Annotated in this window: 56 protein-coding genes and 1 other RNA gene (2 of these 57 only partly in view); 31 read left to right on the forward strand and 26 right to left on the reverse strand. The window is 64.7% G+C overall.

Translation table 11 applies throughout. The features are described 5' to 3' along the window. From LB518_RS19655 to LB518_RS19675, 5 genes are all read right to left on the reverse strand, one after another. Positions 1-709, reverse strand: partial view of an ABC transporter permease gene (locus LB518_RS19655; RefSeq protein WP_224579512.1) — the 5' portion only. It extends 431 nt beyond the left edge of the window; only the first 709 of its 1140 coding nucleotides appear in the window; it begins with the start codon at positions 707-709; the stop codon falls past the left edge of the window. A 3-nt stretch (positions 710-712) separates the two neighbouring features. Continuing rightward, the gene (locus LB518_RS19660) at positions 713-1843 is read right to left on the reverse strand and encodes a microcin C ABC transporter permease YejB (protein WP_224579513.1); all 1131 of its coding nucleotides are present in this window, start codon (positions 1841-1843) and stop codon (positions 713-715) included. A 22-nt stretch (positions 1844-1865) separates the two neighbouring features. Next, a complete protein-coding gene (locus LB518_RS19665) occupies positions 1866-3755 on the reverse strand; it encodes an extracellular solute-binding protein (RefSeq protein WP_224579514.1) in 1890 nt (629 codons plus the stop codon). After that, positions 3752-5620 (reverse strand): extracellular solute-binding protein, encoded by a 1869-nt coding sequence (locus tag LB518_RS19670; protein WP_502845856.1) that lies wholly within the window; start codon positions 5618-5620, stop codon positions 3752-3754. The genes LB518_RS19665 and LB518_RS19670 overlap by 4 nt, the downstream gene beginning before the upstream one ends. A gap of 194 nt (positions 5621-5814) precedes the next feature. Then, a complete protein-coding gene (locus LB518_RS19675; protein WP_224579515.1) occupies positions 5815-6492 on the reverse strand; it encodes a c-type cytochrome in 678 nt (225 codons plus the stop codon). A gap of 175 nt (positions 6493-6667) precedes the next feature. Here LB518_RS19675 and LB518_RS19680 point away from each other — a divergent pair, with 175 nt between their 5' ends. Beyond that, positions 6668-7432, forward strand: a complete 765-nt coding sequence (locus tag LB518_RS19680) for a 3-deoxy-manno-octulosonate cytidylyltransferase (RefSeq protein WP_224579516.1) — start codon at positions 6668-6670, stop codon at positions 7430-7432. Positions 7433-7483: 51 nt separating this feature from the next. Next, positions 7484-8326, forward strand: coding sequence for a prephenate dehydratase (locus LB518_RS19685; RefSeq protein WP_224579517.1), 843 nt, complete (start codon positions 7484-7486; stop codon positions 8324-8326). 40 nt (positions 8327-8366) lie between these two features. Here LB518_RS19685 and LB518_RS19690 read toward each other — a convergent pair whose 3' ends face one another. Together LB518_RS19690 and nudC are read right to left on the reverse strand one after the other, a co-directional pair. Next, positions 8367-9134, reverse strand: coding sequence for a glycosyltransferase family 25 protein (locus LB518_RS19690; RefSeq protein ID WP_224579518.1), 768 nt, complete (start codon positions 9132-9134; stop codon positions 8367-8369). Between the two features lie 168 nt (positions 9135-9302). Further along, a complete protein-coding gene (gene nudC, locus LB518_RS19695; protein WP_224579519.1) occupies positions 9303-10268 on the reverse strand; it encodes an NAD(+) diphosphatase in 966 nt (321 codons plus the stop codon). A 188-nt stretch (positions 10269-10456) separates the two neighbouring features. Here nudC and ffs point away from each other — a divergent pair. The 5 genes from ffs (at position 10457) to LB518_RS19720 (ending at position 14107) form a co-directional block, all read left to right on the forward strand. Beyond that, positions 10457-10552: signal recognition particle sRNA small type (ffs, locus tag LB518_RS19700), an RNA gene on the forward strand. A 122-nt stretch (positions 10553-10674) separates the two neighbouring features. Next, on the forward strand, positions 10675-12507 hold the full coding sequence (locus LB518_RS19705) for a DNA polymerase III subunit gamma/tau (protein WP_224579520.1): 1833 nt from the start codon (positions 10675-10677) through the stop codon (positions 12505-12507). A 34-nt stretch (positions 12508-12541) separates the two neighbouring features. Further along, positions 12542-12865, forward strand: a complete 324-nt coding sequence (locus tag LB518_RS19710) for a YbaB/EbfC family nucleoid-associated protein (protein WP_224579521.1) — start codon at positions 12542-12544, stop codon at positions 12863-12865. 22 nt (positions 12866-12887) lie between these two features. Then, entirely contained in the window at positions 12888-13493 is a 606-nt protein-coding gene (gene recR, locus LB518_RS19715) for a recombination mediator RecR (RefSeq protein ID WP_224579522.1), read from the forward strand. 8 nt (positions 13494-13501) lie between these two features. Continuing rightward, on the forward strand, positions 13502-14107 hold the full coding sequence (locus LB518_RS19720) for a DUF924 family protein (protein ID WP_224579523.1): 606 nt from the start codon (positions 13502-13504) through the stop codon (positions 14105-14107). A gap of 4 nt (positions 14108-14111) precedes the next feature. Here LB518_RS19720 and LB518_RS19725 read toward each other — a convergent pair whose 3' ends face one another. Beyond that, positions 14112-15287, reverse strand: coding sequence for a DNA recombination protein RmuC (locus tag LB518_RS19725; protein WP_224579524.1), 1176 nt, complete (start codon positions 15285-15287; stop codon positions 14112-14114). 144 nt (positions 15288-15431) lie between these two features. Between LB518_RS19725 and def the strand changes: the two genes are divergently transcribed. From def to truA, 3 genes are read left to right on the forward strand one after another with little or no spacing between them, the layout of a single operon-like run. Further along, positions 15432-15986, forward strand: a complete 555-nt coding sequence (gene def / locus LB518_RS19730) for a peptide deformylase (protein ID WP_224579525.1) — start codon at positions 15432-15434, stop codon at positions 15984-15986. 4 nt (positions 15987-15990) lie between these two features. Continuing rightward, positions 15991-16923: a methionyl-tRNA formyltransferase gene (gene fmt, locus LB518_RS19735; protein WP_224579526.1), complete on the forward strand. Its 933-nt coding sequence runs from the start codon at positions 15991-15993 to the stop codon at positions 16921-16923. Beyond that, positions 16923-17720 carry a tRNA pseudouridine(38-40) synthase TruA gene (gene truA, locus LB518_RS19740; RefSeq protein WP_224579527.1) on the forward strand — a complete coding sequence of 266 codons (798 nt, stop codon included), beginning with the start codon at positions 16923-16925 and terminating at the stop codon, positions 17718-17720. Before fmt ends, truA begins: the two co-directional genes overlap by 1 nt. Here the strand turns inward: truA and LB518_RS19745 are convergent. The 8 genes from LB518_RS19745 to msrA form a co-directional block, all read right to left on the reverse strand. Further along, positions 17673-18257 carry a hypothetical protein gene (locus tag LB518_RS19745; protein ID WP_224579528.1) on the reverse strand — a complete coding sequence of 195 codons (585 nt, stop codon included), beginning with the start codon at positions 18255-18257 and terminating at the stop codon, positions 17673-17675. The two genes, truA and LB518_RS19745, sit on opposite strands and share 48 nt — an antisense overlap. Positions 18258-18270: 13 nt before the next feature. Beyond that, positions 18271-19449 carry a succinyl-diaminopimelate desuccinylase gene (gene dapE, locus LB518_RS19750; protein WP_224579529.1) on the reverse strand — a complete coding sequence of 393 codons (1179 nt, stop codon included), beginning with the start codon at positions 19447-19449 and terminating at the stop codon, positions 18271-18273. Positions 19450-19558: 109 nt separating this feature from the next. Next, positions 19559-20938, reverse strand: coding sequence for an oxygen-independent coproporphyrinogen III oxidase (gene hemN, locus LB518_RS19755; protein ID WP_224579530.1), 1380 nt, complete (start codon positions 20936-20938; stop codon positions 19559-19561). A gap of 188 nt (positions 20939-21126) precedes the next feature. Continuing rightward, entirely contained in the window at positions 21127-21255 is a 129-nt protein-coding gene (locus LB518_RS24715; RefSeq protein WP_286198776.1) for a hypothetical protein, read from the reverse strand. Then, positions 21252-21599 (reverse strand): SRPBCC domain-containing protein, encoded by a 348-nt coding sequence (locus tag LB518_RS19760; protein ID WP_224579531.1) that lies wholly within the window; start codon positions 21597-21599, stop codon positions 21252-21254. Before LB518_RS19760 ends, LB518_RS24715 begins: the two co-directional genes overlap by 4 nt. After that, the gene (locus LB518_RS19765) at positions 21599-21934 is read right to left on the reverse strand and encodes an ArsR/SmtB family transcription factor (protein ID WP_224579532.1); all 336 of its coding nucleotides are present in this window, start codon (positions 21932-21934) and stop codon (positions 21599-21601) included. The genes LB518_RS19760 and LB518_RS19765 overlap by 1 nt, the downstream gene beginning before the upstream one ends. Before the next feature lie 5 nt (positions 21935-21939). Continuing rightward, complete coding sequence (locus tag LB518_RS19770) at positions 21940-22626, reverse strand: glutathione S-transferase family protein (RefSeq protein WP_224579533.1); 687 nt, start codon at positions 22624-22626, stop codon at positions 21940-21942. 133 nt (positions 22627-22759) lie between these two features. Further along, positions 22760-23278, reverse strand: coding sequence for a peptide-methionine (S)-S-oxide reductase MsrA (msrA, locus tag LB518_RS19775; protein ID WP_224579534.1), 519 nt, complete (start codon positions 23276-23278; stop codon positions 22760-22762). A 75-nt stretch (positions 23279-23353) separates the two neighbouring features. On the opposite strand from msrA, the gene LB518_RS19780 reads away from it, so the two are divergent. Next, complete coding sequence (locus LB518_RS19780) at positions 23354-23998, forward strand: alpha/beta hydrolase family protein (RefSeq protein WP_224579535.1); 645 nt, start codon at positions 23354-23356, stop codon at positions 23996-23998. A gap of 193 nt (positions 23999-24191) precedes the next feature. Here the strand turns inward: LB518_RS19780 and LB518_RS19785 are convergent, their stop codons facing one another. Next, on the reverse strand, positions 24192-25175 hold the full coding sequence (locus LB518_RS19785; RefSeq protein ID WP_224579536.1) for an NAD-dependent epimerase/dehydratase family protein: 984 nt from the start codon (positions 25173-25175) through the stop codon (positions 24192-24194). Positions 25176-25395: 220 nt separating this feature from the next. On the opposite strand from LB518_RS19785, the gene LB518_RS19790 reads away from it, so the two are divergent. Next, the gene (locus LB518_RS19790; protein ID WP_224579537.1) at positions 25396-26280 is read left to right on the forward strand and encodes an NAD-dependent epimerase/dehydratase family protein; all 885 of its coding nucleotides are present in this window, start codon (positions 25396-25398) and stop codon (positions 26278-26280) included. Between the two features lie 27 nt (positions 26281-26307). Here the strand turns inward: LB518_RS19790 and LB518_RS19795 are convergent, their stop codons facing one another. Continuing rightward, a complete protein-coding gene (locus LB518_RS19795; protein WP_224579538.1) occupies positions 26308-27024 on the reverse strand; it encodes a GntR family transcriptional regulator in 717 nt (238 codons plus the stop codon). A 145-nt stretch (positions 27025-27169) separates the two neighbouring features. Between LB518_RS19795 and LB518_RS19800 the strand changes: the two genes are divergently transcribed. The 11 genes from LB518_RS19800 (at position 27170) to LB518_RS19850 (ending at position 39410) form a co-directional block, all read left to right on the forward strand. Beyond that, positions 27170-28354 carry a mandelate racemase/muconate lactonizing enzyme family protein gene (locus LB518_RS19800; protein ID WP_224579539.1) on the forward strand — a complete coding sequence of 395 codons (1185 nt, stop codon included), beginning with the start codon at positions 27170-27172 and terminating at the stop codon, positions 28352-28354. Between the two features lie 173 nt (positions 28355-28527). After that, positions 28528-29766, forward strand: coding sequence for an ABC transporter substrate-binding protein (locus LB518_RS19805; RefSeq protein WP_224579540.1), 1239 nt, complete (start codon positions 28528-28530; stop codon positions 29764-29766). Positions 29767-29862: 96 nt separating this feature from the next. After that, positions 29863-30777 (forward strand): carbohydrate ABC transporter permease, encoded by a 915-nt coding sequence (locus LB518_RS19810; RefSeq protein WP_224579541.1) that lies wholly within the window; start codon positions 29863-29865, stop codon positions 30775-30777. 12 nt (positions 30778-30789) lie between these two features. Then, positions 30790-31671, forward strand: a complete 882-nt coding sequence (locus LB518_RS19815) for a carbohydrate ABC transporter permease (RefSeq protein ID WP_224579542.1) — start codon at positions 30790-30792, stop codon at positions 31669-31671. A gap of 48 nt (positions 31672-31719) precedes the next feature. Continuing rightward, the gene (locus LB518_RS19820; RefSeq protein ID WP_224579543.1) at positions 31720-32874 is read left to right on the forward strand and encodes a Gfo/Idh/MocA family protein; all 1155 of its coding nucleotides are present in this window, start codon (positions 31720-31722) and stop codon (positions 32872-32874) included. Then, positions 32865-33233 carry a tautomerase family protein gene (locus LB518_RS19825; RefSeq protein ID WP_224579544.1) on the forward strand — a complete coding sequence of 123 codons (369 nt, stop codon included), beginning with the start codon at positions 32865-32867 and terminating at the stop codon, positions 33231-33233. The genes LB518_RS19820 and LB518_RS19825 overlap by 10 nt, the downstream gene beginning before the upstream one ends. Positions 33234-33448: 215 nt before the next feature. Further along, positions 33449-34321, forward strand: coding sequence for a carbohydrate ABC transporter permease (locus LB518_RS19830; protein WP_224579545.1), 873 nt, complete (start codon positions 33449-33451; stop codon positions 34319-34321). Beyond that, complete coding sequence (locus LB518_RS19835) at positions 34318-35175, forward strand: carbohydrate ABC transporter permease (RefSeq protein WP_224579546.1); 858 nt, start codon at positions 34318-34320, stop codon at positions 35173-35175. Before LB518_RS19830 ends, LB518_RS19835 begins: the two co-directional genes overlap by 4 nt. A 2-nt stretch (positions 35176-35177) precedes the next feature. Continuing rightward, the gene (locus tag LB518_RS19840; RefSeq protein WP_224579547.1) at positions 35178-37319 is read left to right on the forward strand and encodes an ADP-ribosylglycohydrolase family protein; all 2142 of its coding nucleotides are present in this window, start codon (positions 35178-35180) and stop codon (positions 37317-37319) included. 13 nt (positions 37320-37332) lie between these two features. After that, on the forward strand, positions 37333-38373 hold the full coding sequence (locus LB518_RS19845) for an ABC transporter ATP-binding protein (RefSeq protein ID WP_224579548.1): 1041 nt from the start codon (positions 37333-37335) through the stop codon (positions 38371-38373). A gap of 65 nt (positions 38374-38438) precedes the next feature. Next, positions 38439-39410, forward strand: a complete 972-nt coding sequence (locus tag LB518_RS19850; RefSeq protein WP_224579611.1) for a LacI family DNA-binding transcriptional regulator — start codon at positions 38439-38441, stop codon at positions 39408-39410. 31 nt (positions 39411-39441) lie between these two features. Here LB518_RS19850 and LB518_RS19855 read toward each other — a convergent pair whose 3' ends face one another. From LB518_RS19855 to LB518_RS19890, 8 genes are all read right to left on the reverse strand, one after another. Further along, positions 39442-40359 (reverse strand): nucleoside phosphorylase, encoded by a 918-nt coding sequence (locus LB518_RS19855; protein ID WP_224579549.1) that lies wholly within the window; start codon positions 40357-40359, stop codon positions 39442-39444. After that, entirely contained in the window at positions 40356-42449 is a 2094-nt protein-coding gene (locus LB518_RS19860; RefSeq protein WP_224579550.1) for an ADP-ribosylglycohydrolase family protein, read from the reverse strand. The genes LB518_RS19855 and LB518_RS19860 overlap by 4 nt, the downstream gene beginning before the upstream one ends. A gap of 2 nt (positions 42450-42451) precedes the next feature. Beyond that, positions 42452-43399, reverse strand: coding sequence for a nucleoside hydrolase (locus LB518_RS19865; RefSeq protein WP_224579551.1), 948 nt, complete (start codon positions 43397-43399; stop codon positions 42452-42454). Then, entirely contained in the window at positions 43396-44325 is a 930-nt protein-coding gene (locus tag LB518_RS19870) for a carbohydrate kinase family protein (RefSeq protein ID WP_224579552.1), read from the reverse strand. The genes LB518_RS19865 and LB518_RS19870 overlap by 4 nt, the downstream gene beginning before the upstream one ends. Positions 44326-44335: 10 nt before the next feature. Continuing rightward, positions 44336-44743: a secondary thiamine-phosphate synthase enzyme YjbQ gene (locus tag LB518_RS19875; RefSeq protein WP_224579553.1), complete on the reverse strand. Its 408-nt coding sequence runs from the start codon at positions 44741-44743 to the stop codon at positions 44336-44338. Continuing rightward, on the reverse strand, positions 44740-45879 hold the full coding sequence (locus LB518_RS19880) for an SIS domain-containing protein (RefSeq protein ID WP_224579554.1): 1140 nt from the start codon (positions 45877-45879) through the stop codon (positions 44740-44742). Before LB518_RS19880 ends, LB518_RS19875 begins: the two co-directional genes overlap by 4 nt. Before the next feature lie 119 nt (positions 45880-45998). Then, the gene (locus LB518_RS19885; protein ID WP_224579555.1) at positions 45999-47315 is read right to left on the reverse strand and encodes an ABC transporter substrate-binding protein; all 1317 of its coding nucleotides are present in this window, start codon (positions 47313-47315) and stop codon (positions 45999-46001) included. A 446-nt stretch (positions 47316-47761) separates the two neighbouring features. Further along, positions 47762-48448: a GntR family transcriptional regulator gene (locus LB518_RS19890; protein ID WP_224579556.1), complete on the reverse strand. Its 687-nt coding sequence runs from the start codon at positions 48446-48448 to the stop codon at positions 47762-47764. 332 nt (positions 48449-48780) lie between these two features. On the opposite strand from LB518_RS19890, the gene LB518_RS19895 reads away from it, so the two are divergent. The 8 genes from LB518_RS19895 to LB518_RS19930 all read left to right on the forward strand — a co-directional run. Then, positions 48781-49974 carry a pyridoxal-phosphate-dependent aminotransferase family protein gene (locus LB518_RS19895; RefSeq protein ID WP_224579557.1) on the forward strand — a complete coding sequence of 398 codons (1194 nt, stop codon included), beginning with the start codon at positions 48781-48783 and terminating at the stop codon, positions 49972-49974. Positions 49975-50241: 267 nt separating this feature from the next. Continuing rightward, positions 50242-50934 carry an ECF transporter S component gene (locus tag LB518_RS19900; RefSeq protein ID WP_224579558.1) on the forward strand — a complete coding sequence of 231 codons (693 nt, stop codon included), beginning with the start codon at positions 50242-50244 and terminating at the stop codon, positions 50932-50934. A 28-nt stretch (positions 50935-50962) separates the two neighbouring features. Next, complete coding sequence (locus tag LB518_RS19905) at positions 50963-52840, forward strand: ABC transporter ATP-binding protein (protein WP_224579559.1); 1878 nt, start codon at positions 50963-50965, stop codon at positions 52838-52840. After that, positions 52837-53649, forward strand: a complete 813-nt coding sequence (locus LB518_RS19910) for an energy-coupling factor transporter transmembrane component T family protein (RefSeq protein WP_224579560.1) — start codon at positions 52837-52839, stop codon at positions 53647-53649. The genes LB518_RS19905 and LB518_RS19910 overlap by 4 nt, the downstream gene beginning before the upstream one ends. Before the next feature lie 186 nt (positions 53650-53835). Then, on the forward strand, positions 53836-54930 hold the full coding sequence (gene atzD, locus LB518_RS19915) for a cyanuric acid amidohydrolase (protein ID WP_224579561.1): 1095 nt from the start codon (positions 53836-53838) through the stop codon (positions 54928-54930). Position 54931: 1 nt separating this feature from the next. Continuing rightward, complete coding sequence (locus LB518_RS19920; RefSeq protein ID WP_224579562.1) at positions 54932-56146, forward strand: FAD-dependent oxidoreductase; 1215 nt, start codon at positions 54932-54934, stop codon at positions 56144-56146. Next, positions 56143-57552 (forward strand): amidase, encoded by a 1410-nt coding sequence (locus LB518_RS19925; protein ID WP_224579563.1) that lies wholly within the window; start codon positions 56143-56145, stop codon positions 57550-57552. The genes LB518_RS19920 and LB518_RS19925 overlap by 4 nt, the downstream gene beginning before the upstream one ends. 5 nt (positions 57553-57557) lie before the next feature. Then, on the forward strand, positions 57558-57671 hold the 5' portion of the coding sequence (locus LB518_RS19930) for an SDR family NAD(P)-dependent oxidoreductase (protein ID WP_224579564.1). 642 nt of this gene lie beyond the right edge of the window; only the first 114 of its 756 coding nucleotides appear in the window; it begins with the start codon at positions 57558-57560; its stop codon lies off the right edge, out of view.

The raw sequence follows: 57671 nt of genomic DNA on the forward strand, positions 1-57671 counted from the left end.
CCAGGATCGAAGCGATGATCAGAAGGATGTAGAGCTCGGGCAGCGAGGTCCAGATTTCGATGAAGCGCTGGAAGAAGAGATCAATCCAGCCACCGAAATAGCCCTGAATGGCGCCCGCGGCGATGCCGACCGCCGAGGACACGATGGTCAGGATAAAGCCGAACAGGATCGAGATCCTGAGGCCATACATCACGCGCGCGAGGACGTCGCGGCCCTGGTCGTCAGTGCCGAGCCAGTTGAAATTGCCGAGCGTGCAGTTGGGATCTTCAGCACCGAGCGGATAGGCGCGACAGCGTTCGTCGGCTGGAATTAGCCACCACGGCGCCGCAGGAGCGGGGGTGGCGATCTCGTTGTTGACCGTGTCATAGGAATAGCGCACCGGCGGCCAGACCATCCATCCATGCGCGTTGATCTCCTCCTGGATGAAGGGATCGCGGAAATTCGTCGTTGCGAGGAAGCCGCCGAATTTTTCCTCCGGGTAATCGGCGAGGACCGGAAACAGGATCTCGCCCTTGTAGGAGGCGATCAGAGGACTGTCGTTGGCGATGAAGTTGGAGCACATCGTCACGGCAAACAGGGCAAGGAACAGCCAGAGCGACCAGGCGCCGCGCTTGTTGCGCAGGAAATTCTGCCAGCGGCGCCGGTTCAGCGGGGATAGCGTGAAACGGCGCGGCTCGGCCTCGGCGGCGTCAAATGCGATGTCGACCAAGGCTCAGACCTCCCGCTTCTCGAAATCGATGCGTGGATCGACCCAGGTGTAGGTCAGGTCCGAGATCAGGCCGATGACGAGGCCGAGCAGCGAGAAGATGTAGAGCGTGGCGAACACGACCGGATAATCGCGGTTGATGACGGATTCGAAGCCGAGCAGGCCAAGGCCGTCGAGCGAGAAGATGGTCTCGATCAGCAGCGAGCCACCAAAGAACGCGCCGATGAACGCGCCCGGAAAGCCGGCGATGACGATCAGCATCGCGTTGCGGAAAACGTGATGATAGAGCACGCGGTTTTCGGTGAGGCCCTTGGCGCGCGCCGTCACGACATATTGCTTGCGGATCTCGTCGAGGAACGAATTCTTGGTCAGCAGCGTCGTCGTCGCAAACGCCGACAGGGCCATCGCAATCACTGGCAAGGTGATGTGCCAGGCATAATCGGCGAGCGCAGCCGGGCTGGTGACCCACTGCCAGAACGGCATCGATGCATATTGATCGGACCAGAGCCCGCGAAGCGGAAACCAGTCGAGGAAGCTGCCGCCGGCAAAGAGAACGATCAGCATCACCGCGAACAGGAAGCCCGGAATGGCATAGCCGACAATGACGACGGCCGAGGTCCAGACGTCGAAGCGCGAGCCGTCGCGCACGGCCTTGGCGATGCCGAGCGGGATCGAGATGCCATAGGAGATCAGCGTCATCCAGAGGCCGAGCGAAATCGAGACGGGCAGCTTTTCCTTGATCAGGTCGATGACGCTGATATCGCGGAAATAGCTCTGGCCGAAATCGAAGCGGGCATAGTTCCACAGCATCAGGCCGAAACGCTCGAGCGGCGGCTTGTCGAAGCCGAACTGCCTTTCGAGCTTGGCGATGAATTCGGGATCGAGGCCCTGCGCGCCGCGATATTTCGAATTGAGGGGTCCGCCGCCGCGCCCGGTCTGATCCTGCGCACCCATGCCGGCATCGCCGCCGCCGCCAGAAATGCGCGCCGTCGCCGAGACGTCGTTGCCCTGGAGCTGAGCGATGACGCGCTCCACGGGGCCGCCCGGTGCGAATTGCACCACGATGAACGAAAGCGTCATGATGCCGAGAATGGTCGGGATCATCAGCAGCAGGCGTCGGATGATATAGGCGGCCATGAGCGCGTCGAAATCCTTCCCGTCAGCCCTGCTTGCCGATGGCGGCAGCGCGCTCGCGGTCGTACCACCACGTGGTCTCCGGAGAGAAGCCATAAGCAGGCTTCGCCTCCGGCCAGGCGAAGATATCCCAGCATGCGACGCGATGCGCCCCAGGCAGCCATGCCGGAATCCAGATTTCGCGCGCCCGGAGCACGCGGTCGAGCGCGCGCATCGACGTGATCAGCGCGTCGCGGCTCTCCGAACGGCCGGCGGTCGCGATGAGGCTGTCGACGATCGGATCCTTCAGTCCGGCGAGGTTCGAGCCGCTGCTGACATCGGCAGCCGCGGATCCGAAGATCTGCTCTATCCCGTCGATCGGCGTCGCGTCGAACATGGTCCGGCTGGCGATGATGTCGAACTGGAAGTCGCCCCTCCGACGCTGATACTGCGCCGCATCGACCAGCCGCATCGACGCATCGACGCCGATGGCCTTAAGATTGGCAAGATAAGGCGTCAGCACGCGCTCGAAGGCGGGCGACTGGATCAGGAATTCGATCGCCAGTGGCTCACCTGCGGCGTTGACGAGCCGGTTGCCTTTGGGTTGCCAGCCAGCGTCGCGAAGGAGGCCCACCGCGACCTGCATGAGCTTGCGATCGCGGCCACTGCCATCGGCAAGCGGCGGCATCACCGGCGGCCCGTCCAGAAAGCCGGGCGGCAATGTCTCGGCGAAAGGCTGCAGCAAGGCGACTTCGGCCGGGCTTGGCAGCCCGGTTGCCGCAAAATCGGAGCCTTCGAAGAACGATGTGCTGCGCTGGTAGAGGCCGTAAAAGAGGTTCTTGTTGGTCCAGGTGAAATCGAACACCATGCCGATGGCCCGCCGGGTGCGTGGATCGGCAAATTTCGCGCGGCGCAGATTGAAGAACCAGCCATACATGTCGGCGCGGCGCTCCGAGGGGAAATCCGGTTTCTTGACCTTGCCTTCGCGCACGGCTGGGAACGTATAGCGCGTCGCCCAGTTCTTCGAGGCCTGCTCCTCACGCCAGGTCACCGCGCCCTTGGCAAAGGCCTCGAACTCGACATCGGGGTCCTGATAGAACTCGACGCGGATGTGGTCGAAATTGTAGCGCCCGCGCGTGACCGGGAGATCCTTCGCCCAATAATCGGCGACGCGCTCAAAGGCGATGGACCGGCCGGGACTGACCGCGCCGATACGGTAGGGGCCGGAGCCAAGTGGCGGCGTCATGGTCGCCGCTTCGAAATTGCGGCCGGCATAGAAGGCCGTTGAGAAGATCGGCAGCGTTCCGGCGACGATCAGCGGCTCCTTGACCGATTGCTCGCCCGTGAATGTGACGATGACACGGTGATCGCCATCGGCGGTCACGGATGACATCTGCCGGATCGACTGAGAAATGTCGGGATGACCATGCTGCTTCAGCGTTTCGAATGAAAAGACCACGTCGGCTGATGTCAGCGGCGTGCCATCATTGAAGCGGGCTTCCTCGCGCAGGTCGAAGGTGAAGCGGTTGCCATCCTCCGAAACCGAAACGCTCTTCGCAACAAGGCCGTAGAGCGAATCAGGCTCGTCGAGCGCCGGCACCATCAGCGTGTCGAACACGAGCTCGATGCGCGGCGGCCCGTCGCCCCGGAAGGTGTAGCCGTTCAGCGTATTGAACGTGTTTGGGCTCTGATTGTAGTACCAGTTCGGCGCCGCGAAAACGAAGCTGCCGCCCTTCGGCGCGTCCGAGTTTACATAGTCAAAATGGCTGAAATCAGGCGGATATTTCAGTTCTCCGAACACGGAGAGCCCGTGCAGGCCGCTTTTGCCCGCAACGCCTGCGAGCGAGGTTGCGAGCGCCTGCGATGCCGGCCCGAGGAATGCGCTGGCAATGCCGCTGAGAAGAACGGAGCGTCGCGAGGGCCGCCAGACAGTCAAGGCGCGGCTCCCGGCGTCACGCTTGCGGCAGGCTTGGCCGCATCGATCCACCAGGAGTTGGTGTCGATACCGCTGTAGTCGGGCTGCTTCGGAGGGATGCCAAACTTGTTCCAGTAGGCCACGTTGATCGTGTCGTTGTACCAGTTCGGCACGACGTAATAATTCCAGAGCAGCACGCGATCGAGCGCATGGGTTGCTGCGACGAGGTCGTCACGATTGGTCGCAAACACGACGCGATCGACAAGCTTGTCGACGGCCGGGTTCTTGATGCCGATGACATTGCGGCTGCCGGGAAGATCGGCCGACGACGACGTCCACATCTCGCGCTGCTCGTTGCCGGGCGACTGCGACTGCGGGATCACCGACGAGATCATGTCGAAGTCGAAACTGTTGACGCGGTTCTGATACTGCGCCGGGTCGACCGTGCGGATCGTCATGGTGACGCCGATGCGTCTCAGGTTCTGCAGATAGGGGGTCACCACGCGTTCGAAGGTCGGATCATTCAGCAGGAACTCGATCGTGAAGGGCTCGCCCTTCGCGTTGACGAGGCGATTGCCCTTCAGCGTCCAGCCGGCCTGCTGCATCAGCTCGACTGCCTTGCGGAGATTATCGCGCAGCGCCTGCGGTGTATCGTTGACCGGCAGATGGAAGGGCTGTGTGAACAGTTCCGGCGGAACCTCGTCCTTCACGCTCTGCAGGATCTCGAGTTCCTTGCCTTCGGGCAGTCCGCTCGATGCGAGGTCGATGCCCGCGAAATAGCTTTCGATGCGCTTGTATTTGTCGAAGAACAGCGTGCGGTTCATCGTCTCGAAATCGAAGGCGTAATTGAGCGCCTGCCGGACGCGGATGTCCTGGAACTTCTCGCGGCGCTGGTTGAGCACGAAGCCCTGCATGCGGCCGGCGGCGTGATAGGGGAAGGAGCGCTTGATCACATCGCCGCGCGTGACGGCAGGGAACGTGTATTCGGTCTGCCAACGCGCGATGCGGTTTTCCAGGCGGATATCGTCGAGACCGCCTTTCTTGAACGCTTCCCAACTCGCCGATGGATCGCGGAAATAGGTGTAGACTTGGCTGTCGAAATTGTTGCGCCCAACCATCGTCGGCAGATCCTTGGCCCAATAGTCTGCGACCCGCTTCCAGACGATGCGGTTGCCGGGCGAGAAGCTCTCGATCTCGTAGGGCCCTGAACCGAGCGGCGGTTCCAGCGTCGAGCGTGTGACATCGCGCTTCTTGCCCGAGGGGTCGGTTCCTTCCCACCAGTGCTTCGGCAGCACGACGAGATCGCCGAGGATGTTGGGCAGTTCGCGATTGCCAGGCTTGTCGAAGGTGAAGGTCACCTCGCGTTCGCCGGTCTTCTCGGCCTTCACGACATTGGCGTAATATTTGTTGTAGAGCGGGCTTTGCGCCTTCAGCGTGTTGAACGACCAGATGACGTCATCGACCGTGATCGGCTGTCCGTCATGCCAGCGCGCCGCCGGATTGATACGGAACCTGGCCCAGGCGAAATCGGCCGGGTAGCTGATCGCTTCCGCGATCAGGCCGTAATTCGTGCCGGCCTGGTCGGTTGCCTGATCCATGAGTGTGTCATAGAGCAGCCCACCGCCAAACGCCGCGAAGCCAGCGGCCGGATTGCCCTGGATGACGTAGGGATTGAAGCTGTCAAAGGTGCCATCGGCTGCCGAATTCAGCGTGCCGCCCTTGGGGGCTTCCGGGTTGACGTAGTCGTAGTGCTTGAAGCCGTCTGGATAGTTCGGCTCGCCGATCAGCGAGGTCGCATGGCGCCAGGGTGCGTCCGATTTCGGCGCGTCGGCTGTCGTCGCGGTTGCGGTCGCATCTTCGGCGAAGCTCGGCGCCAGGGGCGGCAGCAGGGCTAGACCGGCGAGGAGGGCTGCGAAGGCGGCTCTGAGCAAGGACGATTCTCCGAAAGGCTGGCAGCATTCTCAGCGTTGAATGCCGCGAGGGCAACCATGCTGCGAAGAAGCTTGGGCAATTCGGGCATGAAAAAGGCCGGAGCGTTGGCTCCGGCCCAAGCTTTCCAAGATTTAATGAAGCGCCGCGTCTACTGAGCCGCGGGAGCCGGGGCTGCGGGCGCTGCCGGGGCGGCAGGCGTGGGAGACGCCGGAGCCGTCGGGGCTGAATTCGGGGCAGCCGGGGCCGCGTCAGGAGCCGCGGGCGCAGGAGCAGCTTCCGGCGCCGGCAGCGGCTCGGGCGTCGCGGCCAGGGTGCGCAGATAGGCAATGACGTTGGCGCGATCTTCAGGCTTCGCCAATCCGGCAAAGCCCATCGCGGTGCCCGGCATGTCGGCGCTCGGCTTCTTCAGGAAGTGGTAGAGGTGCTCATAGGTCCACTTGTCGCCGGCCTCATGGGCCTTGGCGAAGGCGGCCGAATATTTGAAGCCCTGCATATCGCCGATCGGCCTGCCGATGACCCCGTAAAGATCGGGACCCACCTTAGTGCCGGCGCCTTCGACGAAATTGTGGCAGGCGGCGCACTTCTTGGCGACGGCCTCGCCGGCGGAAGCGCTGGCGGTCTGGAGCAGCGTCGCGATCGGCGGATCAGCGGCAACGGGGGCCGCGGCGGCGCCGGCAGCCGGTTCTTCCGCGACCGCGATCTCGAAGCCCGGCTTCTCCGCCTCGGCTGGCGAATAGATCGCCTCGGAGACAATGCTGAGCGACATCACCATCAAAAGGGTGAACAGGACCGCGCCCAGTATCTTGTTGACCTCGAAGGAATCCATCGGTCCCGGCCCCAGTCGCAATAAAAATAAGGACTTGGCGCGCCCGCCGGATGACGGGGGCCAAAGCATGTGGCGCGGAAACTACAAGCTTTCGCACAAGCCGCGCAATACGTATGAAGGTCGCGCCGTTGAGACTTTTTGACACCCGCGGCGTGAACGGGGCGGAGCCAAGCGAATGAGCGTGACAAGAGAGGCGCTGGTTATGGTGCCGGCCCGCATGGCTTCGACGCGGCTGCCGGGCAAGCCGCTGGCCGATATTCACGGCGAACCGATGATTGTGCATGTCTGGCGCCGCGCTGCTGAGGCGGGAATCGGGCCGGTTTTCGTCGCGACCGACGATGCCGACATCGCGGACGCAGTGCGACGGGCCGGCGGCGAGGCGGTGATGACGCGCGCCGACCATGAGAACGGTTCTTCCCGCATTCATGAGGCCATCGGCCTCATCGATCCCGCTGGTCACTACGATCTCGTCGTCAATGTCCAGGGTGACCTGCCCACCGTCGAGCCGTCTTCGGTCGCAGCCGCCTTCGCGCCACTCGCCGATCCGGAAGTCGACATCGGCACCATCGCCGCGGTCATCACCGACGAGGCCGACAAGGTCAATGACAGCGTCGTCAAGATCGTCGCCTCGCCCAAGACGATCGGGGGCGTGCTGTCCGAGCGGCAGCTGCGGGCGCTCTATTTCACGCGTGCCACCGCGCCGTGGGGCGCCGGGCCGCTCTATCATCACATCGGGCTCTACGCCTATCGCCGCGCGGCGCTCGAACGCTATGTCGCGCTGCCGCCGTCCCCCCTCGAAAGGCGCGAGCGGCTGGAACAGCTGAGGGCGCTCGAGGCCGGCATGCGCATCGATGTCGAGGTCGTTGACGCTGTGCCGCTCGGTGTCGATACTCCGGCCGATCTTGAAAGGGCGCGCCTTCTGCTCGCTCGCAAAACCTAGCCTGACCAAAGGCTTCGTCGCGCTGGCGACGTTCGGAAGTGACCCTATCCCATGAAGAAGATCGTGTATCAGGGTGAGCCTGGCGCCAATTCCCACATCGCCTCGCATGCCGTCTATCCCGACTATGAGGCTGTGCCGGCGCCGACCTTCGAGGATTGCTTCCAGGCGATGTCGCGCGGCGATGTCGATCTCGCGATGATCCCGATCGAGAATTCGCTCGCCGGCCGTGTGGCGGACATCCACCATCTCCTTCCCGATTCCGGCCTGCACATCATCGGCGAATTTTTCCTGCCGATCCGCTTCCAGTTGATGGCGCCGCATGGCGCGACCCTCGAAACGATCAAGACGGTGGAGAGCCATGTGCACGGCCTCGGCCAGTGCCGGCGCATTCTGCGCGAGCACGGCTATCGCGCCGTCGTCGCCGGCGATACGGCGGGTGCCGCGCGCATCATTGCCGAATCGGGCGACATTACCCGCGCCGCGCTCGCGCCGCGCTTTGCGGCCGAACTTTACGGCCTCGACATCCTGGCCGAGAATGTCGAGGACGCCGAGCACAACACGACGCGCTTCGTCATTCTGTCGCGCGAGGCGGTGACGGCGCCGGCCGATAATGGCCCCGTGCTCACCACCTTCGTCTTCCGGGTGCGCAACATTCCCGCGGCGCTCTACAAGGCGCTGGGCGGGTTTGCGACCAATGGCATCAACATGACGAAGCTCGAGAGCTACCAGCTCGGCGGCCGCTTCACGGCCACGCAGTTCTATGCCGATGTCGAGGGACATCCCGACCATGCGAACCTGACGCTGGCTCTGCAGGAACTGGCCTTCTTCTCGGAGGAATTGCGTATCCTCGGGGTCTATCCGGCGGCCTCGTTCCGCGCGCACGGACACACCTGAGACAAGGGTACGCCTGAGACAAGGGACGCGCCTGAGAGACTCAGCAGGCGAGTTGCGCGTCGACCGTCGTCTGGATGTCCGAGGTGAGTTGACTGTTGGGACCGAGCGCCAGCGACGGATAGCATGCCGCCGCCCGGATCGTGCCCTTTTGCAGCGCGAGATTGACCATGCTGTCCATGCCGTAGGGCCGAATGACGCGATCCTCGCCGATCAGCGTCACCCTTTCTCGCGAAGAGAGCGGCAGGCAGGCCGAGAGCAGCGCCTTCGCGCCCTCTGGCGTGATCGCATAAGCGAGCAGACCCCAGAACTGCACGCAGCGGAACAGATTGGGCCGGACATCGTGCAGACGGGAATAGGTCTCGAAATAGCCTGGGCGCTTCTTGACCGTTTCGTCGAAACGCATCGCCGAGACGACGCCATCCGATCCGCGCAAGGCGACGACCGAATCCGTGTTGTAGCCGAGTGCGAGTAGATCGCAGGCGGCCAGGTTGCGCTCCAGGATCGGTTTGGCGTGCTTCCAGAAGTCGCCACGCAGGCAGGCATCGTCTTCCAGGACGATGTAAGGCTCGGTGCCATCGGCGCAGTTGCGCCAGATCGCCGCGTGGGACAGCGCGTTGCCGAGAGCGCCGGGGCCGAAATTGTGCTCGTCCTCGACGAGAAGACCGCTTTCGATCAGCCGGTGCCGGGAGATATGCTCGCCCTCAGCGGCGGGTAGAAACGAAAAGCAGAGTGGCTGCGCCCGGTTCCATGCCTCGAAGGTCTCGCGCCTGTCGATGCGGCGTGGGAGGCTGATAACGATCGTCTTCACGCTTGGCCATCTCCCCCGAGACGTCGCCCTCATCGGAGCGATCAGGTTCGCCAACGCACGGTCCGGATGCGCCGAAACACATTATCGAACCCGAAAAAAGCGTCACGGAGAGATTTGTATTGGTATCAGTCCCTTTGTTTCGAACTGTTTCTGCATTGGGGCGCGGCCTTAGTCGCCTTCCGCCCAGGCCCTGATCAGGGTGTGGGCGATTGCCATCCGGGGTGGTGTCGAGAGGCCGTCGGGGTGGCGGCCTTCCAGCATGGCGAGTGTTTCATCGCGCGAGAACCAGCGGCAATCCTCGAGTTCGTCGGTATCGGGCACGATCTCGCTTGAGAGCGCCTCGGCGATGCAGCCGATCATCAGGGACATCGGGAACGGCCAAGGCTGGCTGGCGTGATAGGCGACGCGGCCGATGCGGACGCCCGCTTCTTCCTGGATTTCGCGGCGGACAGCGTCCTCGATCGTCTCGCCCGGCTCGACAAAGCCGGCGAGACAGGAATAGGTCCCGGCGGCAAAGCGTGCCTGGCGGCCCATCAGGCAGCGGTCGTCGCGAATCGCCAGCATGATCGCGACCGGATCGGTGCGCGGGAAGAACTGCGCGTCGCAATTCGGGCAGTCCCGCCGATAACCGCCTTGGCTCATCATCGTCTTCGTGCCGCAGCGCCCGCAGAAGCGGCTGGAGCGGTGCCAGTGCAGCAGGGCGCGCGCCTGTGCTAGGGCGCCGAGTGTCTCAGGATCCGCCGTATCGGCGAGCAGCCCGCCGGCGGCGCCGTTGATCGCGAGCGTCCGCATCGAAACGGCGTGGAACGAATCGGCGTCGAAGGTGGTCTCGCTGGTAATCGTCGCGGCAAGGCGCGGTGCGCTGTCCGCCCAGCCGAGCAGGATGACCTCGTCGAGATCCGCGCCGATGGCCTCGGCCTCGCGCAGCGTGAACAGCGCGTTGGCCGCTTCGCCGCTCCTCAGCATCGCCTCGTCGCCGCGCAGCAGCATGACGCGCGCGGAAGGATCGGCGAGCGCTGCCGAAAGGCTCGCTTCGTTGCGCTGCTCGCTGCGCCGGTCGAGCCGGTTGCCGGAAAATCCGGTGAGCGTGCTCGGCTCGGGTGAGGGGAGCGTGTCGAAGAGCGATCGGGTCATGGTGGAGGACTTCGGCGAGTGTGGTGGCGGCCGTGGCGCGGCGCGCGCGGAGGCCGGCATTACGCCACAGAAGTCGCAAGGGCGATAGACATCAGACGGACCCTCGTTGGCCATCGTTCGGCGGAAGTGGCGATCGCGTTGTGCGGGGGACTTGCCAAGCGGCGCCGAAACGACGATATGTCCCAGCGGGAGGTTGGTGGTGGACGTACCACTCGCCAATCGGGTCAGGTCCGGAAGGAAGCAGCCCCAACGAGCCAGGCACGGGTCGCGTGCCAGCCTCCTACTTTACCCCCTTCTTTCTTGATCCGCCGCTGAGCCTGGGCCATAGCCTGTGCTAGGGTCAGGCTCTCCATTTGAGTTCGGACCGCAAGGTCCGCTCGGCCGGATCGAGGCGACAGGACGAGGCATGGACGGCGGCGAATTCTCGGGCGGAACTAGGGACACGGCATCGGGCGCCTATCGCGTGCTTGCGCGGAAGTACCGCCCGACGAGCTTTGACGACCTCGTCGGCCAGGAGCCGATGGTCCGCACGCTGCGCAACGCCTTCGAGACCGGCCGCATCGCCCAAGCCTATATGCTGACCGGGGTGCGCGGCGTCGGCAAGACCACGACGGCCCGCATCCTGGCGCGTGGTCTCAACTATCTCGTGCCCGGCAAGGTCGACAAGCCAACCATCGACATGCCCGAGCTCGGCGTCCACTGCGCCGAGATCATGGAGGGCCGCCATGTCGACGTGATCGAGATGGACGCCGCCTCCAATAACGGCATCGACCATATCCGCGAGATCATCGAGGCGGTTCGCTACAAGCCCGTTTCAGCGAGATACAAGGTCTACATCCTCGACGAAGTGCACATGCTTTCGGGGGCCGCGTTCAACGGCCTCTTGAAGACACTCGAGGAGCCGCCGGAGCATGTGAAGTTCATCTTCGCCACCACCGAGATCCGCAAGGTGCCGGTGACGGTGCTCTCGCGCTGCCAGCGCTTTGATCTCCGCCGTATCGAACAGGACCGGCTCATCGGGCTGCTCGGATCGATCACCGCCCGCGAAGGCGTGGAGATCGACGCGGAGGCCCTCGCGATGATCGCGCGGGCTGCCGAGGGCTCGGCGCGCGATTCGCTGTCGCTGCTCGACCAGGCGATTGCCCATGGCGCCGGCACGATCGTCGCCGAAGACGTGCGTGGCATGCTCGGCCTTGCGGATCGCAGCCGCGTGGTCGATCTGTTCGAGGCGTTGATGGGCGGACGCGTGCCCGAGGCTCTGGCGCTCTTGAAGACGCAGTATGACATCGGCGCCGAACCGGGCGTGGTGCTGCAGGACCTTGCCGCCTTCACGCATCAGGTGACCCGGATGAAGGTCGTGCCGGGCGCCGGCGACGATGCCGCGATGGCGGAGAACGAGCGCCGCCGTGCCAGCGAATTTGCCGCCAGCCTGCCGCTGCGCGTGCTGTCGCGGACCTGGCAGATGCTTTTGAAGGGCATCGAGGAAGTGCAGGGCTCGAGCCGGCCACTGGCCGCAGCCGACATGGTGCTGATTCGCATCGCCCATGTGAGCGATCTGCCGACGCCCGACGAAGCGCTGCGCCTCCTGAAGAGTGGCGCGTTGCCGGCGCCTTCGCCTTCCGTGGCCTCGCCGTCTTCTTCTCCCGAGCCGGGCCCGCGCGCCATCGCGCCATCATCTGGCGGTTTCGGACATAGCGGACCGGGCCTCAGCCTGGCCGAACCCGCTTCGCGGCCCGCCGCGGCGCCGCCCGCGCCGATGCCTGTCACCGCCAAGGCCGCTCCGGCCATCCGCTTTCAACGGTTCGAGGATCTTGTTGCCTATGTTGGGCTGAAGCGCGACCTGCCGCTCAAGCTGGCGTTGGAGCGCGAGGTTCGGGTCATCCGTTTCGAGCCGGGGCTGCTGGAATTCGAGCCGACGGAAGATGCGCCGCGCACGCTTGCCGCCGACATTGCCCGCAAGCTGACCGACTGGACCGGCGAACGGTTCATGGTCTCGCTCGGCCGCGGCGCGAGCAGCCAGACGCTCGCCGAGCGGCAGGAAGCGGAGCAGCTGAAGCAGAAGAGCGATGCGCGCTCCGATCCGCTCGTCGCCGCCGTACTCGCGCGCTTTCCCGGCGCCGAGATCGTAGACGTGCAGATCCGCGGCGACGACAGCGCCGATGCGGCCTTGCCCGTCCCCGCCGCTGCAGAGCTTGCGGGCGATCTCACCGACGATCCGTCGGAACAGGCCGAAGACTGATTCATTTCAAGCTGACGAAGAGGAGCGAAATCCGATGCGCGACATCATGGGCATGATGAGCAAGGCCAAGGAACTGCAGTCGAAGATGCAGGAGATGCAGGAAGAGGTCGCCGTGCTCGAGGTCGAGGGCAATGCCGGCGCCGGCCTGGTCAAGGTGACCATGACGGCCAAGGGGGACCTCAGGAAGATCGCCATCGACCCGTCACTGCTGAAGGCAGACGAAGGCGAAATCCTCGAGGATCTCGTCATCGCAGCCCATGCCGACGCGCGCGGCAAGGCCGAGAAGCTGCTGGCCGAGAAGATGCAGTCGCTGACCGGCGGGCTCGGCTTGCCGCCCGGCCTCAAGCTGCCGTTCTGATCGCGGCCAATCGGAGACCGTCATGCCGCGCGCCGTCGCCGGACCTGAGATCGAGAGGCTGATCCAGCTTCTGGCGCGGCTGCCTGGCCTTGGGCCGCGCTCGGCGCGCCGTGCCGCGCTGGCGCTGGTCAAGAAAAAGGACCTGCTGCTCGTTCCGCTCGCGAACGCCATGAGCGTCGCCGCCGATCGGATCGTCACGTGCTCGGTCTGCGGCAATGTCGATACCTCCGACCCGTGCATCATCTGCACCGATCCGACCCGCGACGGCCGCACGATCGTCGTGGTCGAGGACGTCTCCGACCTCTGGGCGCTCGAGCGCGCAGCGGCAATCAACGCCCGCTATCACGTGCTCGGCGGGACGCTGTCGCCCCTCGATGGCGTCGGCCCCGAGGATCTCACGATCGATCAGCTTGTCGGCCGCTGCAGCGGCGGAGACGTGTCCGAGGTGATCATCGCGGTCAATGCCACGGTGGACGGGCAGGCAACGGCGCATGTCATCACGGATCGCCTGGCCGGACTGCCGGTGAAGGTTTCGCGCCTTGCCCATGGCGTGCCCGTTGGCGGCGAACTCGACTATCTCGATGAAGGCACGCTCTCCGCTGCCATCCGCGCGCGCACACCGTTCTGAGGACCGCCATGATTCCCGACGATATCCTCGCCGAAGCGCATCACTTCTGGTGCGGCCATCTGCCGTCCAAGGACTATTTCCCGGCGGAGAAGGCGGCCATCTGGTTCGAGCAAAGCGACGCGACCGACGCGCAGATCTTCTCGATCTTCGGTCCCTTTCTCGATGCCGTCGCGGCGCAGGACTGGCCGGTCGATCAGCTCGACCGCGACGAGGCGATCGGGCTCGTCATCATGCTCGACCAGTTTCCCCGCAACATCTTCCGCAAGGACGGCCGGGCCTTCGCTTATGACGCCACGGCCCGGCGCCACGCACGCGTTCTCGTCGAAAGCGGGGTGGAGCGTTTCGCGCTGATCGAGCGCTGCTTTCTCTATCTGCCGTTCGAGCACAGCGAGGAAATGGCCGACCAGGAGTTCTCGGTCGCGCTCTATGAGGTCCTCCTGGCGGATGCGCCGCAAGCGCAGGCGGACACCTATCGCAACTATCTCGACTTCGCGATCAAGCATCGCGATCTCATCCGCCGCTTCGACCGCTTTCCGCACAGGAATGCCGTCCTCGGCCGCGAAAACACGCCGGAGGAGGCGGCATTCCTCGCGGAGCACGGGCGCGGCTACTGATCGCTCATTCTCCGGCCAGCAGGTCGCGCTGCAACGGCGGCGCGGCGTCCTCGGACTCCTCGCGGAACTCCAGACCGTCGATACGCGCGCCGCGCTGCTTGACCTTGCGCGTCGAGATCAGGATGTCCTCGACATCCTTGGTCGCTTGGCCGAAATGCGATTGCAGTTTCAGGACGCGGTCATCGAGCCGGCCGACATCCTCGACGAGCTTGCGCACTTCATTTTGGATGACATGCGCCTGCTCGCGCATCTCGGCATCGCGCAGCACCGACTGGATGACCTGGATCGAGAGCAGCAGCAGCGAGGGCGAGACGATGACGACCCGGGTGCGATGGGCCTGCTGCACCACATCCTCGAAGCGCTCGTGGATCTCGGAAAAAACCGATTCCGACGGCACGAACATGAACGCCGTTTCCTGCGTCTCGCCGGGAATGAGATAGCGCTCGGCGATGTCGCGCACATGGCGGGTGACATCGCGGCGGAACTGGGTTTCGGCGGCGCGCAGCGCTTCCGGCCCTGACGCCGCGCGAATGGCGTTCCAGGCTTCGAGCGGGAACTTCGCGTCGACGACGAGGGCGGGCGTGCCGTTCGGGAATTCGATCAGGCAGTCCGGCCGGTTGCCGTTCGAAAGCGTCGCCTGGAACGCATAGCGGCCGCGCGGCAGGCCATCCTGCACGATCGCCTCCATACGCCCCTGGCCGAAGGCGCCACGCGTCTGCTTGTTGGAGAGGATCGACTGCAGTCCGACGACCTGGCTCGACAGTTCCGTCAGGTTCTTCTGCGCCGTATCGATGACAGCGAGGCGTTCGTTGAGCTTTGAAAGATCGGCATGGGAGGAGCGGGTCGCGTCGGCCAGCTTCTCGCCGACGCGATGACCCAGCATGTCCATCCGTTCCGAAAGCCCATGCACCAGATCGGCCTGGCGGCGTCCGAGTACCTCCGCCATGGCGTTCATGCGGCCGGCCATCTCGCTCTGCAGGCGGACGAGTTCGCCGATCCGGTCCTCGACGGCGCGTTCCTCGGCATAGCGGTCCGTTTCGGCCTCGGCCTGCCGTCGCTGGCCGCGCCAGATCGCGATCATGAGAAAGACGACAAGCAGCGCCGCCAGCGCGCCGAGGGCGACGAAGGCTTCGCCAAGAGTGATGGACCGTCCGGCGACGATGAAGAGCGATTGCTGCATGGCTCAAACGAGATAGCAGATTTTTGCCGCGAAACCAGATCAAAACGAGAACGTTTCCCCGCATTGCTCAAGCTGCCGGCCGGTTTCGGCGATTGACCCTTTGGGCCCGATTGCCTATCTGGAGCGGCACTACCGAGGAACTTCATGGCCAAGCTCGATATCATCACCCTGCCGGACCCGAAGCTGCGTCTTGCCAGCGCGCCCGTCGAGCGCGTTGACGACGAACTGCGTCGCTTCATGGACGACATGCTGGAGACGATGTACGAGGCGCCGGGCATCGGCCTTGCCGCGATCCAGGTCGGCGTGCCGCGCCGCGTGGTGACCATCGACGTATCAGGCCGGGAAGAGGGCGAGGTCAGGAAGCCGCTGTTCCTGATCAATCCCGAGATCATCGCCTCCACGGACGATCACTCGATCTATGAAGAAGGCTGCCTCTCGATCCCGGATTATTATGCCGAGGTCGAGCGTCCGGCGGGCGTGCGGCTCCGCTATCTCGATCGCGAGGGCAAGCCGCAGGAAATGAATGCCGACGGGCTGCTCGCCACCTGCATCCAGCACGAGATCGATCATCTCGATGGCAAGCTCTTCATCGATTATCTCTCGCGCCTCAAGCGCGAGATGGTGATCCGCAAATTCGTCAAGGCCGCCAAGTCGGGCATCAAGCCGGAATTCAAGTCTCGCGCAGACGAAAAGGCGTGAGGCGATGACGCTCCGCATCGCCTTCATGGGCACGCCGGATTTTGCCGTGCCAACGCTGACCGAGATCATCGGCCAGGGTCACGAGGTCGTCGCCGTCTATTCGCGCGCGCCCCGTCCGGCCGGTCGCGGCATGGAGGAACGGCAGTCGCCGGTCCATGCCATCGCCGAGCGGTTCGGCATCCCGGTCTTCACGCCGCGATCGCTGAAGGGCGAGGCGGAACAGGCGGATTTCGCGGCGCTCGACATCGATGTCGCCGTCGTCGTCGCCTATGGCCTGATCCTGCCGCGCGCCATCCTCGACGCCCCCCGCGAAGGCTGCCTCAATCTGCATGCCTCGCTGCTGCCGCGCTGGCGCGGCGCCGCGCCGATTCATCGAGCCATCATGGCCGGCGATCGCGAGACCGGCGTTATGGTGATGCGGATGGAAGAGGGCCTCGATACCGGCCCCGTCGCCATGGCCGAACGGCTTGTCATTCCCCCCGATGCCACCACCGGCGACATGCATGACCGTCTGGCGCGGCTTGGCGCCGATCTGATGGTGCGCGCGCTCGCGGCCCTGTCGCGGGGGGCGCTCGGCGCGGTTTCGCAGGCGGAAGACGGCGTCACCTATGCCGCCAAGATCGACAAGGCCGAGACACGCATCGACTGGTCGCGGCCGGCCGCCGAGGTGCATAACCACATTCGCGGTCTCTCGCCCTTTCCCGGCGCCTGGTGCGAGATGGATCTCTCCGGCAAGACAGAACGGGTCAAGATCCTGCGCTCGACGCTGGCCGAAGGCTCCGGCCTGCCCGGCGGGGTGCTCGATGATCGCATGACCATCGCGTGCGGCACGGGGGCCATCCGCCTCGTCGAGTTGCAGCGTGCCGGCGGCAAGCCACTCGCCGCCGAAGCTTTTCTGCGCGGGGCGATTGTTGCGCCCGGCGCCCGGCTCGGCTGATGCCGCGTTACAAGATCCTGATCGAATATGACGGGCGGCCTTATGCCGGTTGGCAGAAGCAGGCCAATGCGCCGTCGGTGCAACAGACGATCGAGGAAGCGATCTTCCGCTTTTCCGGTGAGAAGGCCGTGCTGCAGGGCGCAGGTCGGACCGATACCGGCGTTCATGCGCTTGGCCAGGTCGGTCATTTCGGTCTTCCCGGTGTCTGGCGTGGCGACCGGATCCGCGACGCGCTGAACGCGCAACTGCGGCCGGCCCCGATCGCCATCATCGCTGCCGAGCCCGTGCCGGATGCATTTGATGCGCGCCGGTCGGCGACGCGGCGGCATTATCTCTATCGCATCATCGATCGCCGCGCGCCGGCCGCGCTCGATATTGACCGTGTCTGGGATGTGCGACGCCGGCTCGACATCGAGGCGATGCGCGCGGGCGCGGCGCATCTCGTCGGGCACCATGATTTCACGACGTTCCGCTCGGCCGATTGCCAGGCGAGGAGCCCGGTCAAGACGCTCGACGCGATCGCGATCCGGCGCCAGGGCGATGAAGTCCTGTTCGATGTCTCCGCCCGCTCGTTCCTGCATAATCAGGTGCGCTCGATGGTCGGCACCTTGAAGAAGGTCGGCGAGGGCAAATGGCCGCCCGAAGCGGTCGGTGCGGCGCTGGCAGCGCGCGACCGCAAGGCGTGCGGCCCGGTCGCGCCGCCGGGCGGGCTGTATCTCGTCCGCGTCGACTACGGCGCGGCGCCTGGCTCAAAGCCCGAAGAGGCGGTCGATGACCTCGCTGAGGACGAGGCTTAACGCAATATCGGCGGCGACGAGGCCGATCGAGAAGCCGAACGACTTGCCAAGGGTCCAGCGGATGATCTGGTAGTGAAAGCGGATCATCACGCCGAGAATGACCAGCGACATCGCGGCCGAAATCTCGAATGACAGGACCCCCACGCCGAGCAGCAGCGAGACCAGCGCCTGTGGCGCCGTCATGACCACCAGCGCCCAGTTGCGGACAACGATATAGGGGGCGAACGTCCTGGTTATGCCGAGCCGCTTGGCGAACAGCATCAGCAGCGCCGGCATGGCGATCCAGTCGATGCCGTAATCGACGATTCGCGCCGCGACGAAGGCAGCGTCCGGGACATTCTCGACCACCGCATCGGACAGCATCATGCGATGCTCGACCGCCGCGTTGATGGCGAAGAAGGGCAGGACGTAGAAGATCGCCCGGAACGAATGCCAGAAGCCGTCGACGCTCACATCGAAACGCACCAGCGCATCGCGCCGGCCGAGAAAAAGATCGAAGGCGCTGCGGATCGCGCCGATGGAGGCGGGGTTGAACATCGGACGCTGCGCCTCAACCGAACCAGCGGTCAAGGAACTGGCGATAGATGGCGGTCAGAGCCTTGAGGTCATCGATCGACGCGCGCTCGTCGATCTGGTGCATCGTCTGCCCGACAAGGCCGAACTCGACCACGGGGCAATAGTCCTTGATGAAGCGCGCATCCGAGGTGCCACCGGATGTCGAGAGTTCGGGCCGGCGGCCGGTTACGGCCTCTACGGCATCGCTGAGCGCGTCGATCAATTGCGGCGAATGGGTCAGGAAGGACTGGCTCCAGCCCGGCTGAAGATCGAGCTCATAGGCAATCTCGTTGCCGGCTGCCTCGTCGAGCCGCGCGGCAAGCCAGGCCTCGAGCGTATTGACCGTCCACTGGTCGTTGAAGCGGATGTTGAAGCGCGCGCTCGCCTCGGCCGGAATGACGTTCCAGGCCGCATTGTCGACATCGAGGCCGACAAATTCGAGATTGGACGGATCGAAGCGCTCCGAGCCGTCGTCAAGGGCCTCCGCCGTCAGACGGCGCACCAGCTTGACCAGTTGCGGGATCGGATTGATGGCAAGATGAGGATAGGCGACATGGCCCTGGCGGCCGAGGACGGTGATGCGGCCGGACAGGCTGCCCCGCCGCCCGACCTTGATCGCGTCACCGAGCGCCTTCGGATTGGTCGGCTCACCGACGATGGCGCCGTCGAAGTGATGCCCCGCCCGCGCCGCCCAATCGAGCAGCTTGACCGTGCCATTGAGCGAGGGGCCCTCTTCATCGCCGGAGATCAACAACGAGATCGTGCCCTTCGGCGTACCGTCGCGACCCTGGAGGAAATCGAGCGCGGCAGAAACGAAGGCGGCGATTCCGCCCTTCATATCGACGGCGCCGCGCCCAAAGACGAAGCCCTCCGCGACCTCTCCGCCGAAGGGATCATGGCGCCAGCGTGCCGCATCGCCAGGGGGCACCACATCGGTATGCCCTGCGAAAACCAGATGTGGCGCGCCGGAGCCGATGGTCGCAAAGAGATTTTCGACGTCAGGCGTGCCGGCCTCGCTGAACACAGGCCGCTCGACACGGAAACCGGCCGGCGCCAGCACGCTTTCCAGGTAGGCGAGGGCGCCGCCCTCATCGGGCGTTACCGATGGGCAGCGGATGAGCGCGCTCAACAGGGCGACGGGATCGGCGGCGATGGGGCTGGCGGACGTGGACATGCCTTTCGTTGCCATGCGGGGCGGCGGCAATCAAGCATCCCGCGTCGCGGCAGCCCGGACGAAGCGCCGCAATCGCTTCACCGCACGCCCCGGAACCTCGCGCCGACAGCTAGACCGCTACCGAATGCCGGCCGCCACGACTGAGATAGGTGTCGAATTCGGATGCAACGACGCGTGCGATTTCGTGGCGATGCCGAAGGATCACGATGTGATCACCGTCCCTCGCGACAAACCCGGCCTCGATCAGCGGCTGCAGGCGCTCTAGGGCATCGGCAAAGGTAGCGGGCGTGACGCCGTGTCGGCGCGAGACCGCCGCGAGATCGACGTCGAAGCCGCAGAGCAGCGCCTCGATGATTTCCGCCCGCATGACGTCCTCGCCTTCGAAGGCCTTGCCGCGGACGGTCGGCAGCATGCCGGCCTCGATCGCGCGCTGCCAGCCGAGATTGTCCGGGGCGTTCTGGGCGAAGCCTTGCGGCGTGCGGCTGATCGACGACGCGCCAATGCCGATCAGGGTCGTCGCGGCGTCGTCGGTATAGCCCTGGAAATTGCGCCGCAGCTGTCCGTCCTTCCGCGCGAGGGCGAGCGGATCATCCGGTGCGGCGAAATGATCGATCCCGATCTCGACATAGCCGGCGGCCTCGAAGATCGCCCGTGCCAGCGCCGCCTGCTCCATCCGTGTTTCGGAATTCGCCAGCGCGGTGGTGTCGATCAGCCGCTGGTTCGATTTCATCCACGGCACATGGGCATAGCCGAAGATGGCGATCCGGCTCGGCCGCAGCGTCAGAATGCGCCGGGCGGTGTCCTCGATCATCGCCAGCGTCTGCAGCGGCAAGCCATACATGAGGTCGGCATTGACGGCATCGATGCCTGCGTCCCGCAGCGCGGCGAACGATGTCGCGACGACGTCGAAGGGCTGGATGCGGCCGATGGCGGCCTGGACGTCGGCGTCGAGCGTCTGGATGCCGAGGCTTGCCCGGTTGACGCCGAGCGCCGCAAGGTGCCGCGCGCCATCTGGCGTCACATGGCGCGGATCGAGCTCGATCGCGTGCTCCATGGCCGCCTGAAAATTGAACCGGGTAGCGAGATCGTCGATCAGTTCGGCCATGCAATCCGGTGGCAGGATGTTGGGTGTGCCGCCACCCCAATGAAGATGCGAAACCGGAACGCGGCCGACATGGGCGGCGACCAGCGCGATCTCACGATGCAGAGCTGCGGCATAGGCGCGGATCGGTTCGTCGCGCAGCGAGGCCTTGGTGGTGCAGCCGCAATAGGCGCAGATCGAGCGGCAGAAGGGGATGTGCAGGTAGAGCGAGACCGCTTCGTCGCGGGTTCCCACCTGTTCGAGCCATCCGGCATAGGCCTGCGGCGTGACGGCCGGCGAGAAATGCGGCGCGGTCGGGTAGGATGTGTAACGTGGCACCATGCGGCGCGCGACCTCGGCAAGGCTTGGCAGCGGTGCCTTCAGCGGCGGCGAGACATGTGCGTTCATGGCGAGAGCGTCCGGTGGCCCTCGAGCCCGCATGGACCCCCGATGCGGCAAGCCTGGGCCATTCGGCCTGCCGTTCGATGTCCGGATAGCCTTCGGCGAGGTGGCTCGCTTTGCGCTCGCTCAAACAGCGCCGGCTTTTGGCGGCGTCGGTCGCATCAACGTTGTGCAATCAGCGAAACGGATTGAGGTCACGGGTCGGGCAAGGCCGGCTCTGCATCCATGATGTCGCGCAGGCGGTCGAATCCGGTGCCGGTCCCGCTTTCGCGGATGTCGCCGTCGCGGACGTTGCCGAAGACCGCCTGTTCGGTGAAGGTCATGGTGGTCGATCGCCGCGCGCGGTGAATTCGACGGTCACCAGCGACGACGAGATGCTCTGGCCATTTGTCCGCATCACATAGGCATAGACGATGCGCTCGCGCGGCTGGATGTCGAGATAGTGAGCCAGCATGGCCTGCTCGGTGCCGTCGGGCATCCGCCAGATGACGCGCTCGCTGCCATCGGTGCGGAAATCGAAACGGTCCTCGACAACCTCCCAGTCGGGATGGCAGCCGGTCCAGCGCCGCTTCAATTCATGATCGGACCAGAAGCGGAAGGCATGGCCGACGCTGCCGGGCAACGCACGTTCGATGACGAAGCTGCGGTGGTTCACGGTGACGCCCATCAGTGATCCTTGTCCTCCGGTATCGCGGCCATCAGCGCTGCCAGCCTGTCAAAGGCGGCGTTCATGTCGGCCTGCCGCTGCGCGATCCATTGATTGATATCCTCGAACGCGTCGGCATGAATGCGGTAGGTCCGCACGCGTCCGATCTTCTCGGATGCGACGATGCCACTGTCCTCCAGGACGCGGAGATGCTTCAGGACGGCCGGCAGTCCCACCTCGGCTGGCTCGGCCAGCTCGGTGACGGAGGCGGGCCCCTTGGCAAGCCGCTCGATGAACCCTCTGCGATAAGGATCTGCGAGGGCCTGGAAGAGGCGATCGAACCGGTCGATCTGCATGGCGGTCAACCGACGGCGTCGATGAACCGCTTCGGCATCGCTTCGCGATAAGGAAACAGCTCGAAATAGGGCTGGGCCTCGGCCAGGACGCGCTTGACAGAGGGGCGCCAAGACAGCCGCTCGAAATAATCCGGGAGATGCCTGTAGTCGTCGGCAAAAGGATGCACGATCGAGGCGAAGAAAAGCGCTGGCCATGCGGAGCAATCAGCCATCGTGAAGTGATCGCCGGCCGCCCAGCGCCTGTCGGATATCCGTCGCTCGATCATGCCATAGGCCTGATCGAGCATCGCATGCGCTTCGGCGACGCCATGAGGATCGTTATGGCCTGCAGGGCGAAGGCGGTCGGTCACGATCTTCTGCATGGGAACGCTGACATAAAGATCGAAGAATCGGTCGAGGAGCCGAACCTCGAGCTGCGCGTCTGCGTCGTCGGGAATGAGCCGGACCGGCCCCGGGAAATGCTGCTGGAGATAGTCGATAATGATGGTGGTTTCCGGGATGACGCGCTCGGAACTGCCATCATGCAGCACCGGGATCTTGCCGACGGGCCATCGATCGAGATGTGCGGCGGCCGAGCCCGGATTTCCGAAATCAACGATCTTCGCCTCGAAGGGTGTTCCGTTCTCGTAAAGCGCGATGAGCACCTTGTGACAGAACGAGGCAAGCGGATGTATGTACAGCGTCAGGGTCATGGCGCACCTATGGTTTCCAGGAGTGGAAACCATAGCATGGCGACCCAGGCTTGGCCATACACTTTCCGTGTATGGAAACTGATTGAACGCCTATCGCTCCAGCAAAGGGGTTGCTGGAGCGGTAGGGAGAAATCTAGCTGGCGCGGCGGATATCCGCGCGCTTCGGCAGTGTCCAGTTCGGGCGGGGGAAGTGGCAGGTATAGCCGTTGGGGTAGCGCTCGAGATAGTCCTGATGCTCGGGCTCCGCCTGCCAGAAATCGCCAGCCGGGACGACTTCGGTCACAACCTTGCCCGGCCAGAGACCGGAGGCGTCCACGTCGGCGATCGTGCCTTCCGCAACCTGCTTCTGCTCATCGCTCGTGTAGAAGATCGCCGAGCGGTAGCTCGCGCCGACATCGTTGCCCTGGCGGTTACGTGTCGACGGATCATGGATCTGGAAGAAGAATTCGAGCAGGTCGCGATAGCCGATCTTCGCCGGATCGAACACGATCTCGATCGCTTCGGCATGGTTGCCGTGATGGCGGTAGGTGGCGTTCGGGACGTCGCCACCCGAATAGCCGACGCGGGTCGAGATCACGCCCGGATAGCGGCGGATCAGATCCTGCATTCCCCAGAAGCAGCCGCCCGCAAGCAGAGCACGTTCCGTCGTCATGGTCTGGACCTCCTGGTTTCAACTCGTCCCGAATATAGGCATTGTCGAGCCAGATATCAGCCCGGGGCTCTGCGGATGGATGGCAGCGACTTTGTCTTTGATGGCCCCGAACAGGCGAGGCAGACGATCCTGCTCGCCCATGGCGCCGGCGCTCCGATGGATTCGCCCTCGCTGGAGCGAACGGCGCAGGCTCTCGGCGCAGTTGGCCTTCGCATTGTCCGCTTCGAGTTCGGCTACATGGCCAGCCGCCGGACAGAGGCGGTTCGGAGGCCGCCGCCGCGGGCGGAAAAGCGCAATCCGGAATATCTCGCCGCCGTGGACGCGCTCGGGGCCGAGGGTTCGCTCATCATCGGCGGCAAGTCGATGGGCGGGCGCGTCGCCAGCATGATCGCGGACGAGCTTTTCGCAGCCGGGACGATCCGCGGTCTGCTGTGCCTCGGTTATCCCTTCCATCCGCCGGACAAGCCGGATCAGTTGCGGACGAAGCACCTCGCCGAATTGAAGACACCAACGCTTGTCGTGCAGGGCACGCGGGACCCGTTCGGTTCGCGAGCGGAGGTGTCGGGATATGAGCTGTCACCGGCCATCGAGATCCTCTGGCTGGAGGATGGCGATCATGATCTGAAACCGCGGAAGAGCGTTTCCGGCTTTTCGGCAGCCGACCATCTGAGGACCACCGCGGAAGCCGTGTCGCGTTGGGCGAAGCGGATCGCGAGTTGACCTCGCCCGGCCTCATCTAGGCGCAATGGCCTTGGGTCTCGGGTAGCCTGGAGGACGCCAGCCGGGTGAAGCCGGCGGGCGCCCCAGGCAGCGGCCGGGAGGAGGGGAGAGACCGGCCGCCTGTTCATGAGGACGAGGAGGACGCCCTCATGAACCCTGTTCTCGGGTCGCGTCTTGCGACCCGTATCTCGGGTCAGGGCCGGATCGCGTCCTGAGCGGCGATGATGCGATCCATGAGCCGGTCTTCCTCGGTCTCGGTCGCAGCGGTCGACTGGATCCTCTTTTTGGCGTGCTCGATCGAGTCGTGAAGGATCACGTCGATATCCTGCGAGGCCTCGAACGGTCCGGCGACGCTCTTCACCTTTGAGTTGTCGAACAGGGCCGACCAGCTCTTGTCGCCGAGCAGCGGGCCTTCCCACTCCTTGTCGAAGCGGACCAGCGTGTCGGTCGGCACATGGGCGTGGATGGCCTTGACGCCGAATCCGCGCGCGATGGCGTCGTGGATCTGGTTCCAGGTGAAGCCGCGATCCGTGGTGATGTGGAAGTCGTCACCGAGGGCGCGCGCATTGCCGAGCAGGCGCACGAAAGGAGTCGCCACGTCGACCGACCGTGTGAGGGTCCAGAGCGAGGAGCCGTCGCCCGTCAAAACGACGGGCTTGCCGGCGATCATCCGGCGGATCGCGATATCGGGATCGCCGACCTGGATCGGCATGCCCGTGCGTACGGTGTGGCTCGGCCGGACGATTGTGTAGGGCAGGCCGCCCTGATCGCGCAGCAGCAGTTCGCAGGCGATCTTGTCGCGGCTGTATTTCCAGTACTTGTTCTCGAGCGGCGTGCGCTCGGTCATCATGTAGTTGCGGACCGGCTTCTCGTAGACCGAGGCCGAGGATATGAAAACATACTGCCCGGTCTTGCCGGAGAAGGTGTCGATGTCGCGCCGCATCTGGTCGGCGTTGTAGAGACGGAATTGCGCCACCACGTCAAAATGCCGGCCAGCCAGTTCGCCATAGGTGGCATCGTTCATGTCGCCGACCAGGGTCTTGACGCCGGTCGGCAGCGGGACGCTGGTCTTGCCGCGGTTGAGGACGGTGACGTCATGACCCGCGGCCGCGGATGCCTCGACGCAGGGCAGCGAAATCTGTCCGGTGCCGCCGATATAGAGAACGCTGAGTGCCATGGAATAGTCCTTGTCTATCGCTTTGGTAAATCGAATCGGCGGCGGCTCGAAGCCGCCCGGCCTGCCTAGGGAGGGGACGTGCCGACGGATGCTGTGTCGGCGATGGCAGCGATCGCCGCCGGCTGGCCAGAACCTCTCGCCGTGTGCATCCTTGTCCCCATATTATATAGAATGACGACAAGATCATATATAGTTTGGTCGAATTGGAAAGGGGGAGCGCATGACAACTCGAACGGTGGCCCTCACCGGCGCGCTTGGCAATGCCGGGCGAGTCATCAGTCGGCGCCTGGAGGAAGGCGGCTATCGGGTCATTCCCATCGATGTGCTTCCGTCGCGAAATCCGTTTTTCGAGCCCAGCCGCGTCGTCGATCTCACATGCTACGGTGATACCGTCGCCAACCTGCATGGCGCCGATGCCGTCGTGCATTTCGGCTCCAATCCCTGGCCCGATTCTGACTTCTTCACCGGCGCCGACCGTTTCCGGAACAACACGATCGCAACGTTCAACGTGTTCCAGGCTGCCTGCCAGCTCGGTATTCGGCGCGTCGTCTACGCATCGAGCGAGACTGTCCAGGGCCACCCCTATGTGGCCGTTCATCCCGAGCGCATTCCGATTCTCGAATCCGACGCGCCCTTGCCACAGACTGCCTATGCTCTCTCGAAGTTGACGGCCGAACTATTGGGTGAGCATCTCTGTCGCATGCATGGGACGGTGTTCCTCGGTCTTCGCTGCGCCAACATCCTTTACGACGTGCCCGGTCACCATGCCGGCTATGATCTCGTGCCGGGCTACTGGGCGGACGCGGCGGTCCGCCGCGAGACTCTGTGGAAATATGTCGACAGCCTCGACGTCGCCGACGCCGTGGTCTGCGCGCTCGAGGCGCCGGTGGCCCGTTCGGAAGTGTTCAATATTGCCGCGGCCGACACGATCATGAATGTTGGCACGCGCGCGCTGTTTGAAGCCCACTTTCCAAAGACGGTGATCGCGGACGAGTTCGGCGAATTCGCCACGCCCGTGAGCCTCGCGAAAGCGGCGGATCTCATCGGATGGGTGCCGAAGCGGCGGTGGCGCGACCGTCTCGCCGGCCATGCCCATCCGCCCTAAGGCGGGCGGACCCTAAGCGGCGGCGGCTCACCCTGCGGGCAGATCGTCCTTCCGTGCCGGCTGATTGCGCGCGACGCGCGAACCGGTCAATCGGACCTGCCGCATCTGGCTGAGCATGTCCTCGCCGGCCGCCCTGATATGGTCCACCGCCACGCGGGCGGCGGCATCGGCATCGGCTGCGACGATCGCCTCGACCATCTCGGTGTGCTGGGCGACGCGCTGGCGGACCCGCGACGGCATGATCGGCAGCTTCGCGCGCGTCGCATTGATCAGACCGGCATAGCGCTGCATCACCTCGATCGCCTGAACATTGATCTCGCCCTCGAGCATGATGCTGTGGAAATCGCGGTTGGCGGCGTCGAGAGCGTCGAAATCCGTCGGCTGCTCGCGGGCAACCGTCGCGAAGTCCGCCGCGGCCGCGCGCAGCCGATCGAGGTCCTCGGGTGTCGCGCGCTGGCAGAAGCGGCGGACGAAGATCGGCTCGATCGCCTCGCGCAATTCGAAGATGTTGCGGACGAAATCGTCATCGACCATGCGCACGCGCGCACCCTGGTTGGGATTGGCGACGACGAAACCCTCGCCCTGCAGCCGCCAGAGAGCCTCGCGCACAGGATTGGCGCTGACCGCATAGCGGGCCGCCAGTTCCTCGGTCTTGAGCCAGGCGCCGGGGGGCAGGATCCCGGCCACGATGTCGCGGCGGAGGTCGTTTGTCACGCGGTGGGAGAGGCTCGAATTTTTTGACAAGGAGGTCTCGCTGCGGGTCGATCGGAAGCCATTCAGAAACGGGGGCGGCAAAGAATCTGTCAAGAGCGATATATTCTATAGATTCCTGATGGCATTCTATGCACTATGGCGCATCGCCTATGCAAATTGGCCTGGGGTCCCCAACGTGAAAATCAGCCGTGTCGAAGTCTTCCTCGTCGGGCGGGAGTGGAACAATCTCGTCATCGCCCGCGTGCACACCGACAATGGGCTTTCCGGGCTCGGCGAAGGCACGATGCAGTGGCAGGCACGGACCGTGGCAGCGGCGATCGAGCATATGGCCAGCCGCTATGTGATCGGCGCGTCGCCATTCGAGATCGAACGTCTCGTCCAGGCGATGTATCGCAACGAATATGCGCGCGGCGGCCCGGTCCTCAACAGCGCGATCGCCGCGATCGAGTTCGCCTTGTGGGACATCTGCGGCAAGGCGCTTGGCCAGCCGGCCTACAATCTCCTCGGCGGCAAGGTGCACGACACCATCCCGGCCTATGCCAATGGCTGGTTCAATGCCGAGACGGGTTCCGACGACATCGGCGCGGCGGCCCGCAAGGTCGCCGCATCCGGCTATCGCGGCCTCAAATTCGATCCCTTCTGGGGCCAGGGTCGCGACCCGGACCTCGCCGACCTGCGCCGCGGCATCGAGGAGATCGCCACCGTTCGCGATGCCGTTGGCCCGGACATGAAGATCATGATCGACGGTCATGGCCGCTTCAGTGTGGGCACCGCCAGCCACCTGGCTCATGCGCTTGCCGATCTCGGCGTCTACTGGTTCGAGGAGCCGGTGGACCCGGAGAATTTCATCGCGCTCGGCGAGGTGTCGCGGCCACGCGGGCTGCGGATTGCTGTCGGTGAGCGCTGCTATTCCCGCTATCAGGTGCCGCAACTTCTGGCGCAGGGCCGGCCGCATGTGCTGCAGCCCGATCCGATCCAGGTCGGCGGACTGCTTGAATCCAAGAAGATCGCCGCCCTCGCAGACAGCCATTATCTGCCGGTGTCCTTCCATTGCCCGTTCGGGCCGATCTCCACCGCAGCGGTTCTCCAGCTCAATGCAACGACGACCAACATCGTCGCCCAGGAGTCGTTCTCGGCCTTCGACGTTTCGTGGCGCTCGGCGCTCATCCGGAACTGTCCGATGCCGTCGAACGGCAGCTATGTGGTCAGCGATCAGCCCGGGCTCGGCGGTATCGAACTCGACGAAGACGTGGTGCGCGAGCACCCCTATCGCGAGCAGGCGATCCAATCGATGTGGTCCGCCAACGGTTCGACTTCGGCCCTTCGTCCGTTTGAGCCGAGCGCGGCCGATGCAGCGTGAACAACGCCTCGGCGGGGCGAGCGGTGCTCTTCTCCCCGAGGCGGACTGCCGGTTTCCTGCGATTTGGAGACCGGGTGCCGGCGCAATCCAGACCGCGCCGTCACATCCTGGAAAGTCAGATTCTCGAGGGTCGGGGCAACCGACCCCATCATCGCGCATAGGGAGTCGATAGCATGAAGAGATTGAAGGCCATTGCCGCATCAGCGGTGCTGACCGCCGCAGCCTTTCCGGCGCTCGCCGACACGACGCTGCATGTCATGAGCTGGCAGCCGGCTTATGTCGCCGGCACCGATTACTGGGACAAGACCGTCGCCGGTTTTGAAGCCGAGAATCCCGGCGTCAAGGTCGAGAGCAATTTCGTCGCCTTCGGCCAGTATCTTCCGACGCTGACCGCGATGATCGCGGCGGGATCCCTGCCGGATGTATTCAACGGCGGCACCAAGACGGGCGAACTCGGCCGCTCCGGGCATCTCGTCAATTTCAAGGACGTGTATGACGCCGCGTTCTTCGATCAGTTCTACGCGGGGCCGCTGCGTCAATATACGTTCGACGACAAGCCCTATGGCCTGCCGGATATGGCGCAGATCTTCGGTGTCTTCGCCAATGACCGCATCATGAAGGAAGTCGGCGTCGAGGTTCCCAATACCTGGGACGAACTGATCGCCGATGTGCCGAAGTTCAAGGCTGCCGGTTATATTCCGCTGTCCTGGGGCAACCTGACCCGCAATACCTGCCCCGACTTCTTCCTGCCGCTGATCGCCCAGTATGGCGGCGACGTCTATGCGCTCGACGATCACACGGCCCCGGGTCTCAGCTGGGATTCGAAGCCGGTTGTCGACGCGCTCGATCTGCTGCAACGCCTCTCCAAGGCGGGCGTGTTCCCCGAAGGCATCAACGGCATCGACGATCCGCAGAGCCGCCAGCTTGCCTATCAGGGCCGCGCCGCGATGTATTTCGGCGGATCCTGGACCCCGGGCATTTTCGCCCAGGACGGCACCAAGGATTGGCTCGACAATTACTCGGTGCACAAGGTGCCGGCGCTGACGCCTGACGGCATCCATTTCACCGGCGACGGCGCGGGCGAAGCCTGGTCGGTCAACGCCGACGGGCCGAACAAGGACCTGGCGCTCAAGTTCATCGCCTATCTCTACCGCCCGGACGTCTACAACTGGCGCGCCAAGGGCCTGCAGTCGTTCCCGTCGATGAAGAGCGCCGTCGACCAGATCGACAACCCGAAGGTCCGCACGATGATCTCGTGGATCGCCACCGACTCGGCCAACCACATCCTCTTCGGGCCGGGAAGCTGGGACGCGGTCTCGAATGTTTGCCAGAGCGCACTCGACGGCTCGATCTCGCCGGCCGATGGCGCCAAGAAGATCGAGGCCGACGTGATGGCCGCGCGCAGCAACTAACAGGCGCCTACGCAAAAAGGGACAACTGTCCCGGCTCCGTCGCCGTCCGCGGCGGCGGAGCGCATCCGACAGAAACGCCAGCATGAGCGCCGCCCGATGAATGCTCCATCGCGACTCCAGCCCTTCATCGCACCGGGACTGTTCATCGCGCCCGCCGCCATCGCGTTGATCCTAACGACGGCGGTGCCGATGGTCGACGCCGTCCTGCTCAGCCTTCAGCGCTGGAACGCCATGACGCCGGCGGTCTGGACCGGGTTCGACAACTATGTGCGGCTGGCGCAGGACGAGACATTCTTCCGTGCCCTCTGGCATACGTTCTATTTCACCGTCTGCACGGTCATCCTGCAGACGATCCTGCCGCTCTTGATCGCCAGCCTGCTCAATTCTGGCATCCGCGGCAGCACGGTGTTCCGCACCCTCTATTTCATGCCTGTGATCATCTCGCTGGCCATCAGCGGACTGCTCTGGGCCATGCTGTTCGAACCGAATTTCGGCGCCATCAACAGCCTGCTGCGCGCGATGGGTCTCGGGGCGTACACGCCGCTCTGGCTCGCCGGCACCAACTCGGTCATGCCGAGTGTCATCATCGTGTCGGTCTGGCAGTCGCTGGGCTTCTATCTCGTCATCTTCTTCGCCGCGCTGCAGGGCGTGCCCAAGGATCTCTACGAGGCGGCAACGCTCGACGGGGCGGGCGCCTGGAGCCGCTTCATGAATGTGACGGTTCCCACGATCCGTCCCGTGATCCTGATCGTGGTGGTTCTCAATACCATCAACGGAATCAAGGTGTTCGACCAGATCTGGGTGATGACGGCCGGCGGCCCCAATTACGCCAGCGCGACACTCGGTACCTATCTCTACTCGATCGCATTCGGCGCCATGGGCGCTTCCAACTCGCGGCTCGGCTACGCGGCCGCGATCGCGATCGTCATCCTGGTGCTCAGCATCGTGGTGTCGTTGATCCAGATCCGTATTGGACGGCGTCGCGATCTCGATGCCCAGATCGAGGTTTGAGGCGGCAAAGCCATGACAAGCAGTTCGATAATGCCCGGAACCGCGAGGACCGGCCGCGCCGCCACATCGTCGCCTTGGGCGGTGACGTTCACGCGCACCCTCATCTACGTCATCCTCGTGGCGATCGTCGTCGTCGAAGCCTTCCCGCTCGTGTGGATGATCGTCACGTCGCTGAAGGATCCGCACGAGGTCTTCAACAGCGTGCTTCCAGGCGAAATCAGATGGCAGAACTTCCCGCGCGTCTGGTACGCGATGAATTTCCCGGTCCATCTCGGTAACTCGCTCTATGTCACCGGGCTGACTGTCGGGCTGGTGGTCGTGCTCGCCACGCCGGCCGCTTATGCGTTCGCGCGATACCGTTTTCCGGGGCGTGAGATCGTCTTCTACGCCTTCCTCGGGGCGATGATGATTCCGCCGCAGGCGATCCTCATTCCGATGTTCCAGTTCCTCAAATCGCTGCATCTGCTCGATTCGCTGAACGGGCTCGCCTTCTCCTTCGTAGGTGGCGGCACGGCCTTCGCCGTGTTCCTGATGCGAACCTTCTTCCTGAGCCTGCCGCGCGAACTCGGCGATTCCGCGCGGACCGACGGCTGCAACGACTTTCAGGTGTTCTGGTACATCTATCTGCCGCTGGCCCGGCCTGGCATCGCCACGGTCGTGATCATCCAGTCGCTCTATACGTGGAACGAGTTCATGTTCTCGAACACGTTCATCATAACGCCTGGAAAAAAGACGGTGCAGTCGGCTGTATTCCAGGCGATCGGACAGTATTCGACTGATTATACGGCACTGTGTTCTGGATTGATGATCGCGCTGGTGCCCGTCGTCGCCATCTATCTCATCCTGCAGCGGCAGTTCATCGGCGGCCTGACAGCCGGCGCGCTGAAGGGCTGATCATGACGGCGTCACTGATCTTAACGGCAGCGCGCGGGCGGAACTAGCATGTTCAAAGTTGGCATGATCGGCGTCGGCTCGATCGCGGACGTCTATCTCCTCAATTCGCGGCAGATGAGCAATTACCGCGTCGTCGCGGTCGCCTCGCGCGACGAGGCGGAGGCCGGGCGCCGCGCCGCCGGCTGGGGTGTCGAAGGGCTTTCGGTCGATGCGCTGCTGCGCCGGTCCGACATCGAGGCGGTGCTGAACCTCACGCCGCCGGCGGCCCACCATGCCGTCACGCGGGCAGCGCTCGAGGCCGGCAAGCATGTCTTCACCGAAAAACCGCTCGCCGCCGATCTCGAAGAGGCGCTGGACCTTGCAGATCTCGCCGCACAACGCGGGCTCAGGCTGGCGGTGGCGCCGGATTCGGTCCTTGGTGCCGGCGTCCAGCGGGCGCGCGCGATGATCGACAGCGGAGCGATCGGCAGGCCGCTGATGGCCAACGCCGCCATTCTCTATCACGGCGCCGATGGCTGGCACCCCAACCCATCCTTCTTCTATCGCCGCGGCGGCGGGCCCGTGCACGATGTCGGGCCTTATTTCCTGGCGGTGATGATGAACCTGTTCGGCCCGCTGGCCGACGTGCGCGCGACGGGCTTCAAGGGATTCGAAACGCGGACCGTGACGGCACCCGGGCGGGAGAAGGGAAACACGGTCCCGGTCGAGGTTCTGACGAGCGTACTGGCCCTTCTGAACTTTCGCTCAGGTGTTCAGGCCTCGCTCTCGGCCAGTTGGGATGTCTGGCGCACCAGCCTGCCGCATATCGAGATCCATGGCACGGAGGGCTCGCTCAGCCTGCCGCATCCCAATTTCCATGGCGGCCCGCTGCGCTATGCGCGTCCCGGCGGCGATTGGGAGGACGTGTCCCTCGACGATGCGCCGCTCGCGCGACCGAACTGGCCGGTCGGGCAGCCGCAGCACGCCAACTATCGCGGCATCGGGCTTGCGGAGACGATCGATGCGATCGACGCGCATCGCCCGCATCGTCTGTCGGCCGAATTCGGCGCCCATGTCGTCGAGGCGGCCGATGCGATCATCCTGTCCGCGACCAGCGGAAAGTCGGTCGACCTTGTGATCCAGCCCGAGCGGCCAGAGCCGCTCGGAACGTCAGAGACCGCCGCGCTGATGCGGCCGAGCCCCAAGGATACAGCATGCCCCTAGCCCAGATCGATCTGCCGCGCGCCCTGTTCGAGGAAAAGGCGACCGCTATCGGCCTCGAATTGCAGGCTGCCTTCGTCGAGGCCGCAGGCGTTCCCCCGGCCGACAAATTCCAGATCTTCCGGCCGCGCGAAGCAGGCGAACTGGTCTTCGATCCGAGCTATGGCGGCGTCGACAGGCAAAACCTGATCGTCGTCCAGATCCTCATGGTGCATCACCATCCAGTCGATCAGAAGCGGGCGCTCTACCGGGCCATCGTCGAGCGCTTCGTGAAGCTTGGCATCCGCAAGGAGGATATCCTCATTGCCGTGACGGAGAACGGCTTTGAGGACTGGTATGGCGGAAAGCTCTACGGGGAATAGCCGCATTCGGCCTGAGACGTGGCGGCCCGGTTCTGGTCTCGCCATGTCTCCGGCCGCAACGAGGCCGCAGGCTCGCGCTCGACACGAGCCCCACATCCATCGCTCACGGCAGAGAACATGGGGCTTGCCTGCGTCAGGCGGGAACAGAAGCCCCGTGGACATATTGACCCGACGAAATCAAACGTTTAACTGTTGAGCGTGCTCAAGGATATGGCATGGCGCGCTTTCGATCAGTTGCCTTTTCTCATGCGCTTTTTGTGGCGCCAGCGCTCGTCGTCAGCGTCGCGATCGTCCTGCTGCCGGCGCTGCTGACGCTGCTTGTCGCCTTTGCCGACTGGGACGGCGCCAGCACGCCGACCTTCGTCGGCTTGAAGAACTTCCAGGCCGTCTTTTCCGATCCGGTGTTCTGGGGCGCGCTGTTCAACAACGTGCAGTGGATGGTGATCTTCCTCACCATCCCCATGGCCATCGCCATGGTTGCGGCGTCGATCCTGATGCGGCGCAAGCGATCGAGCGCGGTGTTCCAAATCATCTTCCTGCTGCCTTATGTGCTGTCCCCGGTCGCCAATGCCGTCATTTGGCAGAACATCATCTTCGATCCGATTTCCGGCCTGCTCGGCTTCGTGTCGCGCAGCTGGTTTCCGCTGTTCAATCCTCTCACCGATACGCGCACCGCGCTCTATGCCGTGGCCGGGGTCGATATCTGGCATTTCTGGGGCTATCTGGCCGTCGTCTTCTTCGCGGCCATGCGCCAGACACCAGAGGACCAGCTCGAGGCGGCCTTTATCGAGGGCGCCAGCGGCTGGCAGGTGTTCTGGAACGTGACGCTGCCCAACATCCTGCCGACGGTGGCGCTGATGCTGGTCCTCGTCACCATCTTCTCCTTCCTGACCTTCGACTATGTCTATCTGATCACGCAGGGCGGCCCCGCCCGTTCGACGGAAATGCTGTCGACCTTCGCCTATGCCTTCGCCTTCACATCGTTCCAGGTTGGCAAGGCGGCGACAGTGGCGCTGGCGATGAGTTTCTTCGGCCTCATCGCATCGCTCGTCTATGTCCGCATGAGCCGTTCGGAGATCCAGCTATGAGCCAGGGTGGAGGGAAATACGGCATGGCGAGCCGCTGGGATTCTGCGCGTGTCGCCGGCAATATCTATCTGGCCGTCGCCGTGCTGATCGCCTTGCTGCCGCTGCTGCTGGTTGCGATCAACACGTTCAAGCCGCATGTGGCGATCGTCGCCAATCCGCTCAGCCTGCCGACCAGCATCAACTTTGCCAATTTCACCCGCGCCTGGCGCGGTGGGCATTTCTCGACAGGCATCGTCAATAGCCTGCTCCTGTCGGGCTCGACGGTGCTGATCACGCTCGCCTGCGCCTCGCTCGCCGCCTATGCGCTGGCCCGGCGGCAGATCCGTGGCTGGCAGGCCATGACGATCTACTTCCTCTGCGCCACCACGGTTCCAATCCAGTTGTTCCTGTTCCCGCTCTATTTCGTGCTGGCGAAGCTGGGATTGATCGGCAATTTCCTCGCCACCGCGACCATCCTTTCGGCGATCAACCTGCCGATCTCGATCTTCCTGCTCAGGGCCTATGTGCTGGGCATTCCGCGCGAGATCGACGATGCCGCCTTCATGGATGGGGCGACACCCTGGCAGACCTTCCGGCACGTCATCTTGCCGTTGATGCAGCCGGGGCTGATCACCGTCGCGATCATCGTATTCCTCAATTCCTGGAACGAATTCCTGATCACGACGACCTTCCAGAAGGGTCGCGGCAACCTGACGATGACGCTTGGCTATCTGTCGATGAACGGCATCTATGCCACCGACCAGGGTGCGATGATGGCAGGTGCCTTCATCCTGGTCGCGCCGATCATCATCTTCGTCCTGATCCTGCAGCGCTTCTTCATTGCCGGCATGTCGGCCGGCGCCGTCAAGGGTTGATCATGAACACAGCCTCACGCCCCGCGATCACGCGCGACGTCATGGACAAGACCTATGCCGGCGTCCTCGGCAAGCTGATCGGCGTCTATCTCGGGCGCGCCGTCGAGGGCTGGTTCTACGAGGATATCGAGCGGGTCTTCGGCGAGGTCGCCTATTATGTGAACGATAGGGTCAACTGGCCGCTGATCGTTCCCGACGACGATATTTCCGGCACGTTCCTGTTCTACCGCGCGCTGGAGGACAACGGCTTTCCGCGCGATATCGCCGCCCGCACCATCGGCGACACCTGGCTCAATTATATCGTCGAGGACAAGACCGTGCTGTGGTGGGGCGGTCTCGGCCGGTCGACCGAGCATACCGCCTATCTCCGTCTGAAGAACGGCACCGATGCGCCGGCAAGCGGTTCGGTGGCCATGAACGGCCGCGGCATGGCCGAGCAGATCGGGTCCGAGATCTTCATCGATACATGGGCGATGGCCAATCCAGGCGATCCGGATCGTGCCGCCGCGATGGCGCGCGAGGCGGCGTCGGTCAGCCATGGCGGAGTTGCCATCGAAGCCGCCTGCCTGCTGGCAGCGATGGAAGCAGCGGCATTCACGGAGCGCCACATCGATACGCTGCTCGATCTTGGCCTACGCTATAATCGCGACGAGAGCCTTGCCCGGCTGATCGGCGAGGTGCGCGAGCACTGCGCGAAGGCCGGCGATGACTGGCGCGCCGTCCGACGCTGGCTCGGTGCGGAACATGGCTATGAGCGCTATCCGGGCAACTGCCCGATGGTGCCGAACCACGCTGTGCTGATCGCCGCTTTCATTCTCGGTGGCGACGATTTCCAGAAGGGCCTGAAGATCGCCGTCTCCTCCGGCTGGGACACCGATTGCAATGCCGGCAATCTCGGGGCGCTGAACGGCATCCGCCTCGGCCTCGAGGGACTCGCTACCGGCCCCGATTTTCGTGGCCCGGTGGCCGACCGCCTCTATGTCGTCGGTGCCGATGGCGGCGAATGCGTCAGCGACGCCGTCATCGAGACGCGGCGGGTGCTGAGGGCCAGCGCTGCGCTGGGCGGCCTGACCTATGAGGCGCCGAAGACCCGCTTCGCCTTCGAGTTTCCGGGCTCCGTGCAAGGCTTCGAGCCCTGTCCGCTGCATCTCGGCGCCCAGGGCATCACCGCAATCGGTAATCTGAACGAGAGCGGCGAGGGCAATGGCCTCGTGCTCGCCTACAAGGCGCTGGCTCCGGGCGTCACCGGCAGCGTCTCGGTGCCCACCTTCATCGACCCGAAGCCGCGCGGGGTCTCCGACACTAGTTATTTCGAGGTGGTCGCCAGCCCGTCGCTCTATCCGACCCAGACGCTGACGGCGACCATCCGCGGGTTCGGCAGCGACAATCCGGCGGGGCGCTTCTTCATCCATTATTTCGACGAGACCGATCAATTGAAGCGGCTGGACGGCCCGCGCCTCGCGATCGGCGAAGGCGACAATGCCATCACCTGGCAGGTTCCGGATACAGAGGGTCATCCGATCCATCGGCTCGGCCTGCAGCTTGAGGCCGACCGGCGGCTGACGGGCTGCGTTGCACTGGTCGATCTCGACTGGTCCGGTGCGCCGGAGAACCTGCATTTCGGAACGTCGCGGCAGTTGTCGCCGAAGCTCACGCCCTGGGACACGACCACGTTCTGGACGAAGAGCTTCGTCAGCTCCGCGCGGCATTATGCGACCGATATCTACAACACCTTCACGCTGTCGCATCCGGACGGCGAGGGCGTCATCACCACCGGCACGCGTGACTGGACGGATTATGCTGCCGCATCGGAACTCGTGCTGGAACTGCATGAGACGGTCGGCCTCGTTGCCCGGGCCCGCGGTCACAAGCGCTATTATGCCGGGATTGTCCGGGGAGGCGAGGCGCAGATCGTCAAGCGCCGCGACCGCGCGCTGACCGTGCTGGCGTCGGTGCCCTACGCCTTCGAGGAGAATGCCCGAAAGACATTCGAGCTGAGGGTTGAGGGCGACGCGATCAAACTGTCCATCGACGGCATCGGTCTCGTCAGCGCCCGCGACGGCGACTATGCCTCCGGCGGCGCCGGCTTTCTGATCGAGGGCGGCACGGTGCCGGCGCTCGGTTTTTCGGTTCGGCGCATCTAGGGAGCGGATGGATTTGGCCAGGCTCGAGCTCAAGAACGTCGCCAAGACCTTCAACGAGACGGAGGTCATCAAGTCGGTGAATCTCTCCGTCGCGGATGGCGAATTCGCCGTGCTGGTCGGACCGTCCGGTTGTGGCAAGTCGACCATCCTGCGCATGCTCGCGGGGCTGGAGCAGGTCAGCGGCGGCGCGATCGAGATCGATGGCCGCAATGTCACGTCGATGCTGCCGCTGGAGCGCGGCGTCGCGATGGTGTTCCAGAGCTATGCGCTCTATCCGCATATGACCGTCGAGGACAATATCGGCTTTGGTCTCAAGATCGCCGGCCAGTCGCGCGCCGAGCGGCGGCCGAAGGTGCTGGAGGCGGCGCGGATCCTTCAGCTCGAACCCTATCTGGCGCGGAAGCCCAAACAGCTCTCCGGCGGCCAGCGGCAGCGCGTCGCCATCGGACGGGCGATCGTCAAGCAGCCGAAGATCTTCCTGTTCGACGAGCCGCTGTCCAATCTCGATGCCGAGCTGCGCGTGCAGATGCGGCTGGAGATCGCTCGGCTGCACCAACAGCTCGGCGCCACCATGATCTATGTGACGCATGATCAGGTCGAGGCGATGACGCTGGCCGACAAGATCGTGGTGCTGCGCGACGGCCGCATCGAGCAGGCCGGCCCGCCAGTCGAACTCTATGAGCGGCCCGCGAACATCTTCGTCGCGGGATTCATCGGATCGCCCAAGATGAACTTCCTCGATGCCGTGCCGGCGGATGGCAAGCTCAGCCTGCCGGGACTCGGCGGCGCGATTGCCGGATCGTCCGCGTCAGTGCGGACGCTCGGCGTTCGGCCCGAGCATATCTCGATTACCGATGCAGGCGCGTTCGCGGGCACGGTCAAGGTCGTGGAACAACTCGGCAACGTGTCGTATCTCTATGTCGACTCGGCCGCTGGGGCTACGGTGACGATCGAGCAGCGTCGGATGACCGGCCTGCATGCCGGCGACGCCGTCCGCTTCGATATCGAGCACGACCAGATCCATCTCTTCGATGGCGACGGCCGCCGCCTCTAGCCCCGCCAGCCATCTGGAGCCTGTCGATTAGCGAGTCCAAGACGCAGCTTCGCAAGCCGGCCACCATCAAGGACGTCGCGCGCGAGCTCGGCGTTTCGGTGGCGACGGTTTCCTATGCCTTGAACGGGCGCGGGACGATCGGAGAGGAACTCCGCGCCAAGGTGCGCGAGGTCGCCGATCGTGTCGGTTATCGCCCCAATCGCATGGCGCAGGCGATCCGCACCGGCCGCACCATGAGCATCGGCCTGCTGGTGCCCGACCTCAACAATCCGTTCTATCCCGCGCTGGCGCAATCGGTCGAGCGCGAGGCGCGCGAGGCGGGCTATGCCGTCGTGCTGATCGATACCGCGAGGTTCGACGACGAAGGTGCGGCGCTCCGTCAGATCGAGAGCCATATCGCCGGCGCGGTCTGGTGCCAATTGCCTCGCAAGGACCGGCCGGCCGAGGATTTCCAGGTTCCGATCGTCGTGATCGGCATCCCCGAGGGCCATGTCGATAATGTCACCGCCGACGATGCCGCCGGTGGTCGCCTGGCTGCCCGGCATCTTCTGAAGCTCGGCCATCGCCGCGTCGGCGTGCTGACCGGCGCATCGGTGCCGGATGGCATGGACGACCGCCGGGCGGCCTTTGTCGAGGCGTTTTCCAGCAAGGGCGAGATCGTCTGGGACGTGAAGACGGCCTATTCGATCGATCTCGATCGGCGGCTGTTCAATCGTCTTGCGCGGCGCGATGTGACGGCGGTGATGTGCGGCAACGACCAGATCGCCATCGGCGTGCTACGCGCGGCCAAGCAACTCGGCATCGCCGTCCCGGGCGAGCTTTCCGTCACCGGCTTCGACGATATCCCGTGGGCCCAGATCGTGACGCCGACGCTCACCACGATCAGCCAGTCGGTCTCCGACATGGCGACGGCCGCCGTCGGCCTGCTCCGGGACCGGATCGCCGATCCCGGCCGTGCCGTTCGCCACCTGACCATCGGCGTGCGCCTGATGAAGCGTGACAGCACGTCGCCGCCGGCAGGCTACTCGTCCTCATGAGGCGGGCGCTGCCGGATAAGGCGGGGGCGGCTCACATTCCCATGGACGGCAACCAGTAGCGTTTGCCGGTTGCGATGCGCTTTTTGTCCATCCGATCGAGGATCGCGCAGCCCTTGAGGGCCACGTCGATGGCGCGGGCATGACCGGCGCCATGCGAGAAATCGAGATTCATGACCGCGTTGTCGGCGACGGAGCATACCGAGCCGCCGCGAAACCCATAAAGCGCCGCCAACGTGACGACGGCGGCCGACTCCCGGTCGCCATTCAGGACGCCGGCCCGGTTGTAGGTGCCGAGCATCTCGATGTTCCAAGGCTGCATGTAGCCGCCGACCCCCGGCCGTCCGGCGCCGACGAAATCGCTGTCGATCGAGAGGGTGACGCCGACGTGATAGGGCGTGCCGAGATCGTCGGCGGCCTGCGCCATCGCCGCCACGACCTCGTAATGGCTCGCCGCCGGATAGGCGCGGTCGACATAGGCGCGGGTCATGCCTTCCTCGCGCACGACGCCGCTTGAAACGACGATATCTCCGGGCTTCACATGGGTGCCGATGCCGCCTGATCCGCCAACGCGCAGATAGGTGCTGGCCTTCGAGAACTCCATGAAGTCGTAGAGCAGCAACTCGGCCTCCGACGAGCCGCTGCCGCCGCTGACCACGGTGATCCGCGCGCCCTCATAGGTGCCGGAAATGCTGGTGAACATGCCGGATTCGCCGATGACCTCGGCATCATCCAACAGGCCGGCGATGTGGCGCGCAGGATCCCCGACATATTGAATGAGGGGATCGCGAACGGTGACGAGGACAAAGTCGCCAACCTTGTCCGGGTCGATCCGGGTCATCGCCGGCCGGCCGTCCACCGTTAGTCCGCGATGCGGCACATGGTTCCAATAGGCATAGCGCTGATGGATATCGGCCAGGCCGGCGCGGCTGGCGACCTCGTCTCGGCTCATGATGCTGATGCTCCCTTTCGGTGGATCGCGCGGACAAGGAAGCCGTCGGCAACGATGGTTCCCTTCTCGACGATGAAGCCTGCTGCGCCCGACTGGAAGCGGTCATCCCGGGCAGCGCAGCACTCGACGCCGTCCACCGACAGGTGGAGGTCATCGCCGTTGAGGCTAAACATCAGGTCGCGTTTGCCCACTGCGCCGCTTGCGACCGGCGCCCGGGCCAGAACCTCAACCTCGTCGTCATATCGGCGGACGATGCAGGCTTCGTTGCCCTTGAGCATGCCGGCATAGTAGCGGCGATGTCCGCGCGAGCGGGCGATGAGGCCGCCGCCGTCATTGATCGAATAGTCGATCGAACTCGCCACCGAATAATTATCCCAGTCGCGGCTGCCGGTCGTGACGAGACCATTATCGAACGGGTGGGAGACGCAGAGCGTGTATTTGAAATCCGGAGCGAAGTGCCGGGCGGAGCTGACAAAGGCGCGGATCCAGAACGGCGCCAGGTTCCAGATCGACGGCATCAGCATGCCCTTGATCTCATAGGTCTCCGGCGCACCGCTCCAGTCGACGGAGTGGATCGTCGCCTCGCCGTCGAAGCGGCTGTCGGAACCGAATTCGACGCCGAGGCGATAGAGCGGCAGGCCGTTGGTCTGCGGCACGGTCCAGGAAACCGCCATGTCGGCATCGCCGAGCGCAATCCAGTCGCCGTCGAGGCGGGCGATGTCGTCGCCGGCGGCGTAATAGAGCGCATAGAGCCGCGCCTTGACGCCGGCCGGGGCCGTGATCCGCGCCGTTGCCGTCTGGCCCGGATAAAGCGTCGGGCTCGCCACCATGGCGAAGCTGGATGTTGCCGCGAAAGGTTCGACGAAGACCGGCGTCGACAGGGTGCCTGTGACGCCGCGCGACAGGCCCTGTAGCTGGACGGTCAATGCGCCCTCCGGATTGCTCAGCAGCAGTACACCCTGGCGGCCGACATGGCGGGGGCAGGGGGCAAAACCCTGCGTCGAGCCCGGATAGTCGAAGCCGAAGCGGGGACAGGCGGGCGGAAGCTCCCGTCCGGCCAGAACATCCGCCGCCGCAACGATGCCGCGGGTCTCCCGCACGGCGTCGCTGATGCTGGAGGCGCCGTCGGAGGTTACGACATAGAGGAAATCGCTGACCGGACGGCGGAGGTCCGGTCCCTTGTCGAGCGCTGCCAGTCCGAGCCGGACGCCGTTGAGGCAGCCGACATTGCCGGCATTGCAATCGGTGTCCCAGCCGGCGCTGGTGGCGATCATCAGCGAGCGGCCGAAATCATCGCCGGCCATCAGGAGGGCCATCAACACGATGGCATGGTTGGGGATCATGTGGCACGGACCGTCATAATGGTCATAGCCGTGATGGCCGGCGATCCAGGCGCGGACCTTGTGCCAGTCATCCGTCTTGGCGCATTCGGCCCGGATCTGGTCGACGACGTTGAGAAGATGCCGGTCGCTGACATAGCGGAGGCCGGCATCGAGCAGGCGGTCGACATTCTGCTCCGAAAAGGCCATCGCCTCCATCGTCCCGAGCAGCACGGCCGCGTCGAGTGCGATGCCGTCATGGCTGACCGAGGCGGCTGCACGCACCATCTGCGCGGCGCGATCGGGATCATTCGGCGCGGCGAGCGCGAAGGCGTCCATGAAGATCTGGGCGCCGATCTGCGCCGGAATCCATGGGCCGTTCTGGGCGTGGCTGCCGCTTTGGGGCGCGTCGATGCCATTCTTCAGGTTGAGGAATGCGGTGTGCTCCGTCGACCGTCCGAGCCCGCCCCACCAGAGGATCGTCTTTTCCTCGATGATGTAGTTGAGCCAGGTCTGGCCAACCTGGTGCGGCGTCAGCGTCTTCGGATAGCCGTGGTCCTCAAGCGCGCGGAAGAAGGCGAACGTGCCGGAGATGTCGTCGTCCGGCAGCATGATCGGCAGGCTGAGCTTGCCGTTGACGAAGTAGTCGACCTCGCCGAATGTGTCGCGGATCTTCTCGTAGGACCAGCCCTCGACCGGCCGGCCGTGATAGACGCCGAGGATCTTGCCGAGAACGCCGGCATAGATCTTTTCCTGCGTTGCGCGATCCATGGTCAATCCATCAGCGTCTTGAGGAGCAGATCGAGGAAGCGGCGATAATCAGCCGTCGCCGCGACCTGGATTTCCGGCAGATGCGCCCAGCCATGGTGATGGCGGAAATCGGCGACCGTCTGTCCGAGGGTCAGCTCGCCGCGCGTCTCTACGCCGACCCGCGCCGGCAGCGTACCGATCAGGCTTGGATCGATGACGGCCGCGACCGCCATCGAGTCGATCAGCACGCAATAGGATTCGAAGCCGCGACCCTGGACGAAGCGCACCATCTGCTCGGCGATGTTCGCTTCCTTGCGGCCCGATGCCTTCAGTGCCGCGAGTTCGGCTTCCGAGAAGTTGATGTCGAAATGGGTGGCGACGTCGAGGCCGACCGCTCGCACCGGCACGCCGGATTCGAACACCAGCTTGGCCGCCTCGGGATCGACATAGACGTTCCATTCGCTCTGCGGCGTGTCGCCGGTCGCGTTGGCGAAGGCATATTTGTTGAGGCCGAACGAGCCGGCGATCGAGACGACTTCCTTGACGAGCGGGACGATGCCCGGCTCCTTCATGAAGGCCATCGCGACATTGGTCAGCGGTCCGAGCGTGATGATCGTCACCTGGCCGGGATGGTCGCTAACGATGTCGATGATCTGGTCGACGCCGTGCTGGGCCACCGGCTTCGTTGTCGGCTGCGGAAGGTGGACCTCGGCCTGTCCGTCGGAGCCATGCGAGAACGGATCGGGCGGAAGCGGCCGCGCCAAAGGCTTGCCCATGCCGCGCGCGACCGGGATATCCGTGCGGCCGAGCAGTTCGACGGTCTTCAGCGCGTTGGTCGTCGTCACGTCGAGCGGATAGTTGCCGGCGACGCTGGAGATGCCGAGCAGCTGGATTTCCGGGGACTTGGCGGCCAGAACCATGGCGATGGTGTCGTCCATCCCTGGATCGGTATCGATGATGACCTTTTTCACGTGCATGCCTCCTGGGTGATTGCGAGGGCGAGTGCCGCGGCATCGCGTCGAGCGCGGGAACGGAGCCCGGGGTCGCTTGGCTCCGGCAGTCCGAGTTGGCTGATGGCGATGCTGGCCGCGACCGTGCCGAATGCGGCGGCGCCGATGCAGCCTGCGCCCTCGGCGAGGCCCACCAGCGCTGCGCCGGAATAGGCGTTGCCGCCGCCGGTCACATCGACGGCCTCGACGGCAAGGCTGGGCACGAAATGAACGGCGCCGCGCTCGATCGCGTAGCTGCCGCGGCTGCCGGCGCGCAGGAAGATCGAGGGGGCCGGCCATTGCGCCACGCGCGCGCAGATCGCCTCTTCATCGTCGAGGCCGAGAATATGGCCGGCTTCCTCAAGATTCAGCGACAAGGCGTCGACATGGTGCAGGAGCGCTACGATGCGCGGCAGTTCCTCCGGCAGGCACGCATCGAGACTGATTTCCCAGAGAACAATCTTCGGCCGGGGCCGGCGCCAGGCGAGGAGATCATCCCAGAATGCAGCCCCCGTATCTCGAAAGACATAGAGCGATCGCGCTCCGTCCAGCACACGCTCGATGTCCGATACGCGTGGCTCGATGCGCTGGAAATGCGCGGCGCCGAACATGGGCGTTTCGGTCCGCGTCCGTTCGTCGATATAGCGCAGCAGGTTGCGCGGCGTGTGCGGGTCTGCCAGACGGAGCCCATCGGTCGAAAGGCCATTGCGGGCCATCCAGGGTCCGAAGGCGTCGACGTAATCCTCGCCGGTACCGGTCACGAGCAGCCCGCCATCGCTGAACAGCGCGGCGCCGGCCAGCGCGTAGAGCCCGGCGCCTCCGGCGACATTCTCTTCTGCGCGGCCATCGGCGAACAGGAGTGTGTCGATCAGCGCCGCCGAGGCGATGAGATCACGGCCCGCCATCATGACGAAAGGCTCAGTCCCGCGAACATTTGACGAAGAACTGGCGCTGCCGCGGCCCGTCGAATTCGTTGAAGAACACGCCTTGCGAATGGCCGAGCAGCGGCTGGCCGTTCATGATGATCAATGTCAGGCTCACGCCGACAATGACCGACTTGACGTGTCCGGCGGCATCCTGCGGCGTGTCGAACTGATGCTTGAAGTCGATCCGCGTCGGCACCAGGCGATTGATGTCATCGTGGATATCCTCAAGACCCTTGGGGTCCCAGAACGAGGTAATCGACAGGCCCGCCGTCGTATGCGGCACGAAGACGACGCAGAGGCCCTCCGCGACGCCGCTGGCAGAGACCGCCTCGCGAATGGTCGCGGTGATCTCGTAAGCCTCGTTCGCCAGCGTTTCCAGCTTGTGATTGGACAGGGTCACGTGCGCGGCTCCCACATCTCGCTTTTCTGGACGGTTGACGCGTCGGCGCTGTCGGCCCATCGCTCGGAGCCGAGACGGCGATTGGCGGACTGCGGCGCGTGGGCGGCGATGAGCGCCAAAGGCGCGCTCAGCAGCATCGGCGACCACAGCTCGTCAACGTCACCGCTGACGGCAATCGCTGTGTGGCCGAGGCGAATGGCCTTGTCGGCGGCCGGCCCGCCGCCCACGACGGTGATCATCCGGCCGAGGCGGTTCATGTAGTCGAGCAGTTCCACGGCGCGGCTCTGCGCCCGGCTGTTGGCGGCGATGACCAGCACCGTCGCGATCTCCTCCGGCCGGCCGTCGAAATAGTTGAGATGGGTCCACTCTTCGAGATCACGCGCATAGGCGTGATGACCGACCGCCTCGAACAGCTTGGCGGCGCCATAGTCCGCGACCGCAAAGTCTGGGCCAGCACCGAGAAATTCGACGATCGGCCGGGAGAGGACCGATGCGCAGAGCGCTGCCGCCGAGGTATCGGCGGCTTCAATCGACGCCGCCATTGCGGCGATCGTCGCCTTCAACGATGCGCGGAGCGCCTGCGCCTCGTCCATGGTGATCCGCATCCGCACCTCGCCGATCCGGATCGCGAGGAGCAGCAAAGCCGTCTGTGCGAACAGATAGGGGCCGAAGCCCGGGCCCGGCGGCAGCTCGGGGATTGGCAGGACCAGGGTTTGCGACGCGATGCCGGCGAGCCGGCCTTTTTCTGCCTTCGTCACGGCCAGCACAGGCGCTCCGGCGGCACGATAGAGCGTCGCAGCCTCGGCGACGCGGGCAGCGGCCCCGGAATTGGACAGGGCAATGACGAGCGTGTTCTCGAGGTCGCGACGGTCGGCGAGCTGCGCATGGTAGCGCCCGGCATCGAGCGGGGAACGCATCTCGACCGGCAGGCCGGCATGAGCCATGAAGGCGAATTCCGCGGCCTTGGCGGCGAAATAGGAGTCTCCGCTGCCGGTCAGCAGGATGCGCCGCGTGCGATAGATCTGCGGCGTCGTCAGCACGAGCCGCGCCGTGCGCTCCAGCGTGTCGAAGGCGTCGAGCAGGGCCGATGGCGTGGCCAGCACCTGCTCGCGCATGGAAGGGGCGAAGGTCGACATCAGCGGCTCTTTCGAAATCTGGCTGGTCCGGTGGTGGGTATTCGCGCGATCCGGCACCGCGCCCGGCGCGGTAGACGGACGGCAGCCATGCGGGCCGCCGTCCCGGTCGCTGGCAGGGCTCAGGGGGCCGGCTTCGGATAAGGCTGGGTCAGGCCCTTGGCCTTCTCCTCGGCATAGAGCGCCGATGCCTTCTTCAGCATCTCCTCGGACGTCTCCTTGCCGAGCCAGACGGCCTCGATATCCTTGTACATCAACTCACCGGTCGCCGGCGGGAAGAAGGTGCCGATCTTGAAGCCGAACGTTCCCTTGTCGACGGCAGTGGAGATGGCGCCCATCGCATCGAGGAACGATTTGGTCAGGCCGGTGGCCTCCGGGTCCTTCGGGAAATCCTTGAGCGGAATACCCCAATAGCCAGGCCAGACCTTCGCCATGCGGGCGGCGAATTCCGGGCTGAAGATCATGTTCAGCACTTCGGCAGCGCCGTCCTTGTTCTTGGAATGGGCGTTGATCGACAGAGTGAACGCGACGCCGAGGTCATACATTGGATAGGGGACGCTCGGATCCATCTGCGGGAATGGCGCGAACTGGAAATCGCCCGCCTGGTCGCCGGTGAAGTAGTTCGTGGCCCACTGGAAGCCGATCGACGGCGCGAAGAAGAACGGCGACTTCTTCTGGCTGAGCAGGGAGATCGACTGGTCGAAGTTGAGCGAGAAATAGTCCTTCCCACCCAGATAGCCGGCCTGAAACCAGCGTGCCGACTCATCGATCGCCTTCTTCATCTCGGCGGAGTCCCACGGCGCGCCATTGGCGAGGATGTCATAGAATTTCGTCGGACCGACGATCTGGTTGATGAAGATCGAGGCGTAGTTCTCGTTGACCGGCTGCCAGCCCTTGTTGCCGGTGACCGAGGCATAGAGGCCGTCGTTCTGCGCCGCCTTCATGATCGTCTCGAGTTCGGCGGCGGTCTTGGGCACCGCCCAGCCTTTCTCAGCGAGCAGGGCCTTGTTGTAGAACATGCCGTCCGAGATCAGCGAGGGTGGCATACAGTAGAGATGGCCGAGCTGATTGCAGGTATCGAGTACCGGCTTCAGCAGCTTCTCGCCCCAGCCATATTTCTTCGAATAGTCGTCGAGCGGCTCAAGTGCGCCGGCCTTGGCCAGCGGCGCGATATAGGACGGGCCGGACGTATAGACGAGATCGGGTCCTTCGCCGGCCAGAACGGCGACGCGGACGTTGTTGTCGACGTCGTTGTTGTAATCGAGCGTCAGCTCATACTTGTCCTGCGAGGCGTTGAACGGATCGATCAGCGCCTGTTGCAGGGCGTCCTGCAGATTCGGTGGCGCGCCCCAGAACCAGAGCGTGATGGGCTCCTTGGCAAAGGCGGAACCCGATAGCGCTGCGAAGATCGCCGCGGCGGATAGCATCTTCCTGAACATGGTCGGTCCCCTGTGAAGGCTTTGTCTGCGCGGGCGTTGAAGGTCGCCCTTTCCCAGCGGCCATCATTAGTTAAACGTTTGATGTCCGTCGTCAAGCCAAACTGATGATCGTTTTGATGGCTTTTGCGCCATGCCTAATGATCAGGCTGCCGCGACGGGCGGTCAGTTCAGCGGATGCATCGATGGTCGGTCAGGATCCGGCTCGCCATAGGCCATCGACCTGCGTCGGGCTTCGCTGCGGTTTGACGTGAGCTGCCAGGCGCTTGGCGCGATTGCCGGCGGTGATCGATCGTCCTCTGGCCTAGGACGGATCGACATTCAGGGCTCGCGTCGCACCACTGTCCGCTCTTCTGTCATTGCCGGATCGAGCCCGGCAATGACAGAGAAAGGCCTTCCACGGAGATCGACAGGCAGGCCGTGACGCGACGTCGCTTCGGTCGGAAGACTCAGGCGTTGCCGAAAGCAGCTGAGATCACGGGCCGCTTGCTGCGCACATGGCGCCGCATCAGCGAGCCGAGCGTGGCGCCGTCGCGTGCCTTCAAGAGGATGATCATCTCCTCATGATCGGCGATGGCGAGCGCCCATTGCTCCGGCGTCTTGGAAGCAGCATAGCGGGCGCGCTGGATGCGCCCTGACATGGTGGCGTAGACGCCCTGCAGGGCATTGTTGCGCGAGGCTGCCATGATCGCCTCGTGGATCCGCCGGTTCAGCTCGAAATAGGGCGGTGGATCGCGCCGTTGCCAGGCATCGACCATTGATGCGTGCAGGACTTCGATCGCGGCGATTTCCTCGTCGGTGATATGGAGGCAGGCGAGTTCTCCTGCGGCGCCCTCAAGGGCGGCGACGACTTCGAGCACCTCCTCGATCTCCTGCGCCGATAGCGCCGCGACGCGCGAGCCGCGATTGGGGAGGAGGTCGAGCAGTCCCTCGGCCGCCAGCAGCTTGATCGCCTCGCGCAGCGGTGTGCGCGAGATATCGAATCGCCGGCAGAGGTCCGCCTCGTTCACGCGCGAGCGCGGCTCGAGTTCGCCCGAAAGGATCAACTCGCGCAGCCTGACCACGACCTCGTCATGCAGATAGCGGCGGCCGATGGATGCAGGGCGCTCCACGAGCGCTGTGTCGGACGGACTCAATTCCGGGATGTCCTGGATAATCTCTGATTGTTGCAAGATGGGGGGAAGCCGGCTGAGGCGCAACTGCGCAGTTTGGTATGAATTCAAAATGCGGCTCGATCCCAAGACCCGGCTGTCCGCATTTGCCCATGGCGGGGCCGCTGCGGCGCTGGGTATGGCTGAATCGAGCGCTGCAAGCCGGAATTTCCGTGAGGTGGCGCCTGCGCGCGAAAGTGTCCGATCATTGCTGGTGCCATTTTGCATTCATTATGCATAATGGGATAGGTCCGGCGCGTCGCGCCGGCCACCGATCAATGAGCGCCGGCCATGGCGCCTACAGGAGACTCTCTGCCATGAGCCGTGTGCCCGGCCGCCATTTCCTTCAGATCCCCGGTCCGACCAATACGCCGCTCAGGATCCTCTCCGCCATCGCTCTCCCCACCATCGATCATAGAGGCCCGGAGTTCCGCATTCTGGCGCTCGACGTGCTGGAGCGTATCCGGCACGTTTTCCGCACCGAAGGCCCGGTGGTCATCTACCCGGCATCTGGCACGGGGGCCTGGGAGGCGGCGCTGGTCAACACGCTCTCGCCAGGCGATCGCGTCCTCATGGCCGAGACTGGCCACTTCGCCACGCTGTGGAGCCGCATGGCCGAACGGCTCGGCCTCGATGTCGAACTGATCCCGGGTAACTGGCGAAGCGGCGCCGATGCCGAGGCGATCGGGGCGCGGCTGGCAGAGGATCGTGGCCATACCATCCGCGCTGTCGCCGTCGTCCACAACGAGACGTCGACGGGCGTTGCCTCCGACATTGCAGCCATCCGCCGCGCGATCGATCGCAGCGGGCATCCGGCCTTGCTGCTCGTCGACACGATCTCGTCGCTGGCGTCGATCGACTACCGGCACGACGAATGGGGCGTCGACGTCACTGTGGGCGGTTCCCAGAAGGGACTGATGCTGCCGCCGGGCCTCAGTTTCAATGCCGTTTCCGAGAAAGCACGCGCGGCCGCGCGTTCAGCCCGGCTGCCGCGGGCTTTCTGGGACTGGGAAGACATCCTGGCGGCCAACCGAACCGGCTATTTTCCCTATACGCCATCGACCAACCTCCTGCAGGGGCTGCGGGTCGCGCTCGACCTCATCGCCGAAGAGGGGCTCGATGCCATGTTCGAGCGGCATCTGCGCGCCGCAGCCGCCGTACGCCGCTGCGTGGCGCAATGGGGTTTCGAAATCCAGGCGCTCGATCCGGGCGAGGCTTCGCCGTCCCTGACCGCGGTCCGGATGCCGTCCGGACATTCCGCTGACCAATTGCGGTCGGGTATCCTCGATCGATCCTCCGTGTCCCTTGGCAATGGTCTTGGCCGACTGGCCGACCGGGTGTTCCGCATCGGCCATCTCGGTGATTTCAACGATCCTGCTTTGCTCGGCACGCTGGCCGCGATCGAGATGGGACTGAGCGCCAATTCGGTGCCGCATCGCAGCGGCGGCGTCGAACAGGCCATGCTGGCTCTCGCGGAGCGCAAGCATCCGTCCGTGCTCGCGGCTGAATAGACGGCTACGGATGGTCAAAACTTAGCCTGCCCAAAATTGCGGCAAAAGCCTCGGCCATTGATGACATCTTCAACTGGCTGACCCCAAAAAATGAATGCATTATTCATTTGGCGGTCGGATCTACGGGTCCTCCGCTCCGGGCCGAGGTGAAGCGACAGCTCATCGACCGGGGCGGGAATCCAGTGTTTGAACCGCTGCGGCAACGCGGCCCGCCAAGGGCAGAAGCGGCCCGCGATGGACCTTCCTCCAAGCTGCGGGACCAAACCCATGACCGTTGGGATGCTCTATCTGATCGTCGCCGTGATCGGCATCGTGCTCGCCGCGATCGCCTATTTCATGAACCGGACGAACGGCAAGTTCTTCGTCGCATTCACGCTGATGGAAATCGTGATCATGGCCATCATCGGCGTGATCAACGGCGTCCTCGGCACGCCGAATGCCATGCTTGGCCGTCTGTTCATGACCTTCTCGGGCAGCTACGGCTTCCTGGCCTTCGCGGCCGTTTGTGGCGGCTTCTATATTGCCGGCCCGCTCTGCGGCTACATCATCCGCAAGCCGGGCGCCGCGACGATCGCGGAGACCATGAACGGCGTGGCGCAGGTCCTCTCGGGCAATCCGAACGGCATCATGGTGCTCGGTGCCGGCTTCCTGCAGGGCTTCATGTCGGATCTCGGCTTCGCCTTCTACGGCTATCGCAAGTGGACGCTGTCGGTGGTGGCGCTTTCGGGCGCGCTGGCCCCGATCCTGCAGCAGATCCCCGAGGTCTACTTCTTCGGTGTCGGCGATATGGGCATCAGCTACAACATGCTCGCACTCGCTATCCGCATCGCATCCGGCGCGGTCTACGCCATCATCCTGGTGAAGCCGATCGCCCACGCCCTTGCCCGCGCCGGCGTCCTGCGCGGTACGGCGCTCGCTGCCGCCGAAGCCCCGGTGAGCGCCCAGCGTTCCCCAGCCTGAGCTCAGCAAAGCCAAAGGAGACGGCGCGATGGAACTGGCAGTCGATAACACCGCAGGCATGGCGAGCCTCCGCAGCCTCGACGTGAACGATGCCCAGGAGATCACCGTTGCGCCGTCTTCCGTCCGGGCGGCCATGGCCGCCGAAGGTTCGGTCGTCGATATTCGTGGCATCTCCTACGCCTATGAGGGCGAGGTCGACCCGGTGCTGCGCGATATCTCGCTCGAGGTCGGCGACGGCGAGTTCGTCCTGATCCTCGGGCCGAGCGGTTGCGGCAAGAGCACGCTGCTGCAAGTGCTCAACGGTACCATCCCGCATACGCTGCGGGGCCGGCTCGAAGGGGACGCCTTCGTCTGCGGGAAGTCCGTCGTGGAAACCCGCGTCGCCAGCTTCGCGACCGAGGTCGGGATGGTGTTCCAGGACCCCGAAGCGCAGATCATCAATACGCTTGTCCGGGATGAGGTCCGCTTCGGCCTCGAAAATCTCTGTCGCCCGGCCGACGAGATCGTCGCCCGCCAGACCGAAGCCCTGGCTTTCGTCGGATTGGACGGTTTTGGTGACCGCTCGATCTTCGATCTCTCAGGCGGTCAGAAGCAGCGCGTCTCGGTGGCTGCCGTGCTCGCCGCGCGGCCGCGCCTGCTCGTTCTCGACGAGCCGACCGCCAATCTCGATCCGAACGGCATGGCCGAGATCTTCGGCGTGCTGCGGCGGCTCAATCGCGAGGCGAGCACCACCATCGTCATGGTGGAGCATCGCGTCGACGAGCTTGCCGACTGCGTGACGCGGGTCGTGATGATGGATCGTGGATCCATTGTCTTCGACGGCGATCCGCGAAGCGCCTTTTCGAAGCGGAGGGCCGCGCATTCGGAGGAGGGGGATGCGGTGCCGTCCAGCGCCTGGTTCCCTCAGGCTGCCGAATTCGCCCTGGCGCTGGCCGATGCCAGCGGGACGCCGGCGCCCTCGGCCGACCTGCCGCTGAATGTCGACGAGGCGGTGCGTTTCGCGGAAGCCCATTTTGCAAGCGGGGCGCGCGCGGCCTTGCCCGAGCGAGCCGCCATTCCCCCGTCGGAGAAGCCGCTCCTCACCGTGCGCAATCTGAGCTTCGGCTATGAGCGCAAGCAGCCGATCCTGACCGACATCAACTTCACGCTCGGCGAGGGCGAGATCGTTGCACTCTGCGGGCGGAACGGTTCGGGCAAGACGACGCTCGCCAGGCTGCTGGTGCACATCAATGCGCCGCCGCCGGGCACGTTGATGCTGGGCGAGCGCGACATCACCGGCTTGTCGGCGCGCGATATCTCGGCCGAGATCGGCTACGTCTTTCAGAATCCCGACCACCAGTTCGTCACCGATCGCGTATGGGACGAGATCGCCTATGGGCTCGTGGTCCGCGGCTATGCCGATCATGCGATCGAAGAGCGGGTCGGCGAAGTGCTCGATATCGTCGATCTCAAGCGTTATCGCGACAAGTCGCCCTTCAGCCTCAGCCTCGGTGAGCGACGTCGCCTCAGCGTCGCCACGATGCTGGTGCTCGAACCGCGCCTGCTCGTGCTCGACGAGCCGACGATCGGGCAGGACCACGAGCGCGCGCAACTCTTGATGGGGCTGATGGCGCGCCTGCGCGAGCGCTATGGCACGACCATCCTCATGATCACGCATGACGTCCGCCTGGTTGCCGAATGGGCTGACCGAGCGCTCGTCGTCTCCGGCGGACGGCTGCGTTTTGACGGTTTGCCCCAGGCGATGTTCGCCAATACCGACCTCATCAAGGAAGCGGGTCTCCTCGCGCCGCCCGTCTTCGAGATCAGCTGTGCGCTCGCCGCGGAGAGGCCGGATCGTGTGCAGCCGACGCTCTCGCTACCGCATCTCGTCGACATGATCACGGGCACAGAAGGGCGCAGCGCATGAACCGCTCGACCGCATTCCAGTTCCGATCCGGCAATTCGTTCTTTCACCGGCTCGATCCGCTGACGAAGCTCGCCTGGCTGGTCGCTATCTCGCTGCTTGCCTTCGGCGCTTATATTGCGTGGGTGCAGATCCTCATCGCGCTTGCGGTGCTGTTCACGGCGCTGGCGCTCGGCCGCATCTCGCCGCTGGTGATCTTCCGCGGCACCTGGCTTTTCGGCATCGCCTGCGTCAGCTTCTGGGTCATCCAGACCTTGACGCTGCCCGGCACGCATGTCGCCTTCACCGTGCTTGGCCATCCCATCTATGCGGAAAGCGCCGACTACGCGCTTGCTTCGGCGCTGCGCATCTACACCATCATCCTGTCGTCGCTCGTCTTCGTCCGCACGACGGACCCGCGGGAACTCGCGATTGCGCTCGTTACGCAGATGCGTGTGCCGTATCGCGTCGCCTATGCCTTCTTCATCGCACTCCGGATCGTTCCGACCATCGAGGCCGAGATCAAGACGATCCGCGCCGCCCAGGCTGTGCGCGGCGTCGTGCGCAAGCGTGGTCTCGCGAGTCGCATCGGCGAGATGAAGCGCTATGCGATGCCGCTGCTCGTCGGCAGCCTGCGGAAGGCCTCGATGATGGTGATGTCGATGGAATCGCGCGCGTTCGGCGCCTATCCGCAGCGCACCTTCGTCGAAAGCCCGCGGATGACCGTCGCGAGCTATGCCGTCATGGCGGTGATGCTGGCGCTCGTCGTTACCTGGTATGGCGCGCTCGCCTTCGGCTATGTCCACTCGATCTATGTCTTCTCCGGCGCCTGAACATGGCCATCGGGCGCCCCCGCTATCCGCTCGATCGCAGGTCGTCTGGTCTCGGAGGCGCTTGCAGGTCCGGATTGCGTTTCTGCCGCAAGAATGCACTTGCACCAACGCAGCAATTGCGTTGACATTAGACGTCTGACCTCTGACGTTTCCATTTCGCCTTCCTCAATTCTCCCGGAGTGCGCCGTGCGTGTCGATGTCCACCGTTTCCCGCTGTCCGATCCCAGTGACGTGTCCGGCCTCGATGCAGCGATCGCATCGGGCGCGATCGATCCGTCGACAATCGCCGCCGTGATCGGCAAGACCCATGGCAACGGTCTCGTCAACGACTACACCCGTGGCTATCTCATGCTGTCCCTTTCGCTGCTGATCGGCGCCCGCAGCGGCCGCAGCGCCGAAAGCGTGCGCGAGAGCGTGCCGTTCATCTTTTCGGGCGGCGTCGAGGGCGTGCTTTCGCCACATTACACGGTGTTCACGGTCGTCCCGGACGACGCGCCGGTGGGCGGAGGGCAAGCCCTCGCAATCGGTGTCGGCTTCACCGCGGCGATGCGGCCCTCCGATGTCGGGCGGCAGGCGCAGATCGACGCCGTCGCATCGAGCGTCGAGCGCCTCACCGCCGAGGCCGGCATCACCGAAGTCCATTTTGTCCAGGTGAAGGGTCCGGCTTTCACCCTTGCCGACATCCTGGCCGATCAGAAGGCAGGCCGGCCGTCGGCGACCGACAATCCGGGCAAGCTCATGAGCTTCGGGCGGGCGGCATGTGCGCTCGGCGTCGCCAAGGCCCTTGGCGAAATTCCGGCTGACAAGGCCGTCGAGGCGGCCGTGTTGAAGGACTTTTCTCTCTTCTCGTCGGTCGCGAGCATCTCGGCCGGCGTCGAGGTGGTCGCAAACGAGGTCGTCGTCATCGGCATGAGCAGCCAATGGACGGGTTCGCTCGCCGTCGAGCACACGACGATGAGCGATGCTCTGGATGTCGCGAGCATTCATGCGATGGTCGAAAGGCTCGGCTTTCCGCCCGCCCCGCAGATCGCCGATGCCGCCCGCGTGAAGGCTGCCTTCATCAAATGCGAGGCGCAACGCGACGGAATGGTGCGCGGCAAGCCTCACACCATGCTCAACGATGGCGACATCAATGAGCAGCGCCACATTCGCGGCGCGGTCGGCGCTATCGCTGCGAGCATCCTGAACGATACGGCGCTTTTCGTCTCCGGCGGCGCCGAGCATCAAGGACCCGATGGTGGCGGCATGATCGCCGTCATCGCCGACCGGGCGGGGCGCTGACATGCCGGCCAGGAAGCAGAAGGTCGTCATCGTCGGCGCCGGGATCGCCGGCAGCCTGATCGCGGCGGGCCTCAAGGATCGCGGCGACGTCGAACTCATCTGCCTCGAACGTGTCGGCACGGCCGATCACGCAGAGGCTGGCACCGGGCTCAATATCGGACCGAACGCGCTGAAGGCGCTGGACCTGCACCTGCCCGAGAGCGCGGCCCTGATCCGCGCCAACAGCCTTCCCTGGGAGAGCTGGAGGATCTCGCTCACCAACGGCCGGACGCTCATGGACCTGAAACTTGGCAGTCTCGCCGAGAATTCTGGCATCCGCATCCGCTGGGCCGAGCTCTATTCGCTGCTGCGCACCGCGGTCAGCCCGCATGTCCGCTACAATGCCGAACTCGTCGGCTGCGGCCGCGACGAGAGTGGCCCTTATGTCGACTGGAAGGACACGATTACCGGCGCTGTGGAGCGCATCGGCGGTATCGACCTTCTGATTGCCGGCGACGGCCGCTATTCGCTCATTCGCCAATTCGTGCTGGGTGAGGAAGAGAAGCCGTTCTTCCTCGGCGTCTGCCTCTACCGCGTGCTGTTCCCGGCGGGGCCTGATTGCCCGCTCGACGACTATGCGCAGTGGTTCAACGGCGCCAACCGGTTGCTTGCCTTCCGCGTGCCCGGCGATCTGATCTATTGCGCCGGCTCGTTCCCGATCCCTGCCGAGAGCGGCATCCCGGATGAGATGAAGCAGCGCGAATTCCTCGGGCGCGTCTATCTGCCCGAGGAGGGGGAGCCTTCCCCCGAGGCTGCCTATCTGATCGATGCGATTCAGCGCTATGCCGACCGCATCCATTGGGCGCGGCTTCAGGACGGCAGCGTCGCCTATGGCCGCGAACGGGGCATCCTGCTGGTCGGCGACAGCGCTCATCCAATGGTGCCGACGCTGGGGCAGGGCGCGACGCAGGCCTGCGAGGATGCCTGTGTCGTGGTGGACGAGATCAAGGCCGCACTCGACGCGGGCCGACCGCTTGCCGATATCTCGGAGCGTGTCGAGGCCCGCCGTGCCGAGCGAGTGCGCTTCGTGGTCCAGTTCTCGCGTGATGCGACCGACACCATGCTGGCCGGTGCGGACCCCGTCGCGGGAACGCTCCGCAAGACCGAGCCGGAGTTCCAGGCCAAGCTGAAGAGCCTCTATTGCGACGTGCCGCTGCCGGCTGGAGCGGCGGCGTGACCAGCGCCGCGCCGCTCTGGACGCTGAGCGCCGCCGATCTGGCGGCCGGCTTCGCCGCCGGGGCATTCACCCCGGTCGATGCGCTCGAAGCCGTTCTGGCGCGAATGGACCTGGCCAATCCGTCCCTCAATGCGGTGATCGCCATCGACCGCGATGGAGCGCTCGCCGCAGCCGAGCAATCGACGGCGCGCTGGCGGGCGGGGACGCCGCGCTCGCCGCTCGACGGCGTGCCGATCAGCATCAAGGACAATCTTTACCTGCAGGGCCTGCCGGCGACATGGGGCAGCCGCGCGCTCGCCGAGTTCGTGCCGGATCGCGACGAGCCGGCCGTGGCACGCCTGCGCTCCGCCGGCGCCGTGCTGTTTGGCAAGACGAACGTGCCTGAGCTCACGGTTCAGGGCTATACGAGCAATCTCCTCTTCGGCACGACCATCAATCCGCATGCGCCCGGCCGGACCCCCGGCGGCTCCACGGGCGGCGGCGCGGCTGCCGTGGCTGCCGGTATCGGCCCGATCGCCATCGGTACCGATGGCGGCGGCTCGCTGCGAAGGCCGGCGGCGCATTGCGGCCTCTTCGCCCTGAAGCCTTCCGTCGGCATGGTGCCGCGCCATGGCGGGTTTCCGGCGATCCTGTCGGATTTCGAGGTCATCGGCGCCGTGGCACGGACACCTGGCGACCTCGAACTGGTTCGCGGCATCCTCGAGGGCGTCGACGTCGAAGATCCGCGGTCGCTTGCCACGCTTGGCAGGCTGCCTTCATGGCCGAGCCCGCTTCGCGTCGCCTTCATGCCGGCGATCGGGAACAACCCGGTCGACCCCCGGATTGCGGCGGCGGTTGCAGGTTTCGCTGCCGATCTGGCGGCATCGGGTGCCGAAGTCGTCACGGTGGAGGAGCCTTTCGACTTTGCCGGCGCGGGCGCCGCATGGGCAACCGTGATGACGGCCGGCGTCAGCTGGTATCTCGCCAGCTTTCCTGACCGGCAGGAGGCCTTCGGGCCGAGCGTCCGGCAGATTGCGGCCGATGGGGCGAAGCGCTCCGCGCCCGAGCTTCTCGATGCGCTCGCTGCTGCGTCTGAAGTCCGCCGCGCTGCGGGTGCGTTCTTCAAGGATTTCGACATCCTGGTCGCTCCGGCGACGGCGGCGCTCGCCTGGCCGGCCGATGAAGTCTATCCCCCGATCATCGCCGGACAGCCCGTCGGTCCGCGCGGCCATGCCGTTTTCACGGGCTGGATGAATGTCGCAGGCGTTCCGGCGGTGACGGTTCCCCTCGAACTCACCGAAGCGGAAGGCGGCATCGGCATCCAGCTCGTCGCGGCTCACGGGCGCGATGCAGACCTCATCCAGATGCTTCGCACGCATCCGGCATTGCAACGCTTTTCGCCTGCTCCCATCGCCAAACTGGATTGATCGACATGACCGCCTCGTCTCAGCCATTCGCCGGCAAGATCGCCATCGTTACTGGAGCCGGCAGCGGCATCGGCCTTGCGACAGCGGCAGGCCTCGCAGCGGGCGGGGCGACGGTAATC

Source organism: Mesorhizobium sp. BR1-1-16 (genome assembly GCF_020165495.1).
Lineage (GTDB): Bacteria > Pseudomonadota > Alphaproteobacteria > Rhizobiales > Kaistiaceae > Kaistia.

Coding starts and splice junctions, on each gene's coding strand:
- LB518_RS19860 (WP_224579550.1), bottom strand. CDS start 42,449: ATGGATCGCGCAACGCAGGAAAAGATCTATGCCGGCGTTCTCGGCAAG.
- LB518_RS19765 (WP_224579532.1), bottom strand. CDS start 21,934: ATGCAGATCGACCGGTTCGATCGCCTCTTCCAGGCCCTCGCAGATCCT.
- LB518_RS19805 (WP_224579540.1), top strand. CDS start 28,528: ATGAAGAGATTGAAGGCCATTGCCGCATCAGCGGTGCTGACCGCCGCA.
- LB518_RS19840 (WP_224579547.1), top strand. CDS start 35,178: ATGAACACAGCCTCACGCCCCGCGATCACGCGCGACGTCATGGACAAG.
- LB518_RS19920 (WP_224579562.1), top strand. CDS start 54,932: ATGCCGGCCAGGAAGCAGAAGGTCGTCATCGTCGGCGCCGGGATCGCC.
- LB518_RS19825 (WP_224579544.1), top strand. CDS start 32,865: ATGCCCCTAGCCCAGATCGATCTGCCGCGCGCCCTGTTCGAGGAAAAG.
- dapE (WP_224579529.1), bottom strand. CDS start 19,449: ATGTCCACGTCCGCCAGCCCCATCGCCGCCGATCCCGTCGCCCTGTTG.
- LB518_RS19790 (WP_224579537.1), top strand. CDS start 25,396: ATGACAACTCGAACGGTGGCCCTCACCGGCGCGCTTGGCAATGCCGGG.
- LB518_RS19820 (WP_224579543.1), top strand. CDS start 31,720: ATGTTCAAAGTTGGCATGATCGGCGTCGGCTCGATCGCGGACGTCTAT.
- fmt (WP_224579526.1), top strand. CDS start 15,991: ATGACGCTCCGCATCGCCTTCATGGGCACGCCGGATTTTGCCGTGCCA.
- LB518_RS19910 (WP_224579560.1), top strand. CDS start 52,837: ATGAACCGCTCGACCGCATTCCAGTTCCGATCCGGCAATTCGTTCTTT.
- LB518_RS19815 (WP_224579542.1), top strand. CDS start 30,790: ATGACAAGCAGTTCGATAATGCCCGGAACCGCGAGGACCGGCCGCGCC.
- LB518_RS19660 (WP_224579513.1), bottom strand. CDS start 1,843: ATGGCCGCCTATATCATCCGACGCCTGCTGCTGATGATCCCGACCATT.
- LB518_RS19830 (WP_224579545.1), top strand. CDS start 33,449: ATGGCGCGCTTTCGATCAGTTGCCTTTTCTCATGCGCTTTTTGTGGCG.
- LB518_RS19870 (WP_224579552.1), bottom strand. CDS start 44,325: ATGATGGCGGGCCGTGATCTCATCGCCTCGGCGGCGCTGATCGACACA.
- LB518_RS19770 (WP_224579533.1), bottom strand. CDS start 22,626: ATGACCCTGACGCTGTACATACATCCGCTTGCCTCGTTCTGTCACAAG.
- LB518_RS19685 (WP_224579517.1), top strand. CDS start 7,484: ATGAAGAAGATCGTGTATCAGGGTGAGCCTGGCGCCAATTCCCACATC.
- LB518_RS19745 (WP_224579528.1), bottom strand. CDS start 18,257: ATGTTCAACCCCGCCTCCATCGGCGCGATCCGCAGCGCCTTCGATCTT.
- LB518_RS19680 (WP_224579516.1), top strand. CDS start 6,668: ATGAGCGTGACAAGAGAGGCGCTGGTTATGGTGCCGGCCCGCATGGCT.
- LB518_RS19675 (WP_224579515.1), bottom strand. CDS start 6,492: ATGGATTCCTTCGAGGTCAACAAGATACTGGGCGCGGTCCTGTTCACC.
- LB518_RS19855 (WP_224579549.1), bottom strand. CDS start 40,359: ATGAGCCGAGACGAGGTCGCCAGCCGCGCCGGCCTGGCCGATATCCAT.
- def (WP_224579525.1), top strand. CDS start 15,432: ATGGCCAAGCTCGATATCATCACCCTGCCGGACCCGAAGCTGCGTCTT.
- LB518_RS19720 (WP_224579523.1), top strand. CDS start 13,502: ATGATTCCCGACGATATCCTCGCCGAAGCGCATCACTTCTGGTGCGGC.
- recR (WP_224579522.1), top strand. CDS start 12,888: ATGCCGCGCGCCGTCGCCGGACCTGAGATCGAGAGGCTGATCCAGCTT.
- LB518_RS19880 (WP_224579554.1), bottom strand. CDS start 45,879: ATGTCGACCTTCGCCCCTTCCATGCGCGAGCAGGTGCTGGCCACGCCA.
- truA (WP_224579527.1), top strand. CDS start 16,923: ATGCCGCGTTACAAGATCCTGATCGAATATGACGGGCGGCCTTATGCC.
- LB518_RS19895 (WP_224579557.1), top strand. CDS start 48,781: ATGAGCCGTGTGCCCGGCCGCCATTTCCTTCAGATCCCCGGTCCGACC.
- LB518_RS19900 (WP_224579558.1), top strand. CDS start 50,242: ATGACCGTTGGGATGCTCTATCTGATCGTCGCCGTGATCGGCATCGTG.
- LB518_RS19810 (WP_224579541.1), top strand. CDS start 29,863: ATGAATGCTCCATCGCGACTCCAGCCCTTCATCGCACCGGGACTGTTC.
- msrA (WP_224579534.1), bottom strand. CDS start 23,278: ATGACGACGGAACGTGCTCTGCTTGCGGGCGGCTGCTTCTGGGGAATG.
- LB518_RS19725 (WP_224579524.1), bottom strand. CDS start 15,287: ATGCAGCAATCGCTCTTCATCGTCGCCGGACGGTCCATCACTCTTGGC.
- LB518_RS19705 (WP_224579520.1), top strand. CDS start 10,675: ATGGACGGCGGCGAATTCTCGGGCGGAACTAGGGACACGGCATCGGGC.
- LB518_RS19885 (WP_224579555.1), bottom strand. CDS start 47,315: ATGTTCAGGAAGATGCTATCCGCCGCGGCGATCTTCGCAGCGCTATCG.
- LB518_RS19780 (WP_224579535.1), top strand. CDS start 23,354: ATGGATGGCAGCGACTTTGTCTTTGATGGCCCCGAACAGGCGAGGCAG.
- LB518_RS19785 (WP_224579536.1), bottom strand. CDS start 25,175: ATGGCACTCAGCGTTCTCTATATCGGCGGCACCGGACAGATTTCGCTG.
- LB518_RS19760 (WP_224579531.1), bottom strand. CDS start 21,599: ATGGGCGTCACCGTGAACCACCGCAGCTTCGTCATCGAACGTGCGTTG.
- LB518_RS24715 (WP_286198776.1), bottom strand. CDS start 21,255: ATGACCTTCACCGAACAGGCGGTCTTCGGCAACGTCCGCGACGGCGAC.
- LB518_RS19710 (WP_224579521.1), top strand. CDS start 12,542: ATGCGCGACATCATGGGCATGATGAGCAAGGCCAAGGAACTGCAGTCG.
- LB518_RS19905 (WP_224579559.1), top strand. CDS start 50,963: ATGGAACTGGCAGTCGATAACACCGCAGGCATGGCGAGCCTCCGCAGC.
- nudC (WP_224579519.1), bottom strand. CDS start 10,268: ATGACCCGATCGCTCTTCGACACGCTCCCCTCACCCGAGCCGAGCACG.
- hemN (WP_224579530.1), bottom strand. CDS start 20,938: ATGAACGCACATGTCTCGCCGCCGCTGAAGGCACCGCTGCCAAGCCTT.
- LB518_RS19835 (WP_224579546.1), top strand. CDS start 34,318: ATGAGCCAGGGTGGAGGGAAATACGGCATGGCGAGCCGCTGGGATTCT.